Source organism: Nocardia kruczakiae NBRC 101016 (assembly GCF_001612965.1).
In the GTDB taxonomy this organism is placed as follows: domain Bacteria; phylum Actinomycetota; class Actinomycetes; order Mycobacteriales; family Mycobacteriaceae; genus Nocardia; species Nocardia kruczakiae.
The window spans coordinates 57,672-110,886 of sequence record NZ_BDBL01000031.1; the positions used below are offsets into that span (position 1 = coordinate 57,672).

Annotated in this window: 49 protein-coding genes and 1 pseudogene (1 of these 50 running past the window's edge); 28 read left to right on the forward strand and 22 right to left on the reverse strand. The window is 66.8% G+C overall.

What is annotated here, in order from left to right:
* The 11 genes from NK1_RS22295 to NK1_RS22345 all read right to left on the reverse strand — a co-directional run.
* Window positions 1-416 carry the beginning of a spirocyclase AveC family protein gene (locus tag NK1_RS22295; protein ID WP_063011573.1) on the reverse strand. Its footprint begins 769 nt before the window's first position, so the window shows 416 of its 1,185 coding nt (coding positions 1-416); it begins with the start codon at window positions 414-416; the stop codon falls past the left edge of the window.
* A 194-nt stretch (window positions 417-610) separates the two neighbouring features.
* On the reverse strand, window positions 611-2,056 hold the full coding sequence (locus NK1_RS22300) for an aldehyde dehydrogenase (protein WP_063011575.1): 1,446 nt from the start codon (window positions 2,054-2,056) through the stop codon (window positions 611-613).
* Between the two features lie 35 nt (window positions 2,057-2,091).
* Entirely contained in the window at window positions 2,092-2,412 is a 321-nt protein-coding gene (locus NK1_RS22305) for a hypothetical protein (protein WP_063011657.1), read from the reverse strand.
* 37 nt (window positions 2,413-2,449) lie between these two features.
* The gene (locus NK1_RS22310; protein ID WP_063011577.1) at window positions 2,450-3,697 is read right to left on the reverse strand and encodes a metal-dependent hydrolase family protein; all 1,248 of its coding nucleotides are present in this window, start codon (window positions 3,695-3,697) and stop codon (window positions 2,450-2,452) included.
* On the reverse strand, window positions 3,694-4,023 hold the full coding sequence (locus tag NK1_RS22315; RefSeq protein ID WP_063011579.1) for a hypothetical protein: 330 nt from the start codon (window positions 4,021-4,023) through the stop codon (window positions 3,694-3,696). Before NK1_RS22315 ends, NK1_RS22310 begins: the two co-directional genes overlap by 4 nt.
* Entirely contained in the window at window positions 4,020-5,288 is a 1,269-nt protein-coding gene (locus tag NK1_RS22320; RefSeq protein WP_063011581.1) for an aromatic ring-hydroxylating oxygenase subunit alpha, read from the reverse strand. The genes NK1_RS22315 and NK1_RS22320 overlap by 4 nt, the downstream gene beginning before the upstream one ends.
* A 23-nt stretch (window positions 5,289-5,311) precedes the next feature.
* Window positions 5,312-6,151 carry a TauD/TfdA dioxygenase family protein gene (locus NK1_RS22325; protein ID WP_063011583.1) on the reverse strand — a complete coding sequence of 280 codons (840 nt, stop codon included), beginning with the start codon at window positions 6,149-6,151 and terminating at the stop codon, window positions 5,312-5,314.
* 48 nt (window positions 6,152-6,199) lie between these two features.
* Window positions 6,200-6,535: a hypothetical protein gene (locus NK1_RS22330; RefSeq protein ID WP_063011659.1), complete on the reverse strand. Its 336-nt coding sequence runs from the start codon at window positions 6,533-6,535 to the stop codon at window positions 6,200-6,202.
* A 5-nt stretch (window positions 6,536-6,540) separates the two neighbouring features.
* Complete coding sequence (locus NK1_RS22335) at window positions 6,541-7,830, reverse strand: aromatic ring-hydroxylating oxygenase subunit alpha (RefSeq protein WP_063011585.1); 1,290 nt, start codon at window positions 7,828-7,830, stop codon at window positions 6,541-6,543.
* Entirely contained in the window at window positions 7,827-8,444 is a 618-nt protein-coding gene (locus NK1_RS22340) for a carboxymuconolactone decarboxylase family protein (RefSeq protein ID WP_063011587.1), read from the reverse strand. The genes NK1_RS22335 and NK1_RS22340 overlap by 4 nt, the downstream gene beginning before the upstream one ends.
* On the reverse strand, window positions 8,441-9,208 hold the full coding sequence (locus NK1_RS22345; protein WP_063011589.1) for an SDR family NAD(P)-dependent oxidoreductase: 768 nt from the start codon (window positions 9,206-9,208) through the stop codon (window positions 8,441-8,443). The genes NK1_RS22340 and NK1_RS22345 overlap by 4 nt, the downstream gene beginning before the upstream one ends.
* Before the next feature lie 201 nt (window positions 9,209-9,409).
* Between NK1_RS22345 and NK1_RS22350 the strand changes: the two genes are divergently transcribed.
* From NK1_RS22350 to NK1_RS22360, 3 genes are all read left to right on the forward strand, one after another.
* The gene (locus tag NK1_RS22350; protein ID WP_245660737.1) at window positions 9,410-10,081 is read left to right on the forward strand and encodes a TetR/AcrR family transcriptional regulator; all 672 of its coding nucleotides are present in this window, start codon (window positions 9,410-9,412) and stop codon (window positions 10,079-10,081) included.
* 284 nt (window positions 10,082-10,365) lie between these two features.
* Window positions 10,366-10,974 (forward strand): DUF8020 domain-containing protein, encoded by a 609-nt coding sequence (locus tag NK1_RS22355; protein WP_063011591.1) that lies wholly within the window; start codon window positions 10,366-10,368, stop codon window positions 10,972-10,974.
* 19 nt (window positions 10,975-10,993) lie between these two features.
* Window positions 10,994-11,725 carry a cobalt-precorrin-6A reductase gene (locus NK1_RS22360; protein ID WP_063011593.1) on the forward strand — a complete coding sequence of 244 codons (732 nt, stop codon included), beginning with the start codon at window positions 10,994-10,996 and terminating at the stop codon, window positions 11,723-11,725.
* A gap of 330 nt (window positions 11,726-12,055) precedes the next feature.
* Here NK1_RS22360 and NK1_RS22365 read toward each other — a convergent pair whose 3' ends face one another.
* A complete protein-coding gene (locus NK1_RS22365; protein WP_063011595.1) occupies window positions 12,056-13,003 on the reverse strand; it encodes a helix-turn-helix transcriptional regulator in 948 nt (315 codons plus the stop codon).
* Window positions 13,004-13,130: 127 nt separating this feature from the next.
* Here NK1_RS22365 and NK1_RS22370 point away from each other — a divergent pair, with 127 nt between their 5' ends.
* Complete coding sequence (locus NK1_RS22370) at window positions 13,131-14,570, forward strand: amidase (RefSeq protein ID WP_063011597.1); 1,440 nt, start codon at window positions 13,131-13,133, stop codon at window positions 14,568-14,570.
* 202 nt (window positions 14,571-14,772) lie between these two features.
* Window positions 14,773-14,982, forward strand: coding sequence for a KOW domain-containing RNA-binding protein (locus NK1_RS33930; RefSeq protein WP_084461363.1), 210 nt, complete (start codon window positions 14,773-14,775; stop codon window positions 14,980-14,982).
* A gap of 10 nt (window positions 14,983-14,992) precedes the next feature.
* Here NK1_RS33930 and NK1_RS22375 read toward each other — a convergent pair whose 3' ends face one another.
* Together NK1_RS22375 and NK1_RS22380 are read right to left on the reverse strand one after the other, a co-directional pair.
* Window positions 14,993-15,511 carry a GNAT family N-acetyltransferase gene (locus NK1_RS22375; RefSeq protein ID WP_245660738.1) on the reverse strand — a complete coding sequence of 173 codons (519 nt, stop codon included), beginning with the start codon at window positions 15,509-15,511 and terminating at the stop codon, window positions 14,993-14,995.
* Between the two features lie 90 nt (window positions 15,512-15,601).
* Entirely contained in the window at window positions 15,602-15,874 is a 273-nt protein-coding gene (locus NK1_RS22380) for a nucleotidyltransferase domain-containing protein (RefSeq protein ID WP_063011601.1), read from the reverse strand.
* Window positions 15,875-16,135: 261 nt separating this feature from the next.
* Between NK1_RS22380 and NK1_RS22385 the strand changes: the two genes are divergently transcribed.
* The 3 genes and pseudogenes from NK1_RS22385 to NK1_RS22390 all read left to right on the forward strand — a co-directional run bounded on the left by NK1_RS22385 (window position 16,136) and on the right by NK1_RS22390 (window position 17,497).
* Entirely contained in the window at window positions 16,136-16,714 is a 579-nt protein-coding gene (locus NK1_RS22385; RefSeq protein WP_218023155.1) for a recombinase family protein, read from the forward strand.
* A 47-nt stretch (window positions 16,715-16,761) separates the two neighbouring features.
* Window positions 16,762-16,905: pseudogene (locus tag NK1_RS36340) on the forward strand (helix-turn-helix domain-containing protein); the annotation flags it as partial.
* A 223-nt stretch (window positions 16,906-17,128) separates the two neighbouring features.
* Entirely contained in the window at window positions 17,129-17,497 is a 369-nt protein-coding gene (locus NK1_RS22390) for a VOC family protein (protein ID WP_036501643.1), read from the forward strand.
* Window positions 17,498-17,617: 120 nt separating this feature from the next.
* On the opposite strand, the gene NK1_RS22395 is transcribed toward NK1_RS22390, so the two are convergent.
* The 3 genes from NK1_RS22395 to NK1_RS22405 form a co-directional block, all read right to left on the reverse strand.
* Complete coding sequence (locus NK1_RS22395; RefSeq protein WP_063011603.1) at window positions 17,618-18,571, reverse strand: sensor histidine kinase; 954 nt, start codon at window positions 18,569-18,571, stop codon at window positions 17,618-17,620.
* The gene (locus NK1_RS22400; protein WP_218023156.1) at window positions 18,568-19,416 is read right to left on the reverse strand and encodes an MEDS domain-containing protein; all 849 of its coding nucleotides are present in this window, start codon (window positions 19,414-19,416) and stop codon (window positions 18,568-18,570) included. The genes NK1_RS22395 and NK1_RS22400 overlap by 4 nt, the downstream gene beginning before the upstream one ends.
* 296 nt (window positions 19,417-19,712) lie before the next feature.
* Entirely contained in the window at window positions 19,713-19,976 is a 264-nt protein-coding gene (locus NK1_RS22405; protein ID WP_063011607.1) for a MerR family transcriptional regulator, read from the reverse strand.
* 647 nt (window positions 19,977-20,623) lie between these two features.
* Here NK1_RS22405 and NK1_RS22410 point away from each other — a divergent pair.
* Window positions 20,624-21,739, forward strand: coding sequence for an aminotransferase class I/II-fold pyridoxal phosphate-dependent enzyme (locus NK1_RS22410; protein ID WP_063011609.1), 1,116 nt, complete (start codon window positions 20,624-20,626; stop codon window positions 21,737-21,739).
* A 109-nt stretch (window positions 21,740-21,848) separates the two neighbouring features.
* Here NK1_RS22410 and NK1_RS22415 read toward each other — a convergent pair whose 3' ends face one another.
* Window positions 21,849-22,592: a TIGR04282 family arsenosugar biosynthesis glycosyltransferase gene (locus NK1_RS22415; protein ID WP_063906073.1), complete on the reverse strand. Its 744-nt coding sequence runs from the start codon at window positions 22,590-22,592 to the stop codon at window positions 21,849-21,851.
* Window positions 22,589-23,251, reverse strand: coding sequence for a glycosyltransferase family 2 protein (locus NK1_RS22420; RefSeq protein ID WP_063011611.1), 663 nt, complete (start codon window positions 23,249-23,251; stop codon window positions 22,589-22,591). Before NK1_RS22420 ends, NK1_RS22415 begins: the two co-directional genes overlap by 4 nt.
* 113 nt (window positions 23,252-23,364) lie before the next feature.
* On the opposite strand from NK1_RS22420, the gene NK1_RS22425 reads away from it, so the two are divergent.
* Window positions 23,365-24,771 (forward strand): hypothetical protein, encoded by a 1,407-nt coding sequence (locus NK1_RS22425; protein ID WP_439955957.1) that lies wholly within the window; start codon window positions 23,365-23,367, stop codon window positions 24,769-24,771.
* A 191-nt stretch (window positions 24,772-24,962) separates the two neighbouring features.
* Here the strand turns inward: NK1_RS22425 and NK1_RS22430 are convergent, their stop codons facing one another.
* Window positions 24,963-26,030, reverse strand: coding sequence for an NAD-dependent epimerase/dehydratase family protein (locus tag NK1_RS22430; RefSeq protein WP_063011615.1), 1,068 nt, complete (start codon window positions 26,028-26,030; stop codon window positions 24,963-24,965).
* A gap of 477 nt (window positions 26,031-26,507) precedes the next feature.
* On the opposite strand from NK1_RS22430, the gene NK1_RS22435 reads away from it, so the two are divergent.
* The 16 genes from NK1_RS22435 to NK1_RS22510 all read left to right on the forward strand — a co-directional run bounded on the left by NK1_RS22435 (window position 26,508) and on the right by NK1_RS22510 (window position 41,971).
* A complete protein-coding gene (locus NK1_RS22435) occupies window positions 26,508-27,833 on the forward strand; it encodes a glycosyltransferase (RefSeq protein WP_084461367.1) in 1,326 nt (441 codons plus the stop codon).
* Entirely contained in the window at window positions 27,830-28,822 is a 993-nt protein-coding gene (locus NK1_RS22440) for a phytoene/squalene synthase family protein (protein WP_063011619.1), read from the forward strand. Before NK1_RS22435 ends, NK1_RS22440 begins: the two co-directional genes overlap by 4 nt.
* A gap of 9 nt (window positions 28,823-28,831) precedes the next feature.
* Window positions 28,832-29,173: a lycopene cyclase domain-containing protein gene (locus tag NK1_RS22445; RefSeq protein ID WP_063011621.1), complete on the forward strand. Its 342-nt coding sequence runs from the start codon at window positions 28,832-28,834 to the stop codon at window positions 29,171-29,173.
* A gap of 2 nt (window positions 29,174-29,175) precedes the next feature.
* Window positions 29,176-29,496, forward strand: a complete 321-nt coding sequence (locus NK1_RS22450) for a lycopene cyclase domain-containing protein (RefSeq protein ID WP_063011663.1) — start codon at window positions 29,176-29,178, stop codon at window positions 29,494-29,496.
* The gene (locus tag NK1_RS22455) at window positions 29,493-31,070 is read left to right on the forward strand and encodes an FAD-dependent oxidoreductase (protein WP_063011623.1); all 1,578 of its coding nucleotides are present in this window, start codon (window positions 29,493-29,495) and stop codon (window positions 31,068-31,070) included. The genes NK1_RS22450 and NK1_RS22455 overlap by 4 nt, the downstream gene beginning before the upstream one ends.
* On the forward strand, window positions 31,070-32,107 hold the full coding sequence (locus tag NK1_RS22460) for a Rieske (2Fe-2S) protein (protein ID WP_063011625.1): 1,038 nt from the start codon (window positions 31,070-31,072) through the stop codon (window positions 32,105-32,107). Before NK1_RS22455 ends, NK1_RS22460 begins: the two co-directional genes overlap by 1 nt.
* Before the next feature lie 123 nt (window positions 32,108-32,230).
* Window positions 32,231-32,728, forward strand: a complete 498-nt coding sequence (locus tag NK1_RS22465; protein WP_063011627.1) for a cupin domain-containing protein — start codon at window positions 32,231-32,233, stop codon at window positions 32,726-32,728.
* A gap of 135 nt (window positions 32,729-32,863) precedes the next feature.
* Entirely contained in the window at window positions 32,864-33,241 is a 378-nt protein-coding gene (locus NK1_RS22470; protein WP_063011629.1) for a GNAT family N-acetyltransferase, read from the forward strand.
* Window positions 33,242-33,501: 260 nt separating this feature from the next.
* On the forward strand, window positions 33,502-33,936 hold the full coding sequence (locus NK1_RS22475; RefSeq protein WP_157104391.1) for a hypothetical protein: 435 nt from the start codon (window positions 33,502-33,504) through the stop codon (window positions 33,934-33,936).
* Between the two features lie 225 nt (window positions 33,937-34,161).
* Window positions 34,162-34,953, forward strand: coding sequence for an SDR family NAD(P)-dependent oxidoreductase (locus NK1_RS22480; RefSeq protein WP_063011633.1), 792 nt, complete (start codon window positions 34,162-34,164; stop codon window positions 34,951-34,953).
* A gap of 58 nt (window positions 34,954-35,011) precedes the next feature.
* Window positions 35,012-35,719, forward strand: coding sequence for a hypothetical protein (locus NK1_RS22485; RefSeq protein WP_063011635.1), 708 nt, complete (start codon window positions 35,012-35,014; stop codon window positions 35,717-35,719).
* Between the two features lie 59 nt (window positions 35,720-35,778).
* Window positions 35,779-36,741 carry a sigma-70 family RNA polymerase sigma factor gene (locus tag NK1_RS22490; RefSeq protein WP_084461369.1) on the forward strand — a complete coding sequence of 321 codons (963 nt, stop codon included), beginning with the start codon at window positions 35,779-35,781 and terminating at the stop codon, window positions 36,739-36,741.
* A 12-nt stretch (window positions 36,742-36,753) separates the two neighbouring features.
* Entirely contained in the window at window positions 36,754-36,984 is a 231-nt protein-coding gene (locus tag NK1_RS22495) for a hypothetical protein (protein ID WP_063011637.1), read from the forward strand.
* Window positions 36,985-37,076: 92 nt separating this feature from the next.
* Window positions 37,077-38,318 (forward strand): esterase/lipase family protein, encoded by a 1,242-nt coding sequence (locus NK1_RS22500; protein ID WP_063011639.1) that lies wholly within the window; start codon window positions 37,077-37,079, stop codon window positions 38,316-38,318.
* Between the two features lie 72 nt (window positions 38,319-38,390).
* Window positions 38,391-39,437, forward strand: coding sequence for an alpha/beta hydrolase (locus tag NK1_RS22505; RefSeq protein WP_063011641.1), 1,047 nt, complete (start codon window positions 38,391-38,393; stop codon window positions 39,435-39,437).
* Between the two features lie 356 nt (window positions 39,438-39,793).
* Window positions 39,794-41,971, forward strand: a complete 2,178-nt coding sequence (locus tag NK1_RS22510) for an acyltransferase family protein (protein WP_084461374.1) — start codon at window positions 39,794-39,796, stop codon at window positions 41,969-41,971.
* 52 nt (window positions 41,972-42,023) lie between these two features.
* Here NK1_RS22510 and NK1_RS22515 read toward each other — a convergent pair whose 3' ends face one another.
* Together NK1_RS22515 and NK1_RS22520 are read right to left on the reverse strand one after the other, a co-directional pair.
* Entirely contained in the window at window positions 42,024-42,947 is a 924-nt protein-coding gene (locus tag NK1_RS22515) for a CE1 family esterase (RefSeq protein WP_063011643.1), read from the reverse strand.
* 233 nt (window positions 42,948-43,180) lie between these two features.
* Complete coding sequence (locus NK1_RS22520; protein ID WP_063011645.1) at window positions 43,181-43,456, reverse strand: GlsB/YeaQ/YmgE family stress response membrane protein; 276 nt, start codon at window positions 43,454-43,456, stop codon at window positions 43,181-43,183.
* Between the two features lie 1,853 nt (window positions 43,457-45,309).
* Between NK1_RS22520 and NK1_RS33940 the strand changes: the two genes are divergently transcribed.
* Together NK1_RS33940 and NK1_RS22530 are read left to right on the forward strand one after the other, a co-directional pair.
* Window positions 45,310-46,074, forward strand: coding sequence for a class I SAM-dependent methyltransferase (locus NK1_RS33940; protein WP_084461387.1), 765 nt, complete (start codon window positions 45,310-45,312; stop codon window positions 46,072-46,074).
* Window positions 46,075-46,362: 288 nt separating this feature from the next.
* A partial coding sequence (locus tag NK1_RS22530; protein WP_157104392.1) for a non-ribosomal peptide synthetase occupies window positions 46,363-53,215 on the forward strand: 6,853 nt, incomplete at its 3' end.

Below are 53,215 nucleotides of genomic sequence, written 5' to 3' on the forward strand. Positions count from 1 at the left end.
CACCACGTGTTGAGGTAATTCAGCAGCGGGTCCTGAAAGAACATCAAACCCATCGACACCAGCAATATGCCGTCCAGGGTGATTCTGCGTTCCCGCAGCCAGGGCCGGACGATGAACCACCAGATCGCCACGGGCAGACCGACACACACCACGACGGCGTTCATCGTGAGGAAGGCCTTCATGTACATCGGCGGGGTGTTCGGCCCGCTGGGCACTCGCTGGAAATAGGGCCCGGTGACCCATCGCACCCAGACGTACACCTGCAGTGCCAGCAGCAGCGCGCCGGCCGTTGCCCACACCTGAACTCGCTTGACGCGGAGACGATCCTGCGCAGCTGGTTCGACCGCCTCGCCTACCCCGGCAGTCCGGCCGAGTCCGTCTGTCACCGTGGGCTTTTCACTCGACAGCTCGCTCATGAGCGCCTCCCATATCCATGCACTCGCATGTTCTACCGATGCAATATACCAATGGGAATCTAAGTATTCAGTCGGTATCTCAGATTCCAATAGAAAGTTGGTCCCCTTAATGGCGCAGCAGGCGCAGCATCCTGCCATGCGCGCGACACCTGTTGTGTACGTGCAAGATTCGAGCGCAGCGTCGACTGATCGGTTCAGCGTGCTGTGGAGATCGATTTGGTGTCGAGGAAGCTGTCGAGGCCTTCCGGCCCGAACTCCCGGCCGATGCCGCTGGCCTTGACTCCGCCGAAGGGTGCGCCCGGGTCCATGCTGTAGGGCTGGTTGATTCCCAGTGTGCCGCTGCGGATTCGGCGCGTCATGGCGGTGGCGCGGTCGATGTCGGGTGTCCAGATCGAGCCGGAGAGCCCGTAGTCGGTGGCGTTGGCGAGGGCGATGACTTCCTCGTCGTCACGATAGGGAACAGCGCAGAGGACGGGACCGAAGATCTCCTCCTGCGCGATACACATCGCGTTGTCGACATCGGCGAACAGGGTGGGCCGGATGTACCAGCCGCGGTCGATACCGGGGGGCGGCTCGGAGCCGCCGACCACCAGCCGGGCGCCTTCGTGCCGGCCCTTGTCGATGTAGTCGCGAACGCGTCGTTGCTGGCGCTGGGCGACCATCGGGCCGACCTGGGTTGCGGGATCCCCCGGGTCGCCGACCGCGAGCGAATCGACCATGCCGGCCAGCGCATCGACGAACTCCTGATACCGCCTGCGCGGTAACAGAATTCGAGTCTGGGCGACGCACGCCTGTCCGCTGTTCATCAATCCGGCTACCATCATCCCGGCGGCGACCGCCGCGGGATCGGCGTCGTCGAGTACCACGGCCGCGGATTTGCCGCCCAGTTCCAGGCTGACCTTGCGCAGTGCCGCTCCGCAGACCGCGGCTACCTGTCGGCCCGCGGCTGTCGACCCGGTGAACGACACCTTGTCGACCCCCGGATGCGCGACCAGATAGCCGCCGGTCTCGCGATCCCCGGGCAGGATGCTGACCACGCCCGGCGGCAGGTCGAGTTCGGTCAGCAGTTCGGCCAGGATGTAGGCGTCCAGCGGCGTCTCGGGGGCGGGTTTGAGCACGACGGTGCACCCGGCCAGCAACGCCGGGATCAGTTTCACCACCGTCGTGAACATCGGCATATTCCATGGCACGATGGCGGCCACCACCCCGACGGGCTCTCGGCGCACGGTGATGTCGGCGCCGAGCAGCCCGGATCTGGTTTCTTCCCAAGGATGTCCGGTGGCGAGGTCGGCGAACGCGCCGATCAAGGCCCCGGGTAGTCGCGCCTGCGCCGATCGGGAGAAGGTGATCGGCGCCCCCATTTCGGCGGTGATGACCTGGGCGATCTCCTCGCGCCGGGGCTCGTATCGCGCGGCCAGCTTCCGGACGACCGCGATGCGCTCGGCCGGGTCCAGCCGCGGCCACGGACCGTGATCGAATGCGGCCCGTGCCGCCGCGACCGCCCGGTCGACATCCGCGGGCGACGCGGCCGGCACGGTGGCGATCGGCTGCTCGGTGTGCGGGCCGATTACCTCGATCACGTCGGCGCCGGCGGCTGCGACCCAGTCACCACCGATGAACAGCTGTTGTCGTGCGGACATGGTCACCTCGGGGCATCGTTCTCGGCAGCCACGAATCAGGCTGTGTGTGTACGGATTTCGCGATAGAGCCGGACAGCCGGCGGCGGATCGGTCTGCACCCCGACCGGGGTGGAGAAGGTACCGGATCTGCTCGCCGCGGCCAATTGCGCCTGTACGGAGGTGATGTCGTCGGCCTCGATCTCGTAGACGGCCACATAGACGTTCTCACCGTCCACGGGTGCGAACCGGCGCGCGGCGACCACACCGTCGAGACTGAGCATCTCTCGCATATGAGTGCCCTCGTACCACTGGTGGTAGGCGGCGGCCTGCTCGTCGGAGGCGGGACGAGTTTCGACGTAGAGGATTCCCTTGGGCATTGTTGTCTCCTTGATCACCATGCGTAAGAGGTTGGGGTCAGGCGTGTTTGACGATGTGGCCGTCCTTCATGACGAAGCGCACGTCCTGCAACACGGCGATATCGGCCGTCGGGTCCCCGGGAACGGCGATGATGTCGGCGAGCAGTCCGGGTGCGAGCCGGCCGCGGTCGTCGGCGTCGATGAGTTCGGCGCTGGTGACAGTGGCCGCGCGCAGTGCTTGCGCGGGTGTCATGCCGCGATCGACCAGGGCCCACAGTTCCTTGGCATTGTCGCCGTGCGGTACCGCCGGTGCGTCGGTGCCGCAGGCGATCTTCACCCCGGCCGCGATCGCCTTGCGCAGCGTTTCCCGAGCCTTCGGGAACACCTCGGCCGCCTTCTTCTGCAGTGCGGGAGCGGCTTTGGAAACATCGAGTCCTTCGGACAGATAACTGGTGGGCACCAGGAAGGTGCCGTGTTCGACCATCATCGCGATGGTGTCGTCACTGGCGAGCGACCCGTGTTCGATGCAGTCCACGCCGGCCCGGATGCAGGCGCGGATACCGGCGTCGCCGTGCGCGTGCGCCGCGACCCTGATCCCGGCACGATGGGCCTCGTCCACGATCGCGGCCAGTTCCTCATCGGAGTACTGCTGTGCGCCGGCGACGGTGCCGTGCGACATCACGCCGCCCGACGCGGAGATCTTGATGACTCCGGCACCGTATTTGATTTGATAGCGCACGGATTCGCGCACCTGCGGCACACCGTTGGCGCGGCCCTCCTCGACGCTGACCGGCATGATGTGCGGGGCCAGCCGCTGGAACATCGTCGGATCGAGGTGTCCTCCGGTCGGGGTGATGGCATGCCCGGCGGAGACGATTCGCGGTCCCTCGACCCAGCCCTGGTCGATGGCGCGGCCCAGATCGACGTCGAGCAGGTAGCCACCGGTTTTGACCATCAGCCCGAGGTTGCGGACGGTAGTGAAACCGGCATGCAGCGTGGTGCGGGCGTTGATCGTGGCACGCAGCGTCCGGTAGACCGGGTCGTCCTGCACCCCGTGCATCGGATTCGGCAGTCCGGACGGGTTGTCGGGGCCGCCGATGAGCAGGTTGATCTCCATATCCATCAGCCCGGGCAGCAGGGTGAGATCACCGAGATCGACGACCCGGGCGCCCGGCGGGCGTTGCGGCGGATCGACGGCGGTGATCGCATTGCCCTGCACCGCGATCGCGGCTGGGCCGTGCACCTCGCCGGTGTCCACGTCGACCCAGCGGGCAGCCCGCAGCAGCAGGCTCTGCTCGGCGCTCACGGGACCGGCTCGATCACGCAATCCAGTGCTGCCACACCGGTATCGGGCACTTTCGGCTGACTCCAGACCTCGACCGGGAACGACACGGTGATCATCGAGTAGAGCAGATAGAGCAGGTTCTGCACCTCCTCGGGGAGCTCGTCGAGCGGAAACTTGTCGCAGTAGGTGAACACGTCCTCGGCGCGCGCGGTGATCGCGTCGTAGAACCGCTGCATATCGGCCATCGTGCTCGCCAGCCGCTGGGCGTAACGTTCGCGTTCGCTGGGCAGGCACCAGATCGGCGCATAGGGCTCGAGATCGGCGAATTCGCTCGGCAACATCGTCATCGCGGTGCCACCTGCTCCCGGCAGTAATCGGCGACCCAATCGCCGGCGACCTTGTGCAGGTGCCGCAGCAGGATTTCCTGGTCGTTGAGCGGGAAGGTCGTCACCGCACGGGATTCCAGCATGATCTGGGTCGCCTCCAACGTGCTGCTGTCCTGCAACCCGTATTCCTTGAACGTCACAGCCGCCATCTCGTGGGCGACGCGTTCGCGGGCGGTGCGGGCCGGCGGGAAATACAGATTGCCTTCGAAAATGTGAGTGTTGTGCGAGGTGGGCCAATACTGATAGGTCAAATACCAACCGCCCGACCAGATCAGGATCGTGAAATTCGGCCACAGCTGGAACGAATCGAGCCCCCACGGATCACAACCGGCAGGATTCAACCCGGGCGGCATCGACCCGAGATCCGGTGTGTCCCAAGGGCCGAACAGGCCACTGCGGGTGATGTCCTCCATCGGCTTGCGCATCTCGGGATCCAGTTCCCAGGTGACCACACCGGAGGTGCTGACCAGCCGATGCGGCCCCTCGAGCCGGTAGTGCGGGGCCTCGAATCCTGCCTGCTGGGCGGCGACGGAGAAGTTGCCCGGCGTCTGCTTACCGTGCAGCACGGGAGCGTGGTAGAACTCCTGGAACGCGTCCATATAGAGCTTCCAGTTGGCACCCACCTCGGAGCGGTAGCAGAACCGCTCGGTGAGCTTGTCGAACGGATAGCCCTCCAACCCGGTGATCATCGGCCCGAGGAAGTCCCGCAGCGTCTGGCGCGGTCGCGGGGCGAGATTGACGAAGATGAACCCGGACCAGACCTCGCAATGCACGCGGGCGAGTCCGAGCGCGCTCTTGTCCAGGTCGAAGAATTCCTCTTCCTGCTGCACGAAATTCAGCGCACCGTCCAAGCCGTAGCGCCACGCGTGATATTTGCAGGTGAACTGCCGGCAGGTGCCCGACACCTCTTCGCGCGGGATCTCGTTCCACACCAGCTTGTTTCCGCGGTGGCGGCAGATGTTGTGGAAGGCGTTGATCTGCCCGTCGCGGTCGCGCACCACGATGACCGAGGTGTAGGCCGCCGCGATCTCCTTGGTGAAGTAGCTCCCGGTGCGCGGAAGTTGTTCCACGCGACCGACATTGAGCCAGGCACGTTTGAAGATCGCTTCCCGCTCGAGTTCGAAGAACTCCGGCGAGATCGAGTCCTCGTAGGACATGGGCGCGGTGCCGAGTTCGGGATAGTGCTGGGTCCAGCTGCCCTCGGCGGGCTTGGGCCATCGCGGCATGATGTGCTCCTGGAAACGGTGGGTCAGCGGATGGGCTCGTCGCCGAGGACGGTGGTACGCAACATTTCTCGCGGCGATCCGGAGTCGTAGGGTGTCGCCCGGTGGATGACGCCGCGGTTGTCCCAGATCACGGTGTCCCCCACCGACCATTCGTGGCGGTAGACGCGGTCGGGTGCGGTGCAGCGAGCCAGCAGGTCATCGAGCAACTGCCTGCTCTGCACCGGATCCATGCCGACGATATGGTCGGTCGAGGCGCCCAGCACCAGGGATTTGCGACCCGTCTTGTGCGTCCAGATCAGTGGATGCTCCTTCGACGGGCGGCGGTGCCAGGCGGCCAGCTGCTCCGGCGTGGGATCCGGCGTGACCAGGCGCTGGGAGGCCTCGAGCGAGTGGACCACCCGCAGGGCCGCCAGCTGCTCCCGTTCGGTCTCGCTCAAATTGTCGAAAGCCTTGTAGGTGGAGGCGAATTCGGTGTCCCCACCGGAGGCGGCGACCGCCTTGGCCGACAGCATGGTGGCCATCTGCGGGTAGGCGTCGTCCTGCGGTGTGCAGCCGTCGATATGCCAGTCGAACGTCGCGCGCAGATAACTCGCGGAGGAGTTCTTGCCGGTGTCGAGGCTGACCCGGTAGATCCCCTCGACCGGATGATGTCCGGGTTCGATGTCTATCGGACCCAGTTTGCGGCAGAACGCCACCTGTGTCTCCGGATCCAGGTGCAGATCTCGAAAGACCAGGACGCCATGGGTTTCCAGGGCATCGAGTATGGTGGCGGCCACGGTGTCGTCGGTGAGCAACTGGTCGCGATCCACCCCGGAGATCTGCGCGCCGACATCGGTGCCGAGTGTGTCGATGGTGATCGTCATATCGGATTTCCTTCCGCTTCGCGCCGAATACGGCTGCGGGAATGGGCCTTACGGCAAGGGCTCGGCGACACGGGTGAGCACGGCATCGGCGCAGTCAGTGGGTGTCGGCTGCTGGAAGATCTCCACCGCCATGGCGACCATCACCATCGAATAGATCAGCCGCAGCAGGTTCAGCGCGTCATCGGGCAGGTCGTCGAGCGGAAATTTGTCGCAATAGGCGATGGCCTCGTCGAGGCGAGGGAGGAAGGCATCGTGAAAGCCGACCAGTTCCGGCATGGGTGTCGCCACCCGGCGGGCCCAGCGTTCGGATTCGGTTGCCAGACACCAGGTCTGCGCGAACCGCTCGAATTCGCCGAATGCGGAGGGCAGCAGGTTCTCGGCCATCTCGATCACACCTTCACCGGACCGCGCCGGTACGCCTCGACCCAGTCGGCGACCGCCTTGTGGAAGTGACGCACCAGGATCTCTTGGTCGTTCACCGGGAACTCGGTCAAACCCGCGGTGCGGTAGGCGGATTCGAGTGCTGTCTGCGTGCCGGTGAGCATTCCGGCGTCCTGCAGAGCGAACTCCTTGAAGACAACCGAGGCGACTTCGTGTTCGATGCGTTCGCGGACCGTGCCGGCCGGCTGGAAGCAGAGCATGCCCTCGAACCGATGCGTGTTGTAGGAGGTCGGCCAATAGCGGTAGAGCAGATACCAGCCGCGATAGATGAGGATTTCGATATTGGGGAAGATCTGGAAGTTGTCGATACCCCACGGATCGACACGTCCCGGATTCAGCCCCGGCGGCATCTCCCCTAATTCCGGCGATTCCCACGGACCGACCAGGCCACTGCGCGTGATGCGTTCGATCGGATACATGTATTCGGGCGGGAGCGTCCAGCGGCGCGGGCCGCCGGTGGACACCACCCGGTGCGGCCCGTCGATCTGGAAATGGGCGCATTCGAAACCCTTCCCGGTGCGGACCGCGCCCGGGATCTGCTGTGGGTGCAGGCCGGGGACGTGGTAGTACTCCTGGAAGGCGTCGGCGAACAACTTCCAGTTGCTGTTGTTGTCGGCGCTGAATTCGTACCACTCGGTCATCGCGTCGAACGGGTAGCCGTCGAGTGCGGTGATCATGGGGCCGAGGAATTCACGCAGGGTCTGGCGTGGTTCGGGATCGAGGTTGACGAAGACGAATCCGTTCCAGACATCACAGTGCACCCGGGCCAACCCGCGGTTCTCGCGGTCGAGATCGAAGAATTCCCCTTCCTGCTGCACGAAATTCAATGAGCCGTCGAGTCCGTAGCGCCAGCCGTGATATTTGCAGGTGAACTGCCGGCACGTGCCCGAGACCTCGGCGCGCGGAAGTTCGTTCCACACCAGCTTGTTTCCGCGATGCCGGCAGACATTGTGGAAGGCATTGATCGAACCGTCGCGATCGCGCACCACGATGATCGACGTGCGGGCGATATCGATTTCCTTGGTGAAGAAGCTGCCCGTGCGCGGAAGTTGTTCCACCCGGCCGACATTGAGCCAGGCTCGTTTGAAGATCGCCTCGCGTTCGAGTTCGAAGAACTCCGGGGACACCGAATCCTCGAACGAGACGGCCCCGGTGCCGAGTTCGGGATAGTGCTCGGTCCAGCTGCCCTCGGGCGGTTTGTGCCATCGGCGGGGTGTGGACTGTTCACGCTCGCTCACGGCTGTTCCTCCTTCTGCGGCGGGGTGGGTGCGGCCCGGTCCATGCCCGGGTCCAGTGGCAGGTCGACGCTGTTGAACACCAGCGCCAGACACAGATACGACCCGGCCACGAACAGGATTTCGAGCAGTTGCCGGGCGTCGAAGTGGGCCGCCAGCCCGGACCAGGTGGCGTCGGTGACTCGGTGCCGGTCGAGCAGTTCGTCGGCGGCGGTGAGCAGCAGTCGGTCCACGGGCGACCAGAGCGGGTGCGCCGGACCGTGGGCGACGGCGTCGACGTGGGCCGCACCGATCCCGTACTCGGCTCCGATCCGCACGTGCTGGGCCCATTCGTAGGCCGAATCGGTGCGCCGCGCGATCCGGAGTATCAGCATTTCGCGACAGCGCGGGTCGAGTGCGGGCTGTTCGAGCAGCACGCCGTTGTAGGCGAGCCAGGCGGCGGCCAATTCGGTGTGGTGGCCCAGGATTCCGAGCACATTGGGCATCGGCGGTGCGTCGGGACGGCCGGACAGATACCGGTCGGCCAGCCGCACGTGACCGCGCAGCATGCTCCGGGCCCGCTCGTCCCACTGATCGGCCGGCAGCGGTGCCAGCCGCCGTGGCGAGGTGGTGGTCATATGACGGACCCGCCGTTCACGCCCAGCACCTGACCGGTGATGTATCCGGCCTGATCCGAACACAGGAACAGGCACGCCGCGGCGATATCGGCACCACTGCCGAGATGTCCCACCGGGATGGCCTTGGCCATGGTCGCGTTGTCGGGCAGATGTCCGGCTGCCTGCGACTGCCGGGACATCGGGGTGTCGATGCCCGACGGAGGAATGGTGTTGACGGTGATGCCGCGGGCCGCGTACTCGCGTGCGAGGGCCTTCGTCATCGCGACGACGGCGCCCTTGGATGCGGTGTAGTGGACCATCCCCGGCGAGCCGCGTTGCGCGCTGGACGACGAAATCGTCACGATCCGTCCCCAGCCGCCGGTGACCATATCCGTGATCGCGGCCTGCACACAGTGGAAGGTGCCGGTGAGGTTCACTCCCAGCACCCGGTGCCACTCCTGCTCCGAGATCTCGGTGAACGGCGCGAAGCCCACCGCTCCCGCGCTGGTGACCAGGATTTCGACCGGGCCGAATTCCGTGCGCACCGCGCTGAGCGCCTTCTCGACCGCACCGCGGTCGGTCACGTCGACCTCGCAGGCGATCACATCGCCGCCGGTGCGGCGCAGCTCCGCAGCCGTGCTCGCGGCCGCCTCGCCGTCGATGTCGAGGACCGCCGTGCGGTAACCGTGGCCGGCGAAGGCGCGGCAAATATCCAGCCCCATACCGGAAGCCCCGCCGGTCACCACCGCCACGCGCCCGGAGCCGGGCAAAGGATCGTTCGTCATTCGATTCGCTCCTCGATTCATAGGTCTGGTCCCGCCGGAGAGGCGCCGAAGCGGTTAATCGAACGATTAATTAATCGAGTGATTAAGATATACGGCAGCGCCCGGCCCGATGTCAATAGCCATACGCCGCAGGCACATTCGCCGACGCCGTGTCAAGGGAGCTGGTCGAGCGTCGTACACTGACAAAGCAGGTGGTCGCAGGTGGTCACCCAGTTGTGCCGCGACGACGCGGCGTGGATCGCGTCCACAGGAGGCCATCAGATGAAGCCGGGCCGCACCGCGGACCCAGAGAACTCCCCGACGCGCGCGGCGCTTCTCGACGCCGCCGAGCAGATCATGCTCGAGGACGGATACGCCGGAGTCAGCACCCGCCGGCTGGCGACCCGCGCGGGCGCGAACTCCGCGTTGGTGTACTACTACTTCGGCAACATGGACAATCTGTTCGTCGAACTATTCCGGCGCGGCGCCGACCGCAGCTACCAACGCCAACTCGAGGCCCTGAAGACACCACAGCCACTGTGGGCACTGTGGGAGGCGATCCACGACCAGTCCCAGACTGCTCTGACCATGGAGTTCATCGCACTGGCCAATCACCGCAAAGCAATTCGCGCCGAAATCTCGGAGTCCTCCAAGCGATTTCGAAAACTACAGCTCGACGCGGTATCGAAGATATTGGCCGAGTATCGCTTCGAGTCCGGCAGCTACACCCCCGGCGCAATCGTCCTGCTGATGTCCAGCATCTCGCGATTCCTGCGCATGGAGGAAGCGTTCGACGTGCATCTCGGCCACCGTGACGTAACAGAACTCATCGAAAATCTGCTGCGCGACCTCGAGGGGGAACGCAACCCCACCTCACCGGCGCGAGGCGCATAGGTGAACCCCGTTGAAAAGACCCAATGTTCGGGTCGGAGCTCGAGTTCACTCCCGGGACACGTCGATCTCGACCGCGCCGATCTCGGTGACCACCGTTGTCGACCTGGTTCCGAGCACAAAGCCGTCGACAACTCCCAGTGGCTGGAGTACCTAAATCCCCACAGTGGCACTAAAGTTACACTTCTGACCCGATTCCCACAGGCGGCAACCGGCTGACCTGCGGAAATGTTTCGGGTCAGCGTAATCCGATCGTTATGTCGGGTGATCGATCCGATGGGAAATAGATGAGATTCACCAACATTGTCGGCACCTCGCTGATCGCCATCGCGGCGACGGGCATCGCCTACGGTACCGCTTACGCCGAGCCTGCCGCGCCCGCGCCGGCGCCGAGCCAGGTTCAGACCCAGCAGAGCCCGGCCGTGCACGGCACGGACCAGGGTGTCGGCTACACCACCGAACTCGCCGATATGGGCAACAAGATCGTCACCACGGTGACGGGCGGCAAGTTCGCCCTCACCTCGGACAAGTCCGCGGTCACCCTGACCAACGACGAGGGCGCCGTGGTGATGAGCTACCCGCTCTCGGCCAAGGGGCCCAACGGCACCACCGTCGCCGCCGCGGTGAACGAGGACGGCACCAGCCTGACACTGACCCCGCAGGGGCAGCCGATCTCGTCGGTGAAGAACATCTCCGGTCAGGACTGGTTCTTCTCCGAGCTGCAGCACGCCTCGCTGGGCGCCGCGGTCGGCGCGGTGATCGGCTTCCTGGTCGGCCTGATCTTCATCGGTGTCGGCTCGATCCCGGGTGCGGTCCTGGGCGGTGTGATCGGCCTGCTGGTCGCGGGCGGCCAGCCGCTGATCGACTCGGCCTTCGCCTACTTCAGCGGCAACTGACACCGAAAGTGTTGCGACACTGAAGGTTCTGATTCTCGGCGGCACCCGGGAAGCCCGGCAGCTCGCCGATATCGCCTCCGGCGAGCGAGGTTTCGACATCGTCTCCTCGCTCGCCGGCCGCGTGCGCGAACCCGTCCTGCCCGCCGGCACGGTGCGCATCGGCGGGTTCGGCGGCACCGAGGGACTACGGAAATGGCTGGCGGACAACGCGATCGACGCGGTCGTCGACGCCACCCACCCCTTCGCCGGCACCATCTCCTCGCATGCGGCCGATGCGGCACGAGTGGGCGGAGTGCCGATCGTGCACCTGCGCCGGCCGGGCTGGTCCGAACAACCCGGTGACCGGTGGTCGCGGGTGCCGGATCTGGCTGCCGCCGCCCAGGCCGTGACCGCATTCGACCGCGTCTTCCTCACCATCGGCCGGCAGGGCGTGGCCGCCTTCGCCGAGCTCGGTGAGCCGTGGTTCCTCATCCGGGCCATCGATCCGCCCACCGGACCCGTTCCGCCGCAGCATCTTCTGCTTCTCGCCCGTGGCCCGTTCACCGTCGCGCAGGAGATCGATCTACTGCGCGAGCACCGCATCTCCGCGATGGTGACCAAAGACAGCGGTGGCGACCTCACCGCGGCCAAGCTGACCGCTGCCCGTCGGTGCGGCATTCCGGTCGTGGTCGTCGACCGCCCACCCGTGCCCGAAGGCGTCGAGTGCGCGGAATCGGTTGCGGCAGCGTGGGAATGGCTGAACGCGCGCTGACGCCGTCGTCCGTGAAGGCTTGTTCTCGTCCGTCGCCGCCCGGAGCAACGCGAGCGCGCCCGCCGGTGCGGCCTTACCGGTCGGCAACGACCGTCGCTACGGTGTCACGCAGGTGACTCCAGCAGATCCCCCTCCCGGCGAAGCCGAGGCCAACGATCACTCCGATCACAACCGGGCCCGCGAACAACATCGGAAGATCCCCACCGCTACCAACCCGCACAACATGCCCACCACAGCGAACACCCTGACCGTCACCGACCGAACCTCCCCTCTCAGCGACCCACTTCGCACACCCAACGGCCAGGGTGAAGTCGCAACGCGGACACTGGATCACGCCGAACGGCACAGCCCGATGCGCGTCGCGTAGACGGCCGCGGCGGTCCGGTTGGACGATCCCGTGCGGCGCAGGATCGCCTCCACGTGGGTGGCGACCGTCGATGCGCCGATCCGCAGGGTGCGGGCGATCTCGGTGTTGGCCGCACCATGCGAGAGCAATTCCAGGACCTCGAGTTCTCGCAGCGTCAGTCCCGCCGGCGGCGGCGCGGGGCGGTGCCGGACGAGGGTGCCGCCGCGCACCTCGTCCACGCGGACCTCGTACACCTGCGCGCCGTGGATCATCGTCACCGACGACGTCACAGGTCGAACACGACCGATCAAGGCGGCCAGGTCCGTGCGAGCGCCCGCGGTCAACGGGCACGGTGTGCCGTCGAGATCGATGAGCAGGGCCTGCTCCCCCGCGGCGATCGCGATGGCGCCGCCGTCGGTCGGGCGCAGCGGGTCGACCGCGGCGGCGAGCGCGTCGGAGACGAGGGTGGTCAGCGGCAAGGTGTGCTCGTCGAGCGGGGTGTAGGTGCTCAGGTTCAGCATGCCGAGGTAGCGGCCGTGCGGCGAGTAGAGGCAGTGGCTGAGCCCGTCGCGGAAACCGTTGCGCCGGATGATGTCGAAAACGACGCCGCGCCGTCGCCGCCGGTCCACGTCGTGCAGCAGCACCGGGAGCCTGGTCTCGCGGAGTTCGCCGTACAACTCCGTATCCGGCATGGCGTCGTTGATCAGATCCAGCGTCAGCGTGCTGTAGCCGAAGTTGGTATAGGTGGTGTGCTCGCCGGTCACCGGATCCGGGATCGACAGCGCGGCGTGGTCGTAGGCCACCACTCGGCGCAGCGCGAACAGCAGACGGGCGGTCTGCTGTTTGAGCGGTTCGCCGCCGATCGATCCGGCCGCCGCGTCGCGAAGTTCGAGCGCGGCGGCGAGACGGGTACGTACCGCCGACTCGCTCATGCGCTCATGGTAGGTGCGCGGCTAGCGACTTACCCGCGATTGCGCCTCCGCAATTCTGCCGATACGCGCCGTGATGTTCGCTCCTACCCTTCGCCCATCTGCCCGCGAAGCACGAGGAGAAAACCACATGGATGTCACCGAATACGCCGCCCACGACGCCACCGGACTGGCGGAACTGATCCGCGACGGTCACGTCAGCGCGGCCGAGGTCTGGACGGCAGCCGCGACCGCCCTGGACGCGGTCGAGCCCGAACTGGCCGCCGTGGCGAGCGAGCGCTTCGACAAGCCGCTCGACTACGACGAGTCCGGTCCGTTCGCTGGTGTGCCGTTCGCGCTCAAGGACCTGATCGCGCACGCGGACGGGGTGCCGAGCCGCAGCGGCAGCAGGTTGTTCGGTGCGGGCGTCGCCTACCCGCAGGACACCCATCTGGTGGCGCGGTTCCGCCGCGCGGGCCTGGCGATCGGCGCGATCACCCGCAGCCCGGAGTTCGGGTTCAACGCCACCACCGAAGCCCTCGCCTACGGCGGACCGAGCCGCAACCCCTGGGCCACCGACCGCAGCCCCGGCGGTTCCAGCGGCGCCTCGGCGGCGCTGGTCGCCAGCGGCGCGCTACCGATGGCGCACGCCAACGACGGCGGCGGCTCGATCCGCATCCCCGCCGCCGCGTGCGGTGCGGTCGGCCTCAAGCCGAGCCGTGGGCGGACCACCCCCGGCCCGGACTTCGCCGACCCGCTGCTGGGACTCGGTATCGAATTCGCCGTCACCCGCACCGTGCGCGACTGCGCGCGACTGCTCGACGCGGTGCACGGCGCCGAGCCCGGCGACCGCTACCTGCTGCCCGGTCCGGTGCGCAGCTACGCCGAGCACGCCGCCGCCGGTTCCCGGCCGCTGCGGATCGCTGTCACCGCCACCCCGATGGACACGGAGCGTGCCGTCGACCCGGAGTGCGTGGCCGCGGTGAACCACGTGGCCGAGCGGTTGGCGGAGATGGGGCACATCGTCGAGGAGGCCGCGCCCGAACTCGATGTGGTGGCCTTCGACAAGGCCAACCTCGACGCGTGGTGCAGTTTCCTCGCCGACGCCGTCCTGGGTGCCTCGGCGCAGCTGGGCGTGGAGCCCGGCCGGGAACACCTGGAGGCGACCACGCTGGCGTGCGTCGAATACGGAAAGACGCTGTCCGCCTTCGACATCTACGCCGCCGACCGGGTGTTCAACCGGACCACCCGCGCGGTCGCGGGCTTCCTCACCCGCTACGACGTGCTGCTGACGCCCACGACCAGCACGCCCCCGATCCCGCTGGGCCACCTCGACGCCGACGACGCCTCGCTGAGCGCCCGCGAATGGTACGACCGGATCTTCGACTACGGCAGCTTCACCGCGCTGTTCAACGTCACCGGCATGCCCGCCATCTCCCTGCCGCTGGCCGAATCCGCGGCGGGACTGCCGATCGGCATCCAGTTCGCCGGACGCCACGGCGACGAGGCCACGCTGCTGGCACTGGCCGGGGATCTCGAGCGCGCCATGCCGTGGGCGGACCGCCGGCCGGCCGTGCACGCGGGGCGGTAGGAATCCAGCGTCAGTAAACACTTGTCCTCCTGGGTTGTTCAGTGGAAGCCGCTGACCGGCAGAACAACTCGCGCCGAACCGATACCACCCGGCCCCCACCTCATGCTTGTCGGCAGTACGCAGGCAAGCATGACAGCACCCACCGACAAGCTCGCTGAGCCGGTCTTGATCATTCCTCGTCCAAGCCAACTACCTTGAGCTGGTGAGCATTCGCGAATACGAGCCGGGTGATGTCGTCTACTTCCCAGCGGGACCGTTCAACGGCATCTGCGCGGTCGTACAGGAGGTAGACGACCACCGGGCGCAACTTCGCCTCAGCTTCAGTGAAGGCGTCGCACATCGCGAAGGGAACGTACTACGAGAACGCCGCCACAGCTTGACCGTCGGATTCGATGAGATCGAGTTGCTCTAGGCGCGCGAGCTCAGTCGCCTTGAATGCGGGCGTGTAGGTGCATGTCGTGTCGTCCGTCGTCATGCACTGCGGCGCTTCGCTTGGTGCCTTCCAGGAGATAACCGGATTTCGTGGCGACCCGGCACGAAGCATGATTGCGCGTCGAATGGTCCAACTCCAGACGGTGGAAGCCGATTTCGTTCAGCGCCCAGCCAGTGAGCGCCAACAGAGCGCGTGAGGCGGCACCTGCGCCGCGAGCGGCCGGGAGCACCCAGTAGCTGACCCCGGCGATGCCGTCGTCGAAGTCCAGGCCCCGCAATGCGATCCGGCCGAGCACATCGTCGTCGCCGCGGGCAATAGCCCAGTGACAGCCCTTCTCTTGTTGCCAGTCCTGGCGGTATGCGTCGAACCATTCCCGAACCTGGGTCTCGGTGGAGGGGCGGCGCGTGTGCCAGCGGCGGATCTCGTTGTCTCGGTAAGCGGACAGGAATGCTGGGCCATCAGCTGGCTTCCAGGGGCGAAGCAGCAGGCTACCGCCCGCAGCAAGCACCGGCTGAGGGGAACACGCCAGGGCCCCGGCAGGGATGGCCGGCGGCGTCGACAGAGCTCGAGTCATACACCATGGTCGCCCCCTAACTGTTCATAGATGGCGGAATACGAACGGGTTTCCGAACACCCGCACCTGGTGTTCGATCGACGTTTCGGTCTGCACGAACAGTTCCACCGGCCACTGCCGATGACGCAGCGACTCGCGATATGGTGCCGGCGGACCCGCGACCAGCACGGTGATATCCAGATCCGAAGTTGCCGTGGCGGTTCCGTGCGCGACGCTGCCGCCGAGCCAGGCCGCCCGCGCATGTGGAAACCGTTGCCGTACCAGCTGGCGGGCGGCGTCGAGTCCGTCGATCTTCATCCGATCATCTGACCTCGAACCATCAACTAGGGCAACGAGTATTTCCCTGGATCACGATCGAACATTCCGGGGCTCACACCGGCGGCTACAGATGTCTTCGAACCTGTCAACGAGGTTCGGAAAACGAACGTTCACGAGACATTTTGGGGTTGTCGAAGGTTCCCGCAGGTCGGATGTCGCCGAATCTGTAACGGTTGCCGTGTACGCGTCAATGTCGACCTGTCGGGGTTCGCAATACACTGCGCCGCATGCGAATCGGCTATGGGCGGGTCTCTACCCGCGATCAGCATCCCGAGTCCCAGCACGACGCACGCACCGCTGCCAGGCTGTGAGCAGATCTTCATCGACAAGGCCTCCGGGAAGCTCGCCTCCCGCCCCGAGCTGAGCAAGGCACTGTTTGTGGCCAACCGGCCCGACGATCAACTGGTGGTGACCAAGCTCGACCGGCTCGGGCGTTCCCTCGAGCATCTGATCGAGCTGTCGAAGACGTTGCAGGACCGTGGCGTGGATCTGGTGGTGCTGGATCAGGGCATCGACACCTCCACTGCTGTCGGGCGGATGTTCTTCCAGATCCTCGGCGCGATAGCCGAATTCGAGCACGCGTTGATGAGCGAGCGCACGCGCGACGGGCGGGCCGCGGCGCGTGCCCGTGGGCGCACCGGTGGGCAGAAACCGAAACTCGGTCCCCGGCAGGTGGATCTGGCGCGGCAGATGTACGACGAGCTCGACGAGCGTGGCAAGCGTCGCTACACCGTCGCCCAGATCGCGGCCGAGTTCGGTGTCAGCCGCCCCACCATTTACCGTCATCTCACCGCTGCCACAGCGAAAACGGAGGCGTGACCGCAGTCGGGTTGACCGAACTGACGGACGCGGCTCGTCGGCAGGCGATGAGCCGTTTCGAGGTACTACGGCCTCATATAGAGGACGGGGTCCCACTCATCCGCGCGGCGGGACAGGCGGGCGTGGCTGCCCGGACCGCGCAGCGGTGGCTGCAGCGCTACCGAACTGCCGGCCTGGCCGGACTTGCCCCGGCCCGACGTCGTGCGGGCGGCCGACGCACCGACCCGGAGGTGACATATGGGATAAGCCGTTTCCTCGCCGGCGGACGTCGAAGGATCCGGCGCACACCTTCAGCCGTGAGCGAACCGCTTACGGCCACCGATCTCGGGCGCGGGCCAGTGTCGCGTTTTTGCAATCGTATGCGGCGTCGGTGTTGCAGGCTGACTGACAGTATTCGTTGCGAGAGGAAAAACCATGGCGGTTGCCACGTTGAAAATGCTCACCCTGGACAGTGCCGACGCACGGCGAGACGCGGAGTTCTGGGCCGCGGCGCTCGGTTGGAAAATCGCGCACGTGCAGGACGAGTACGCCATGCTCACCGGTCCGGATCACGCGCTCGGATTCGGCACGATCCCGGACTATCAGCCGCCGGCCTGGCCGAACGAGAACGGCACCAAACAGTTCCATCTGGATTTGGCGGTCGAAGACCTCGAGATCGCCAGTAAACAACTGGTCGAACTGGGCGCCACGGTGCCGGAGTTTCAGCCCGGTGAGACCTGGCGGGTGCTGCTCGATCCCAGCGGCCACCCGTTCTGCCTCACCCTCGCCGCCAACTGGGGCTAGTGTGCTGATTCGCCTTCGACCGGTGAACCGATCGGCCAACCATTGGGCGGCTTCGTCGAAGTCGCCCAATGTCGCTGTGTGACCGAGGAATCCGATCTGCGGGAGCACCGGATAGGCGGTTCAGCGGGGATGGACGTGGAGCAGAACACGCCAGGTGGTGCCGTGGGGCGTGGAGTGGATGCGGACCAAGTCGGCGAGCTCGTTGACAAGGAACAGACCGCGGCCCCCGAAGCGATCCCGGACCGGCGGATGCCGCCCGATCAAGGGATCGGTCACCTGCCCGAAATCACGCAGGTCGAAGACGATGTCGTCGCCTTCGCGCCACAGCCGCCACCGGCACGGTCCCCCGGTATGCACGAGACTGTTGGTGACCAGTTCCGTCACGATCAATTCGAAGTCGGCAATCCGTTCTTCGGCCAGTCCGAGCCGGCGGGCTTCGGCTGTGGCGGATCGGCGCGCGTCCGACACCTCGGCGGACGTGTCGACGGGGTGCTCCGCCGCGTCGACCGGCACGACCAACTCCTCGTTGTATCGACTGACCACGCTGTCCGGGTCGTATCGATCGCTGCGGTACCGACGATCGGTCTCCCAGACCAGCGGGTGGGTCAGATACGCGTCGGCGAGTGCATCGGGCGCGAGTCGCGTCGCGTCGTAGGGGCAGGCGATCGTCACGTCGCGACCGGCGAAGGCCGCGTTGATCAACGCCTCGTGCTGAGCGCAGGCGGGGTATTCGGTGGCGGTGCGCCCCTGCCAGATCGGCTCGCCGATGATGCGCACGTGCCGGTCGGGGTGTGCGTCGGCGAATCGCCGCAACACCCCGGGAATGATCCGGCCCGGATTCCTGCCGGCCTGCGCCATATCGATCCACGTCACGCTGTCCCCAGCGGATCCGACGGCATCACGGAGCACTCGAAGCCGCGGGCCGGGAACTGCGACCGCTATCGGATGCTGCTGTTCCAGGCCCTCGGTGATGAACGGCGCGAGCGTAGCCAGATAGTCCTCATCGGATCGATAGAACACGGCGGGGTGGACGAACTCACCTGCTCGCGGGCCCGTGCGGGTTGTCGACGTCATAGGAGCTGCTCCGCTCGCACGTTGGAAATATCGAGTAGCCGAATCACGCGATCGATACCGGACCACTGGGTGCGGATCACCAGATCCGCATCGCGCACCGCCGCCCAGTCCGCCAGCCGAGTCAGGCCGACATGGTCGATGAACTCCAGCCCGGTGGCATCGAGTACCACGTCGCCGCCCTCGGGCTTCACCTCGAATCGCTCCAATGTCGGCGCGAGGATCTCATGGGTGGACAGATCGAGTTCACCGGCCAGAGCGACGGTGTGGCTCGCCGACAGCGGCGCGTACAACCGGAACCCCGCTGCGCCGGCGTCGGTACACGGGTGCAGGCAGGCCAGCTGGGCCAGCACCCCGGCTTCGACCGCGGACCGATCGTAACCACACAGGGCCGAGAACGGATGGCCGGCCATATAGCGGTCGATCAGGTGTTCGTAGCGCGCGTAGACCGCCAGCCGAGTCGCATCGCCGACCAGCGACGTGCAATCGGCCGCTACTCGCAGTCCGCGGAACCCGTCCGCCACGGCACGCTCGGTCGCCTCCGCGTAGGCCCGGACCTGGCCGGCCGGGTCCAGGACCGCGTCGGCGCCGTAGAGGTCCTCGAGCGATACGGCCTCGGCACTGCCGTCCCGCAACGCCTCACTCCAGCCCGCGAGTTCACGCAAGTCGTCGGCGATGTCGCCGACCGCGCCGGACCGGATATAGCGGACACGACAACCGGCGTCCAGACCGTCGGCGAGGAACTCTGCGGCACGGGCCCTGAACTCCGCCGCGCCCGTATAAGCCCAGCACACATGGTCGCGCAGCCCCAAGCCACGCACATGCCGCAACCGAGCAGACCGTCTCACCGCGCCGAGTCTAACCGCGGCGCGTGCGGCCGGTTCCCCGGGGCGACCGGGTCGATCCCGCGGCCGGCCGGCACACCGAGCGTGCCGGTCATCGAATCGACCTGCACGACAAACTGACTGACGTCAAGGTCTCGGCTATTTCACCTGGCCGCCCGAGCGGAGGTTTGACCGCCGCCGTCCGGGTAGTGCGTCGGTAGGACCCGCATCCACCCGGGAGTATGCGGAGACCGAGATCGTGCCGGTCCACATGAGCGGCCGGCGCGGTCGCCCTATCGTCCCGACAGGCCGCAGGAGGGTCAGCCGGGACGGTCTTCGTGGCTGAGTTTGGCGTTGAGCTCACGAGCCTCGGCCAGCTGGTCTTCGAGGATGATGATCCGGCATGCCGCCTCGAGCGGGGTGCCCTGATCGACGAGTTCGCGGGCGCGGGCGGCGATACGCAGCTGGTAGCGCGAGTAGCGCCGGTGCCCGCCGGCGGAGCGTTGCGGGGTGATCAGTTTCGCCTCGTCCAGGCTGCGCAGAAACGCTTGGGTAGTGCCGAGCATGTCCGCGGCCCGGCCCATCGTGTAGGCGGGGTAGTCGTCATCGTCGAACTTCTCGTTCGCGGTGGGTGATTCAGAAATCCTGCGGCCTCCATACGCCGGAGCGCCCCGATGCCATCGGGCACCGGGGCGCTGAAAGGGGGAATGTACTTGCGTCTTCCGACATGTAACCGAAACGTCGGCGATCACACGGACCAGAGTTGCTCCCGAGTGACCCGACGGGCAACTCCTCCCTTCTCCTCACGGGTTACTTCAACTTTCCGTTCCACTTCATTTCTTGCCCGGCGGGCGGCGAGACCGTCGTACTTGCTGGTCCCGCAGCCGCGCCCGCCGTCTCTAATCACGGGCAGTTCATCATCTCCCGTGCCATCTGGACACTTTCTTCACTTCCGACAAGACAGAAGTTACCGCATTGCCCGGCGAATGTCTACTGTCGTCACTGAAGCTTTTTTCCGTGGCTCGGCAAGCAAGGCCCGTCACCGGAGCTGAGCAATCGAGCCCGGCTACCGAAGGCCTGACGTCATGGTTTCGTCATCGCGTCGCGGGGCATGTCCCGCTCCGAGTGCGCGATGATCATCAGAGACTCCCGCCCAAGATGCTGTAGCGGCGGGGCACCTCCGTACCGGGCGAATCACATCGACGAGGGCGACCTACCGAGGAGATTTGAGGTGACAACTGTCGCCGAACGCGTGCAGCAACACATCGAACGCGGCCACGCGGCGGATCTGCGGGAGGCGAGGCTGTTCTTGCGCGGGCCCGCGGCCGCCACCACCGACATCGCACTGTCGACCAGCGACTACCTGGCGCTGTCCGGCGACCGGCGCATCACAACCGCCATGACCGAGTCTTTCCTCGCTCCGGACGAGGCCGATTCCGGCCCACTGGCGCGGCGGCTGGCGCACTACACGCACAGTGCGGCGGCGGTGGTGTGCCAATCCGGCTGGGCGGCGAACATCGGATTGTTGCAAGCGATTGCTGCGCCGGGCATTCCGATACACGTCGGCGAGAACACGCACATGTCCTGGCGACAGGCCGCCCTCGCCGCGGCCGCGCCGCTGCATATTTTCGAGGCCGACGACCCCACGCGGCTGGCCGCGCAGATCCGCGCCCATGGTCCCGGCATCATCGCCGTGGACGCGATCGACAACACCACCGGCACGCGCAGTCCCCTGGCCGCGCTGTGCGACGTCGCCGAGGAGACCGGCTCCGTACTCGTCGTCGACGAATCGCACTCTCTGGGCGTCGACGGCCCGCACGGTGCCGGTGCGGTCGTCGGGCTCGGCCTCGCATCCCGTGTGCCGTTCCGCACCGCGAGCCTCGCCAAGGCCTTCGTCGGCCGGGCCGGGCTGGTCACCGCACTCGACCGCGACTTCGCCCCCTATTTCGAGTCGGTGGCCCATCCCGCGATCTTCTCCTCGGCGTTGCGGTCCCACGACATCGCCGGGCTGACCGCCACGCTGGAGGTGATCCGCGCCGAGGACGGTCGCCGTACCCGGCTGCGCGCCATCGCTTGCACCGTCCGAAATGCCCTCGCCCACATAGGGTTCGACCTGGCGGGAACCGACAGTCACATCGTTTCACTACCTACCGGCACCGAAGCCGGCGGTCGTGCCGTGCGCGCCATTCTGGAAGCACACGGCATCCTCGGCGCTCCCTTCTGTCCACCCGCGACCCCTCGGGGCACATCGCTGATTCGGCTGTCGCTGCATTCCGCGCTCACCGCCGAGCAGATCGAACGCATCATCGCCGCATGCGCACAGGTCCACGCCGAATATCACCGCTGACAGCGCACCGTACCGCCGTCACGCGTGCGAGCGCCGGATGCGCAACAGCATCGCGACACCGACACCGGTGCAGACCGACACCAGTGCCACAGCCAGGCCGAGACCGTAATTACGGTCCAGCACAGTCGAATTCGTCATCGCACTCGCGCGTGCGATGACCGGAACGCTGAGAATCGCCAGCACCACGGTGGCACTGCGAGAGCGATTCGGCCGCCGCCGCGAAAAGTCCGCGGCACCCCGCGGCCACCTCGGCGATATCGGTGAACAGATCGACATCGATGAGTTCGCGCAGCATCGCGACGCGGCAACCATTGCGGGCCAACGCCTCTCGGGTGAGATCACCGGTTCGATCGGTGGACATCGGCACCTCCGCGAGTACTCGCGCCGCCCGCACATCACACAGTCCCAGTGCCCACCAGCCGCCGTCGGCCGCCGGTCCCAGCACCGCATCCGGGCCCGCCAGCAGCCGCGCCCCGCACTCGGCCAGCAGCGCCGGCCCGGCCTGCGGCGTGTCCATCCCGATCTGCAGGACGGGCAGCCCGAGGCGAGCCGCGTCCGCGTGTGCATTGGCCAACCGCACACCGAAACCGTCACCACGCTGCGGGAACACATCGAAATCGGTTAACGCCGAACCGATTTCGCGGGCACGACAAGCCCGCGCCAAGTCGCCGGTCCACGCGACCACACCCCGCGCCGCCCCGCTGTCGCGGACCGCGGCCAGCGTGTCCAGAAGCGCGGCGGCGGCCAGATCCGCGGCCTCGGCCGGGGACAACGGCGGAGTCAGCCGGGTCTTGGCGAATCCGGCGACCGGCGCCTTCGCCACCACCAGCAGTGTCAACGGCAGAACTGTCATCGCACACTCCAGAAGTCGCGGGCGGCGCGCACCGTCCCGAGTACCGAACCGGACACCTTCGACACACCGTGCGTGCGCGGGCGGTAGGTGACGTCACGCTCGACGATCCGCCATCCGGCTCGCGCCGCCCCCGCCAGCAATGCCAGCGGATATCCCGACCGCGGATGCAACGGGCCCAGCGCCACCAACTCCGTGCGGCGAACCACCCGCATCGCGGCCAGATCGTGGACCGGCAACGCGTAGCGACGGCGCAGCCACTGCGCCAGGAGCCAATTACCGAGGCGCGCATGCCACGGCCAGGCACCGCGGACCGGGCGGCGGCGCCCGGCCACCATGGTGACGCCGGGGCCCAGTTCGGCCACCAGCGATGGCAATTCGTCGGGCGCCATCGAACCGTCACCGTCGAGGACGGCCACCAGTTCGGTGGTCGCGGCCGCGATTCCCGCTTGTACGGCACTGCCGTAGCCGGGTACGGATTCGACGACCACCGTCGCGCCCGCGGCACGCGCCACCGCGGCGGTGTCGTCGGTCGAGCCGTTGTCCACTACGACCACTCGATATTCCGGGGGAACCGCCGACAGGACGCCGGGTAACGCGCCCGCTTCGTTCCGGCAGGGGATCACCACGGTCAGCTCTCTACTGGTTTCGACTGGGGTCACAGGGTCGACCGTAAGGCCGATCGACGCGAAAAGGCTGGTGACACAGGTGACGAAAGTATGACGACGCGATCGCGGCGGTGCCCGCTGGTGGCGTCGAGACCTACGGTGAACGGGTGAGCGATACCCGCAGCAGCACCGCATCGCAGACACGGCGAGTATCGGGAGTGCGCGCCGACATCCTCTGCGCGGCGGCAGCGGCGATCCTCGTCGCCGCCGCCTTCGTCGTCCCGAGGATCAGTACGCCGCACTATCGTGATTCCCTCTACGCCGCCGCGGCGCCCCTCTTCGGATCCTGGCTTCCGCATATCGGATGGGGTACCGGGCCCGCGATCGTGCTCGCCGCCGCCGTGACGCTCTACGGCCCAGGGCTCGCCGCCGCGCTCCCCTGGCGTCGTCTGCTGCTGGGCACCTGGGTGACCGCGCTCGCGTGGGCGTTCTCCCTCGCCATGATCGACGGGTGGCAGCGCGGTTTCGCCGGCCGGCTCACCACGATGCACGAATATCTGCACGAGGTCGGCGGAGTGCACGACATTCCGGCGATGCTGCGCGGGTTCTCCGGCCGGATCCTGGACTATCAGCCCGACTCGTGGACCACCCACGTGTCCGGCCATCCGCCGGGCGCACTGCTGGTGTTCGTCTGGCTCGACCGGATCGGATTGGGCGGCGGCGCATGGGCTTCCACGCTGTGCGTTCTGGTCGGGTGCAGCGCGTCGGTGGCCGTGCTGCTGGCGATGCGGGCATTGGGCGCCGAAGACAGGGCTCGCACGGCCGCACCGTATCTCGCACTCGCGCCCGCGGCGATCTGGCTGGCCGTCTCGGCGGACGCGTTCTTCGCCGGAGTGGTCGCCTGGGCGGTGGCCGCACTCGCGATCGGAGTGGGTGGTCCACGGCCACGCCCGCTGATCCTGTTCAGCTCGGGGTTGCTGTTCGGGTTCGGCATCTATCTCAACTACGGACTGGTCCTGATGGCCGTCCCGGCCGCCGCGGTGGCGCTGCTGCGCGGTGTGCGAGCGGTGTGGCCCGCGGTGCTCGGGGTGCTGGCGGTGATCGCGGCCTTCACCCTGTCCGGCTTCTGGTGGTTGGAGGGATATCACCTGGTGGTGCAGCGCTACTACCAGGGCATAGCGACGACGCGACCGGTGTCCTACTGGATCTGGGGCAATCTGGCGGCTACCGTGTGCGCGGTCGGATTGGCATCCGCGGCGGCGTTGCATCGACTGCCGGGTGCCCTGCAGGTGCCCGCACCGGCGGAGATTCGCGCCGCTCCGGCAGCGGCGTTCGCGCACTGGCGCACCCGTGCCGATCCGGCGGCGCTGGTGGCCCTGGCGGCGCTGACCGGTTTGCTGCTCGCCGATCTCAGTGGCCTGAGCAAGGCCGAAACCGAGCGGATCTGGCTGCCGTTCGACATCTGGGTGATCGGCGGCACCGCCCTGTTGCCGGCGCGCACTGCCCGCGCCTGGCTGGCCGTTCAGGCCATCGGCACGCTGGTGCTGGCCCACTTTGTCCTCACGAATTGGTGACCGCCATGCGCATTCTCGTCGCCGACGACGACCTGTCGTGCGTGAGGTGGTCCGCCGCGACCTCGAACGCGACTGCATGACGGTCACCGAGTCCGCCGACGGCGTACAAGCCGAACGCGCATGCTGCCGACGCTGCCACACGGTAACGGCCTCACAACGGCAGGCTTTCGGCTTCCCGATGATCCGACCGGTCAGCGGTGCCGCCACTGCGGCGCTCCGACCCCTGCCGCTGCCCGTAAGGGCGCGGTGGCGAACTCGGTGAGACCCCGCGCGGGGTCGATCGCCGCGGTGAAGCCGAGCAGTTCGCGTGCCCGATCCGGTCCGGCGACGATATGGCGCACATCGCCCGCACGGAATTCGCCGGTCACCACCGGCTCGGGACCACCGTGGGCGCGAGCGAGGATCGCGGCCACCGCGCCGATGCTGATCGGCCGTCCCGAGGCGATGTTCAGCGCCGTGAACCCGTCCAACGGCTGTTCGACGGCTCGCAGGTTGGCGACGGCGATATCCCCGACATGCACGAAATCGCGCATCTGGGCACCGTCCTCGAAGACACGCGGCGCCGAACCGGCCTCCAGCGCCGACCGGAAGATCGCGGCCACGCCGGAATACGGTGTGTCCTTGGGCATTTCGGGGCCGTAGACATTGTGATAGCGCAGCGCGGTCACCGTCGAACCGGTGGCGGTGGCCCACGCCGCGGCATAGTTCTCCTGAGCGAGTTTGCTGGCGGCGTACAGGCTGCGCGGGTCCAGTGGTGCATCCTCGGGCACCGGCGCCCACCGCAGTGGTGCGCCGGTATCGGGATGGCGATGATCGAATACACCACGCTCGAGGTCCGCACGCCGCCGCGGCAACGGCGTGACCGCCACGGAATCGGCTGTGCGATAACACCCTTCGCCGTACACCACCATCGACGACGCCAGCACCAGCCGTCGGCAACCGGCCCGGGCCATCGCGGCCAGCAGTACCGCGGTCCCCAGATCGTTGTGACTGGCGTAGGCGGGCGCATCCTGCACAGTCACCCCCGCCCCCACCACCGCGGCTTGATGGCACACCACATCGATACCCGGTAGCAAGCGGTCCAGCGCGTCCTGATCGCGCACGTCGACGCAATGCAGGCCGTCCGGCGGCTGGGCCCGGTCGCCGTGCGCCGCGGTGAGCATCGCGTCGACCGCCACCACCTCGTGCCCCGCATCGCTGAGCGCCCGCCACACATGAGATCCGATAAACCCGGCCGCGCCGGTCAGCAGAATCCGCATACCGAGATTGTGGCCACCCTTTCGGCATAACGCGGGTCCGCAGCGCCACCGGTAAGCAAACCGTCACATTCGCACCGGCCCCGTCCGGCGTCAGATAGTTCTCTTCGTTGTCGAGCGATGACAACGACCGCCTGAGCGGCACGGTTATGGCGACGACGGTGGTTGGGACGGCCACCAGGGTAGCGGCCTGTCCGGTGAGACAGGCGACGCCCGAACGGTGCTTTCCGACGGTACCGATCCCGGCGGATGTTGCATCGAGTTTGCATCGTTCGACGTATGATCGGGTCGGGTCGGGCGAGAAAGTCCGATTCGGATGTCTCGGTCTCGGAAGTCCCCGGCCGATTTGATCGACGCGGCGCTCATTGCGTGATCCGTCCGTTGCCATGCTGGTCTGCTTGCGGGCGGTGAATGGTGGTCCAGCACTTCCGGACATGTTCGAACCGATGGCGGCGGCAGATCGTGGAAGGGAAATCCCGCGTGGCCCGGTACCTTGTTGCGGCTACCCCGATTCCGGGGCATGTGGCGCCGATGCTGGCCGTCGCCGCCGATCTGCGGCGCCGCGGCCATCAGGTGCGCGTGCTCAGCGGCGCGGCCTTCGCCACCGCGGCACAGTCATCGGATGTGCCCTTTGTGCCGTTACCCGCAGATGCGCAGGTCGTACGCGTCCCGGAGTCGTCTGCTGGAATGCCGGGGCTGGCGCGGCGTTGGCGAACCGGCCGGGCGGAGATGCGTTCCGGCTTTCTGGCGCCGCTCGCTGGTCAATATCGCGCACTCACCGCCGAACTGGCGCGGTCGCACGCCGATGTGGTCTTGGTCGATGTCATGTTCACCGGGGCCATCCCGCTGCTGCTCGCCGAGCGGCGGCGGCCGCCGGTTGTAGTGTGCGGGGTGGTCCCGGTGATGCTGAGCAGCGCCGACAGCGCACCGTTCGGTATCGGATGGCACCCGAAGGCAGGCCGCGACTACACGATGATGAACCGGGTCGTCCACACAGTCCTGTTTCGTCGCGATCAGTCGGCATTCAACGCAATTTTGCGGGAGCTGGGAGTGGGGCCGTCGCCGATATATCCGCTGGACTGGCCGGTACTGGCCGAGCGAATGCTCCAATTCACCGTGCCGGAGTTCGAATATCCCCGCCGCGACCTGCCGTCCTCGGTGGTATTCACCGGCCCCGTTCCGGCGTCACCATCGGAAGTGACGTTGCCCGAGTGGTGGGATGAAGCACTGCGCGGCGGGCGCAAGGTCGTGCTCGTGACGCAGGGGACGTGGAACAACAGCGATCTCGGGCAGCTGATCCAGCCGACCTTGTCCGCATTGGCGGGGCGCACCGACGTCGTGGTTGTCGCCTGCACGGGAGGCGCGCCGACGCGGATTCGGCCCGCCGCTCCGCATACGTACGTGGCCGACTTCCTGCCGTATGCGCAGCTGCTGCCGCGTGTCGCGGTCATGATCACCAACGGCGGGTACGGCGGCGTCCAGCAGGCGCTGAGCCACGGCGTGCCGCTGATCGTCGCGGGCGACGCGGCCGACAAACCCGAGGTCGCGGCGCGGGTGGCATATACCGGTGCGGGCATCGATCTCGGCACCGGCCATCCGAGGCCCGCTGCTCTGGCCGAGGCCGTGAACCGGGTCCTTTCGACGCCCCGATTTCGTCGTGCGGCGGGCCGATTGGCGCGTGCGATGGCGCGCACGACTCCCTTCGACACGATCGACGAGCAACTCGCTGCGGTAGCCGGCAACCGGACTGCCTCGCGTCCACCCCTTCCGCCGGCGAATTTCTCGACCGATCGGCGCACGTCATGACACGCGCGGAACTCGACGCGGCCGGCATCTTCGACCCAGGGCTGCGGCAATCGTATGGACTGTGCCGGAAAATCAACGCTCGCCACGGGAAGACGTTCTTCCTCGCCACCCGGCTGCTGGCCCCCGACCAACGCCCTGCCGTCCATGCGCTCTACGGTTTCGCCCGCCGCGCCGACGACATCGTCGACGAGATCGACCCACGGCGCACTGCCGACCAGCGTAGAATCGAATTGAACACGCTGGCAACGCAATTCGCCGAGATCGCGATGTCCGGTGACCCAGTCCTCGCCGCGGTGCGACACACCGCCGAAAGCTATCGGATACCGGCCGACCTGTTCCATGCCTTTCTGGCTTCCATGCGCATGGATCTGTTCGTCACCGACTACCCGGACCGGGCCGCTCTCGACCGTTACGTGTACGGGTCGGCCGAGGTCATCGGATTACAGCTACTGCCGGTGCTGGGCACTGTCGAATCGGAAACGGCCGCAGCCCCCTACGCCGCGGCGCTCGGAAAAGCCTTTCAGCTCACCAATTTCCTGCGCGATATCGACGAAGATCTCGCGCGTAACCGCGTCTATCTACCGGCCGACGAATTGGCCGCTCACGGCGTCGACCGCGAATTACTGGACTGGTGTCGCCGTCGGAGGCGAATCGAGCCACGAGTACGACAGGCCCTGATCGCCCAGCACGAGATCACCCGTGAGATATATGAATACGCGCGCGGCGGAATCGAGCTCCTGGCCCCGCGATCGCGCCCGTGTGTTGCCACGGCGCTGACGCTGTATTCGGAAATCCTCGATCGGATCGCCGCGGCCGATTTCGAGGTTTTCGGTCGTCGGGCCGCCGTCACGACCGCCCGGAAGGCGCGCGTCGGCGGTGCGGGCATGGTGCGGGCTTGGCTGGCCCGCCGATCGTCACCTCCCGGACCGCGGTGGGCGGAAGCCTCGCGCCGAGCCTCCACCACCCTCGAATCACCCGGCCGGGAGTGAGGAACCGGCATGGATCGATGGCAATATTTTCTGGTGCTCGCCGCCTGCCTGATCACCACGGCGCCACTGGAATTCGTCGGCTCCGGCGTATATCGCAGACCCCGCCGGCTTGCCCTGGCTCTGACACCGGCTCTGGCATTCGTCGTCTGGGATCTCATTGCGATCGCCGCCGGAGTCTGGGACTTCTCCGCCCGCTACCTCGTCGGGGTTCGGCTGCCCGGCGCGATCCCGCTCGAGGAACTGCTGTTTTTCATCGTCATCCCCCTGTGCGGTCTGCTGACCTTCTCCGCGGTCGAAAGGCTGCTGGCCATTCGGCCGCGCGGCCGTGCCGGAAAGGAAGTGAAGAAATGAGCCTGCACGGAATCGGATACACCCTGCCAGCCGTGGGCGCGCTGGTGGCGGTGTGCGCGGCGGAATATGTGTGGCTGCGAACCGGACTGTTTCGCCGGCCGGCGTATTGGTTGACCATGATCATCGTGCTCGTTGTCCAGATCCCGGTGGACGGCTGGCTGACCAAGCTGGACGCGCCGATCGTTCGTTACGACACCGATCAGATCCTCGGTCTGCGATTTCCCTGGGATATCCCGGTCGAGGATTTCCTGTTCGGTTTCGCGTTGGTGACATCGGTTCTGCTGGCCTGGGAACGAGCTCGGCGACAGGAGCCCGCACGATGAAACGCCATGTGACGCCGCCGGTCGACCAGGCCCGCGACCATCGCCGGGTGCACTACCCGGCCGCTGTGGGACGACGGGATCTCGGGCGGGAAGGGCGGGCGCCACACGCGGTGGTCGTGGGCGCCGGCATCGCGGGTTTGGCGGCCGCCACCGGGTTGGCCGAGCGTGGATTCCGAGTCGAGGTGGTCGAACGCGAACGATACCTCGGTGGTCGGGTGGGCGGCTGGACCCAGCAGCTCGACGACGGCACACCGGTCGGCATGAATCGCGGGTTCCACGCCTTCTTCGCCCAGTACTACAACCTGCGTAAACTATTGGCACGCAGTAACACTCGCCTGCTTCGCCTGTCCGACTATCCACTCGTCGACGACCAGGGCCGCCGCGACACCTTCCGCGGGCTACCCCGGACACCACCGTGGAACGCGCTCGCCTTCGCGCTGCGCAGTCCGACATTTCGCCTGCGTGACCTCCTGCGCATGGACCCTCGTGCCGCCGCCCCGTTGGCCACGGTCTCGGTGCCGGGAATCTTCGACCGACTCGACCACCTGGATGCGGAAACCTTTCTGCGCGCGATCAACTTTCCCGACGCCGCCCGCCACCTCGCCTTCGAAGTATTTTCCCGCAGCTTCTTCATCGAGCCCGGCCGGATGTCGGCGGCGGAGCTGGCCATGATGTTCCATATCTACTTCCTCGGCTCCAGCGAAGGCCTGTTCTTCGATGTCGCGCGGGACAATTTCGACGTCGGCTTGTGGTCTCCCCTGGCGGAATACCTTTGCGGGACAGGCGTTTCAAGCAGGCCGGGCCGCGCCGAATTCCATACCGGCGTGACGATCGAGCGGATAGAACCCCGCGGCGCGGGTTTCCGGGTGATCGACGACAACGACGCCGCAGTGGACACCGACGCCGTGATACTGGCGACCGATGTGGGCGGGCTGAAACGGCTCGTTTCCGCGTCACCGGAACTGGGCAATACCGAATGGCGGTCACGGGTATCCGAATTGGCCACCGCACCGTCGTTCGCGGTGCAGCGGCTGTGGCTCGATCGCCCGGTGCGTGCGGATCGACCGAGTTTCCTCGGCACCGGCAATCTCGATCCGCTCGACAACATCAGCGTCGTGCACCGCTACGAGAAGCAGGCCGCGGCGTGGGCGGCGAGGACCGGCGGTAGCGTCGTCGAATTGCACGCCTACGCGGTGCACGACGGCACAGCCGTTCGCGCCGACACCGAGAAGCGCCTGCTGGAGCGGTTGCACGAGATCTACTCCGAAACAGCGCCCGCTCGGATCGTGGGACAAACCACGCTGTGGCGGCAGGACTGCCCGCGCTTCGCACCCGGAGACTTCGCCCGCAGACCCGGGGTAATGACACCGCATCCGCAGCTCGTGCTGGCGGGAGACGGTATCCGGGTCGATCTTCCGGTGGCCTTGATGGAACGCGCCGCGACGACCGGATGGATCGCCGCCAACACCCTGCTGGCGCGGTGGGGCGCGGCCGGGCACGATTTGCACACAGTGCCCGCCCAGGGGCGGTCATGGGCATTGCGCACCCTCGCTACGCGCGGGAGGACACTCTGATGAGCACCGAGCCCGAGCCGTCCCAGCGATCCGGACGCTCTCCCCTGCAACGGTTCTCCGCCGGACAATGGGCACAGCAGAAGCCCACCTACCGCGACGCGGACCCCGCGTTGATCGGTGCCGTGCTGCGGTGGTCGCAGCTGCAACCTTCGGGAAATTGGTACGTCTTCGCCGCCAGCCGCAGCATTCGCCGCGACCGGCCCTATGGCACCACCGTCGGCGGGGTCGAGATCGTGGCGTGGCGCGACGGGGACAACACACTGCACGTGGGCCCCGGAGCCTGCCCTCATCTGGGCGCCGATCTGGCGACCGCGCGGGTCGACGACGCCACGCTGATCTGCCGGTGGCACGGTATGCGGGTCGGTGCCAACGGATCCACGCGCTGGTGTCCGTTCCCCAGTCACGACGACGGTGTGCTGGCCTGGGTGCGGTTGGACGCGCTCGGTGAGCAAACCCCGACCGACGCACCGATACTCGGCGCCCGGCCCGCCGACTGCACCGTGCACGCGGTCACCCGCCTGATCGGGGTGTGCGAACCGGCCGACATCATCGCCAACCGGCTCGACCCCTGGCACGGCGCCTGGTTCCATCCCTATTCGTTCGCCCGCCTGCATGTGACCCGGACACCGCCGCGCACCGGAATCACCGCGGACAACCACCGGTTCGTTCTGGCGGTCACGTTCCGAGTAGCCCGCGGCATCGGCGTACCCGTCGAGGCCGAGTTCACCAGCCCGGACCCACGCACGATCGTGATGCGGATCGTGTCCGGAGAAGGGGTGGGCAGTGTCGTCGAAACCCACGCCACGCCACTGGGTCCGGGCCACGACGGCCTGCCCCGCACCGCCGTCGTCGAAGCCGTCGTGGCCGACTCCGAACGTCCGGGTTTCCGGTATGCGCGCCGGGCGGCGCCATTGCTGCGACCGCTCATGAACTACGCGATGCGGCGGCTGTGGCGCGATGACCTCGCCTACGCCGAGCGCCGCTACCATCTGCGCCGATCGAAGTCCTCGACCCGGCCGCCGCAATCGCACTCGTGACGATCACGAACTGCGGCACCTTCGCCCCGACTCACCGCGATGTCACAGTCCGCGGGTCTGCTCCGTCGACTCTGTAGCAGGCACCACCGGGTGCCGCACCCGCCGAAAACGTACGGAGTTCCGATGACCGCTTCCGCGCAGACCGCCCCCGTCCTGGTTCGTGCCGATCAGGCCGAGAACCTCCAGGACGGCGCGCTGAGCCTGATCACCCTCCTCGCCGACGCCCGACAGACCGGCGGGGCACTGACCGCCAACAAAGCGACCCTGCGCAAGGGCTCCCCGGGCGCGCCGGCCCATTTCCACACCGCGGCGACCGAAATGTTCCTGGTGCTGAACGGATCCGTGCGGATTCTGCTGGGCGAGAACATCGTTCGTCTCGAACAAGGTGATTTCCTGACGGTGCCGCCCACAGTCCCCCACGCGTTCGCCCCGGCCGCAGGGGCCGATGCCGAACTGCTCGTGGTCTTCACTCCGGGGTTGCACCGGTTCGACTACTACCGGCTACTCGAACGGGTTCATCGCGGCGAGGCGAGCGTCGAGGAGATCCGGGCGAGCTCGCAACGCTACGACAACCACTACGTCGACAGCCCTGTCTGGCGAAATGAGCTCGCCGACGCCTGAGCATCCGCGAAGCCGCCGCGTTTCGGCAAAGAGGAGCCCGGCGGCTCGGATCCGCCGGGTCCCGCACTGTCATGGAGCGTCACGACATCGCACGCATGTTGGCCGGGCGGATCTCCGCCGCCGAAGGCGGTCGCGATGCCTCTATCGGTTACCACGCCCGAAAGGGTGTTACGGCGAAACCTCTTGTCGCTGACCGAATCCGACACGGCCAGAGTCTGCGTCGCCGACAACGACGGTCGTCTGCTCGGCTTCGCGGTCACCACGACCAGCTTCGGCTTGGAACACGGGCTCATCGCCGAGCTGGAGGACCTCTATGTGATTCCCGCAGCACGACGCCACGGTGTCGGCGCCGCCCTGATCGACGACAGTGCCACGTGGGCGCGAATCCGCGGGTGCCACCACCTCGAACTCGTCATCGCACCCACCAGCCGCGATGCCGCCCGCCTGGACGGTTACTACCGATCGCGAGGCTTCCGCGACCAGGGACGCCGACTCCTGACCCGAGAACTCTGACGGCGGCGGCCGTTCGCCCGCTCTCGGATACCTCGCACTCCGGTGCGCCGTCGAACCGGGCGTCCGGCCGGGCCGCCGACTGCGAAGGTGCTGATGCCGGCGAATTACCGCACCGTTGCGATTCCCACCGGCGGCCAGGGCGATTCAGCGGAGGCAGGTGAACCGTTGCGGCACAACAACATACGAGGTACTCCGTCGAGCCGGAGCAGCGGCGCCGATGCCTGGTTGCACCGTCGCGTCCGACAGGCGATTCTGGAGGAGTGCGAGCCCGTGACGTGGAGATCGGGCACACCTACGTGGTCCTGGTCCCCCACCGACTACCGATCGCCCGCTACCCCGAACGCGAGCTACCGGGCACACCGATTTGGGTCGCCGGGCTTCTGGCCGGCGCCCGCTTCCGGCTCACGGTGTCCAGTATCGACCGCGACACCCACCCGGCGACCGCCGAAGGGCTCCGGCTCATCGAACGCGCCCACACCGACATCGCGCTCACCTCCGCCCAGGCGGCCGACCTCGGCCTGCCCGCCGGCCAGGGATACCGGGTGGTGGGAATGCTGGTCGACCGGACCGGCCGCCCGGCCCGCGTGCCGTCCCTCGAGACCATCCGGGTGCCGGTCCGGTGGCTGTACCCGGCCGAAGATCCACGCCTACTGGCCAAACCCCACCGCGACGCCGACCTATGGCCCTTCATCTGAACCGCACAGTGCATGGACCTGATCGAGCAGGTCGGTGCCGGTACGCGACTGAGCGAGAAGGGCTTTCGTATCGCGCGTCGGCAAACAGGCGATAGCAGCTGCCATGTTGCCCGATCGGGCACCGATGAATTTCGTGGCGCGCTCGCCTCTGCATAGGTAGGAGGTGAGCCCGGCGAACCGGGCACGGTCTTCACGCTCCGGCGTGAACAACGGAAAGAGGAAGTCATGTCGCTGCAAGGCAAGAACGTCGTTGTCTACGGCGCAGGCGGCGCGGTCGGCAGCGCGGTGGCCCGCGCATTCGCCGACGAAGGCGCCAGGGTGTTTCTGACCGCGCGCACTCTCGACGGCGTCGATACCGTCGCGAAGGAGATCACAGCCGCGGGCGGCGCGGCCGAGACCGCAGTGGTGGACGCGGGAGACGAGAAGGCGGTCACCGACCACCTGGCTGCCGTCGTCGCCGACGCGGGCAGCATCGACGTGTCGTTCAACGCGATCGGAATCTCACCGCGAGAACTGCAGGGAATCCCGCTCACCGAATTGCCGGTCGAGAATTTCCTGCGCCCGATCACGACGTACACCCGGGCTCATTTCGTGACCGCGAAGTCCGCCGCGCGGCACATGATCGCCCAGCGGTCGGGGGTGATCATGATGAACACACCCGAACCGGCCCGCCTGCCGCTGCCGCTCGTCGGGGGCATGAGCGTCGGCTGGGCCGCGATGGAAGGTCTCAACCGGGCGCTGTCGGCCGAATGGGCTCAGCACGGCGTGCGCACGATCTGCCTGCGCACCACCGGCATGCCGGAAACACCGGTCATCCACACCGTGTACGGGCTGCACGCCGACGCCATCGGTATCACGAAGGACCAGATGATCGCGGCCGCAGGTGCGATGACCCATCGCAAGCGTCTGACCGCGTTGTCCGAACTCACGGCTGCGGCAGTATTCCTCGCCTCCGACCGGGCCTCGGCGATGACCGGCACCGTCGCCAACCTGACCGGCGGAATCATCGTCGACTGACCTCGACCGCCCCGACCACCCAGCCGATGCCGGGGCGCGTCGTACAAGGAGACATGCAATGAACGAACTACTGGCGCACGCCGTCGCCGCGCACGGCGGCATGGATCGATGGAACCGGCTCGACACGATCGTCGTCGACGCGGCTATCACGGGGGCATTCTGGCAGATCAAGGGGCAAGGAGAAGCTCTGCGGAACGTCCGCGTCGAGGTGGACACCACGCGGGAGCGGTTGACGATGGACTTCGTCGGCCGAGACCGCAGATCGGTCTTCGAACCCGGCCGTGTCGTCGTGCAGCAGCCGATCGGCACAGTTGTCGAAACGCGCGACGACCCGGAGCGGTCGTTCGATGGCCACCGGTTCGAAACACCATGGGACGACCTGCATCTCGCCTATTTCACCGGTGAAGCACTCTGGACGTATCTGAATACGCCATTCCTGTTCACCTGGCCGGGGTTCGTGTGCGAGGAGATCGCCCCCATCGAAGCCGACGGCGAAACATGGCGGCGACTTCGCGTGACATTTCCCGATCACATCAAGAGCCACACTCGCACGCAGGTGTTCTGCTTCGGCCCGGACGGGTTGCTGCGCCGCCACGACTTCACCATCGACATCGTCGGCCGGACCGTCGAGTCACAGCTGTACGCCGACGACTACCGCGACATCGACGGCGTCGTCATCCCCACCACCCGGCGTGCCTACGCCCCGATGGGCGACGACCGGATCGTCTTCGTCGCCATCGACATGGCCGACATCACCGTCCACTGATTCGAATTCCTTCCCACCGAGGATGTCACGATGAGCAACACCGACCGAGTGAGCGGATCATGCAGACCATGACCGAAGCCGAAGCCGGCGACAAGGATTTCGGAAGGCTGAGCGAGCCGTTCCGGCGTGAGCTGCTCGCCTACTGCTACCGCATGCTCGGCTCGGTCGAGGATGCCGAAGAGGTGGTGCAGGACGTCTACCTCGCGGCGTGGCGTGCCTACGACCGCTTCGAAGAACGATCGTCGCTGCGTACCTGGCTGTACCGCATCACGACCCGGGCATGTTTCAAGGCGCTGGACCACAGCAGACGCCGGCCTCTGCCCGCGGATCTGGCTGCCCCACAGACAAACTCGGATGCCGCCCTCGACGCACCGACTCGGGAGGTGCCGTGGCTTCAGCCGATACCCGATTTCCTGTTCACCACCGCGCCGGCCGATCCGGCGACCGTCGTGGTGGAACGACAGACGATGCGGCTCGCGCTCATCGGTGCACTACAACAGCTTCCGCCACGACAACGGGCCGTGCTGATTCTCCGCGACGTACTGCAATGGCGCGCCGCCGAGGTCGCGGAACTGCTGGAGATGACGCCTGCGGCGGTCAACAGCGCGCTCCAACGTGCCCGAACCCAAGTCCCGGTCCGCGGAGACGAGCTGACCGAACCCGCCGAGCCACAGTTGCGGGCCCTGCTCGACAGATACGTCGCCGCGTTCGAAACCGCGGACGTCGATCAACTCGTCGCGGTACTGACCGAGGACGCCAGGTGGGAGATGCCGCCGATCACGACCTGGTTCGAAGGCCGCGATACCATCGTCGCCTTTCTCACCAAGCAGGTGCGCGTGATCGGGCCTGCCACATTGGTCCCCACTTCTGCCAACGGCCAGCCTGCCTTCGCGGTCTACGCTCGCGGTCGCGACGGCGCATATCACCCCCACGCGCTGCACGTCCTGACTCTCACGACCGAGGGCGTGGCCCGGATCGTCGCGTTCCACGGCGCCTCGTTGTTTCCACTGTTCGGACTCTGAGACAGCGACAGCATGTCCGAACCGGAAAATACCGCCGCATGTGGGGCGCCCCTCGACACGCAACTGCGGCTGTTCTGCTATCTCATGCTCGGCTCGGTCGACGCCGCCGACCGCATGATGCGGCAGATCTACCGTCACGCACCCGGCCATCGAGACGATCGACAGATCGAGCAATCAGAGCGCGCCCGACTGTTCGGTATCGCCGCCGACCTCTGTGGCGTCCGCAATTGTTCATCGCACTGATCGGAGTGCTGCCGGCATGAAGCTGTCGGCCGCGGGAGCCGATATGCCCTAGAGGTTGCACAGCTTTCAGTGCACGGTCGTACACTGAATTGATGAGCGATCGGCAACAGTCGGAGATCGAGGCGCTCGCCCGGCTGGCGGGCGACGAACTCGGCGGTGCCGTCGACGGGGTCGCCACGGTGCACCGCGCCATCTCCGATCACGTCTTCGCGGCCCTGCGGCTGGGGGTCGGCCCGGCCGCTCTGCCGGTGCAGGTGGTACACGACACCATCGCCGACAGCGTGTACCGGATCGTCAGCGGTTCCGCGGTCTCGGCGGGTGTGCTGGCCGAACATGCCGCGACGCTCTCCGGCGTATCCGCCCCGTCGCGTACGGTTTTCGGCTCCGGCTTCCTCGCCGCCCTGCAGGGGTTGATCGGGGACACTCTCGCCCAGCAGCGGCCGATTCTCGCCCCTCCCATGACGTTTCGGTCCGACGGCGAACCGGTGGCGCCGGAACGGCTCGCGGAGTGCATCCCGAACCCGAGCGGTCGGGTCGTGATCTTCCTGCACGGTTTGGTGGAAACCGAACACGCGTGGCGTCTCGGCGGCAGACCGACCTATGCCGAACGACTGGAGGCCGATCTCGGCTGCACATCCCTTCAGGTGCGGTACAACAGCGGTCTGCACATTTCCGAGAACGCCCGGCAACTGAACGATCTGTTGCAGCGCCTCGTCGAGCACTGGCCGGTCGAGGTCGAACAGTTGTCGCTGGTCGGCCATTCGATGGGTGGGCTCATCGCCCGTGGCGCGTGTTTCGACGCCACCGAGGAGGGACGTTCCTGGGTACGCCAGGTGCGCCAGGTGGTCTGCCTCGGGTCACCTCATCTGGGTGCGCCGCTGGAGCAATTCGTGCACTACCTCTCCGCGGCGCTGGTCCGCGTCCCGGAGACCCGCCCGTTCGGACGACTGCTACGCCGCCGCAGTGCGGGCATCCGGGATCTGCGTCAAGGCTCACTGGTCGATCAGGACTGGGACGGTGTGGACGCGGATGCCTTGCGCCGCCGCGCGATCCGCGAGGTCCCGCTCCTCGAGGGCGCCGATCATTACTTCGTCACCGCGACCATCACTCGCAGCCCGCACCATCCCCTGGGCCGCGTCATCGGGGACGGTTTGGTGCTCACCACGAGCGGTTCGGGCCGAAATCGCGCCCGGCGCATCGGTTTCGACGACGACAACGGCATGCATCTGCCCGGGGCGAATCATTTCACGCTGCTCAACCACGAGGCAGTCTATGAAGCGTTGTCCCACTGGTTGCGCGGCGAGCGTGAACAGAAGTCGCTACGTTCAGGCTGACTCCGACGAAATCGAAACCACAAGGGCCACTCGATGGTTGTCTCGACGTGGCGTCGACAAGAAAGGAGCGCCGTGAGCGTCAGCACCAGCATCCTGACGACCGCGATACAGACAGTGGGCGCTCGCGTACTGTCGATGCCCTCGGCGTGGTGGTCGCTGCTGGCCCCCGAACGCCCCGTCCTCGACGGTCAGCAACTCTCCCCCCGCCTGCACGTGCTGGCCACCCTCGGAAAACGCGAACTACTCGCCCGACGGCCCCCGTCACCGGCAACTCGAGCCCGCTTCGATGTCCTGACACGCATCGCCGGCGGCATCGACCACACGGATGTCGCTGTCACCACCATCCGGCTGAGCGGTCCGGCCGGCCCGCTCAGCGCGCGACTGTATGAACCCACAGAACTGCGGCGACCATGCGGCCTGCTGGTGTACGTGCACGGCGGCGGCTGGCATCTGGGCAGCGCTGCCGGTTTCGACGCACCCGCCCGGCTCCTGGCCTCGCGCGCCCGCGTGAAAGTGCTGTCGGTCGACTACCGGCTCGCGCCCGAACACCCGTTCCCCGCGGCATTCGACGATGTACTCGCCGCGTACCGCTTCGCTGTCGATCACGCACCGGACTGGGGTGTCGACAGCACCCGGATCGCGATCGGCGGCGACAGCGCCGGCGGCAACCTGGCGGCGGCGATCGCCCTGCATCTCGGTGCGGACTCTCGATACCGACCGGCTCTGGCTGTGCTGCTGTATCCAGTGGTCGACACCAGCATGGACGGCTACCGATCCAGCGATCTGTTCACCGTCCCCTTGGATCGCGGCTGCGTCGAACGAGCCCTGGCTTGGTACGCCCCCGGCCCGCACACCGCCCTCGACCCACGAGTGTGTGTGCTGCGCGCGCCGAATGTGAGCCTCATGCCCGCCACTCACATCGCCACCGCCGGAATGGATGTCCTGCGAGACCAAGGCGAAGCCCTGGCCCGTCGACTCGACGACCTCGCCGTACCGGTATCGCTCGAACGCTACGACAACCTGCCGCACGGATTCGCCACCATGCTCGCAGATCCCGACGCACGCGCCGCCACCGAAGACATCGCCGATGCCGTCCGCGCACGAATAGGCGAGCCCTAGCACCAGGCGGATCGACGTCAGGCGGGGAGGTGGACCCGCAGGACGTCGCCACTGCCGGTGTCGCCACTGCCGGTCGCGACGACGAGATCGCGGTCTCCGTCAGGCGCCACCGCGACCGCCGCGAGGGGGCCGCCGGTCAACACGGTGCAGATGCACCGGCGTTACTCCGCATTCTCGGAGTCTCCTTTGCCGCAGCCGCTTTCGGTATAACGTTCGGGCGAATTCCTCACCGGGCCGCGTCAATTCCGCGATGCAAAAACCGCAGAATTCGGCCATAAGTAGCACATCCGGCACGGCAAATTGGTCAGCCGCGGAACCGGCACGTCGTCGCGTTACGACCGGGCCGATCAATCACAATGCTGCACATGACGGACACGGCCGTAAGCGGGTTGGCAAATCGGCGGGCAGACCGGGTTCACCATCCATCGCAGCCCCGGGAGGGATTTCGGCCCGATATCGAGGGCCTGCGAGCGGTCGCGGTCGTGGCGGTCGTGCTGTTCCATGCGGGAATTCCGGGTATGAGCGGTGGATTTGTCGGTGTGGACGTCTTTTTCGTGATTTCCGGATTTCTGATCACCGGCATACTGTGGCGGGAGACAAGGACCGGCGGCACCATCGGGCTGGCCCGATTCTACGGCGCACGCGCTCGCCGGCTGCTGCCCGCGGCGGGCATCGTGGTGGTCGCCACCGCGATCGGCGCGGCGGCGCTGCTGCCGCCGCTGCAGGCGCGCCAGGTCCTCGGTGACGGGATCGCCAGCGCGTTGTATGTCGGGAACAATCGGCTCGCCCTGCGCGGCACCGACTACCTCGCGGCGAGCGAGCCACCGTCGCCGTTCGAGCACTTCTGGTCACTCGGCGTGGAGGAACAGTTCTATCTGGTGTGGCCGGTGCTCATCGTCGCGTCGGCGTGGCTCGTGCGGCGTCGCCGCACCGGATCGGCCGGGCCACTTCCCTACCTGATCGTTCTTGCGGTGGTCGCCGCGCTCTCGTTCACAGTCTCACTGATCTGGACCGGCACGCTGCCGCCGTGGGCGTTCTTTTCGCTGCCCGCCCGGGCATGGGAGTTGGCCGCCGGCGGTCTGGTGGCGCTCTCGGTTGGCGTGTGGTCCCGGTTGCCGGACTCGGTGGCCGCGCCTGCCGGATGGATCGGTCTGGTTCTGGTCCTCGTTGCGTGCACCCACTTCGACGGCAGGACACCCTATCCCGGTAGCGCGGCCCTGGTGCCCGTCGCGGGTACTGCTCTGATGATCGTATCCGGCTGTGCCGGAACACGTTTCGGCGTCGGACAGGTGCTGACCCGCGGTCCGGTACGCGCGATCGGAGCCGTGTCCTACCCCTGGTATCTGTGGCATTGGCCGGTGTTGCTGCTGGCACCGCATATGCTGGGCCATCCGCTGGGGCGAGTCGGCGCGATCGGTGCGATCGTGATGGCCGGCGGGCTCGCTCTGCTCACCCAACGGACGATCGAGAATCCGGTCCGCTTCGCGGCACCGTTGCGAAACTCGGCCGCGCGCAGCCTCGCATGCGGCTTCGCCTGCACCGCACTCGCCACGAGTGCGGCACTCGTCCTGCTCACGCTCGTCCCTGCCCCGGTCGGGCACGGCGTGGCGGCACCGTCCCTGGTCCTCACCGCGCCCCGCGACTCGGCCGCGCCCGCCACCGACCCTCGTGACGAGGCGGTCCGGCAGCTGATGGCACAGGCGCAATCCGCGGTCGCCGCGTCGGCCGAAATCCGCGCTGTTCCATCGAATCTCACCCCTTCGCTGGACATCGCGCCCGGCGACAAGGCCGACGCCTTCACCAACGGCTGCGTCCGGTCGTGGCGCGAGGTCGGCCAGGCCGAGTGCGCCTCGGGTGATCCGGACTCGCCCACCACGGTGGCCCTGGTGGGCGATTCACATGCGGCGATGTGGAATCCGGCGCTCGAGCCGATCGCCGAGGCGCGGCACTGGCGGCTGGAGACGATGGCCAAGGTCACCTGCCCCCTGCTGGACCTGCCCATCACCAGCCCGTACTTGGACCGGGAGTACACCGAATGCGAGCAGTGGCGCGGCCAGGTGCTGAACCGGCTGCGCAACGAGCACCCTCGGTTGATCGTGGTGGGCATGTCCCGACGCTACGGCGGCGATTTCGGCTTCGTCTCCTACGATCGAGCCTGGGTCGACAGCCTGGCCCGCCTTGTGTCCGAGCTGCGCGCGATCGGTTCGGCGGTGCTCGTCCTCGGCCCGATCCCCGATCCCCACACCACGGTGCCGACGTGCCTGTCCGAACACCTGGACGATGCCACCGCATGCGCACCCGCACGCCCGGTCGGAGTGAACGACGCCGGCGTCGCGGCCGAGCAGGCGGCGACCACGGCCGGTGGCGGCGAGTACGCCGATCTCACCTCGATGTTCTGCACTGCCGGCCGCTGCCCCGTCATCGTCGGCAATACTCTGGTGTTCCGCGACGACAATCACCTCACCGTCAGCTACGCCGAGACCCTCGGACCGGCGATCGGTGCCCTCACCGACAGCGCCCTCGCTCACGGATGAATCCCATTGCGGCACCGGGGGTCGGCTCGGTTCGCGCAGTGCCGCTCGGCGCTTACGGGAGGGTGGTGGCGAACATGAAGTTCCACAGTCGATCTCGCAGGTCCTCGCCCGCCGCGCCGGACGGCCACTGGTGCAACTGGCCGTTTTCCACCCGGTACTGCACGGAGGTTCCGCCGCGGCACGGTCCGTAGCCGGCCGTCGTGCCGAAGGTGTCGCTGGACCGGGCCGGCCGGACGGGGCAGCCGTCGCGATCTACCCATGCGCCGACGTTGGCCACACCGGCCGCCGGGTCGGAGATCGGGTCGAACTGTCCCTGGGCGATGTCGACGGAGATCGGTCGAGCTGGTTTGCAGGGCGACCCCGGACTGGGAATCAGCAGGGTGGGGTTGGGGAGGGTGGGATCGCCGCCCTCCCAGGAGGTTACGTCCGCGAAGACGTCGGGGGCGTCGCACGCCAGCCGCTGCGACATGATGCCGCCGTCGGACCAGCCGCTGCTGTATACCCGTCCGGGGTCGATGCACCAATTGGCCTCGATGTCGGCGACGACCGAGCGCAGGAACCGGACGTCGATCGAGCCCTGCTGGAATTCCCAATCGTTGCCCACCAGACCGTTACCGGGATCCAGCGGCAGATTGTTGGCGTTGCCCTGCGGGTAGGCGACGATGAAGTGATGCGCGGCCGCGTAGGGAGTCCAGCCCGAGACCTGCTCGAAATCTGCTGCATTACTGGCATTTCCATGCTCGGCGAGCAGCAGCGGCACCGAGTGTCCGGTCAGGCCGGCGGGAACGTTGAGCCGATAGATTCTGCTACCGATCGTCCGTACGACGGTGCCGGCGGTCGGTGCCAGGCTGCACTGCGCCGCGGCGGGGCGAACCGGGCTTCGATCGACGGGTGTCACATGCGCAATCTGCAATGACGCGACGACTGCGGCGATGGCGGCCACGGCCGCGCCGAGGTGAATTGCGATAGCGCGCATACTTTCCCATCATCGAGACGGCGATGGGCAGCAGCCTACTGGGGCCATGGTTTTCGATAGTGGGAAACGGTTGAATCGGTTCACCTCGGCCTGCGCGCGGGCGAATCTCGTGGACACAGTGCTGGGCTCGGAGGCTACGACAGCCTCCGAGCCCAGCACATTACGCCTCTGCCGATCACATCCAGCTCACGCGCGGCCAGGCGCGCGGACGGGAGATCCCGGGCCAGGCGCGCTTATCGGACTGCGCGTCCGCGGCCGGTGACCATACCGACCAGGAACAACAAGACCACCGCCCCGCCGAGGCAGGTGAAGAAGCTGAACCACAACCCTCCACCCTCGACATCGACGCCGAACAGTTTCAGCAGGAACCCGCCGATGATGCCGCCGACCACGCCGACCACAATATTGAGCAGAATGCCCTGCTGAGCATCGGTTTTCATGATCTTGCTGGCCAGCCAGCCCGCCAATCCACCGATGATGATCCAACCGATAATTCCCAGACCCAACATCGTGTCTCCTCTTTCGAACGTCGAAACGCTCCCATCCGAGCGTGCTCGACGGCGATATACCCCACATCCGCACGACCAACCAACCGACATCGACAACACCAAACACTCTGTGTGACAGCCCACTTCGCGTGCGGCAGCGCCGGATGCGCATCGGCCGGGTGGTAGCGGCGGATGGATCGAGATCTGTCCCGTGTCGGAGGTTTCGACAGCCTGTCCGCGCGGACTGCGGCCACGCCCACATCCTGATCACCACCCTCCTCGCGCATATCCGGGAAACCCGCATCGCTATCAGCAACGGCGGTAGCGTAGAGAGGGCGGGCGGCAGGAGCGAACAGCCTCGAAACAGGGGCCGGGTTCGAACAGGGTCTTATCGCGGTATCTGTCGGCCGCCGGAAACTAACTCGAAGATATGAACCTGGCGCACCTGTTGTTCGTGCTTGCTGGATAAGACGAAGATTGACGGGCAAGCTTCTCACCGACGAGCACAACGGCGAGTTGCGGCAGGGAGTGCCATGAGCAAGCTCGGAGAGCAAGCCATCGTCTGCGGTGCGAGTATGAGCGGGCTGCTGGCCGCCCGGGTGCTGTCGGACTTCTACGAGGAGGTCACACTCGTCGAGCGGGACCCGCTGCCCGACGGTCCCGAGCAGCGTCGAGGTGTGCCCCAGGCGCGCCATTTTCACGCTCTGCTGAGTACGGGATCGAATATCCTGGGCCAGCTGTTTCCCGGCCTGCTCGATGAACTCGTCAGCGCAGGCGCGAATGTTCTGGCAAATGAGCCGTCGCGTGTCTATGTCCGGTTGGGCCGGCATGAGCTCGGCGGTTCGGACAAATATGCCGACCCGGCAGCGCTGGTCGTCTATCAACCCAGCCGGCCGTTCTTGGACTCCCATGTCAGGCGGCGAGTCCGCGCCATCGAGAATGTGAGAATCCTGGACAGCCATGGTGTCGTCGAGCCGATGACCGACCGGGCCCGTCGAGTCACGGGCGCCCGGGTGGTCAACCGCTACACGGGTGAGGAAACCGCGCTGAATGCCGAGCTGGTGGTCGACGCGATGGGTCGCTCCGCGCACACCCCGGCGTTTCTCGACAACCTCGGCTGCGAGCGACCGATCGAGCAGCGCTACCCGGTGCATCTGAGCTACGCCAGCCAATTTCTGCGGGTTCCAGCTGACATCGTCGGCGACAAATTGGGCTTCTCGGTCAGCCCGGTGCCCGAACGACCGGTCGGAGTGGTGGCCGTGGCCTATGAGCACGACACCTGGATCCTGACCTTGTTCGGCGTAGACGGGCACAAACTTCCCCATGACCTGTCCGGAGTGATCGAATGCGCCGCGCAATTCGCGCCGCCTTCCCTGATCGCTGTGCTGCGGTCTGCCGAGCCGCTCGGCGCGATGTCGGCGCAGCATTACCCGGCCAGCACCTGGAGACGCTACGACAAGATGCGGCAATTCCCACCGGGGCTGCTGGTGATGGGCGATGCGATCTGCAGCTTCAACCCGGTTTATATGCAGGGCATGACCATGGCCGCGCTGCAGGCCGTGGCGCTGCGAAACTGCTTGACCGATCACGACGCAGACGTGAGCCGGCGATTCTTCAAGGCGACTGCCAAGCAGATCGGCCCGGTGTGGCGGGGGAATCGGTTCACCGATTTCACCGTGTCCCAGGGAGATGGTTGGCGCCGGATGCCGAGACGCCTGGTGAACTGGCCCATCGACAAGGCACAGGAAGCCGCCGCGAACGATCCGGCGGTCGCCGAAGCGGTCCTTCGGGTGATGCATTTCGTCGACCCACCTGCCCGCCTCGCGCGGCCCTCGTTCCTGATGCGGCTGGTCGCGGCCAACCGCCGAGCCGGAATGGCGACGACCGAAATCTCCGACATCGACCGCATGCCGCGCGGTGGACCGGATGCGTCGTGGCTGGACCGGCGGTTGCAGACCGATCGTCTGGAGTACCTCGACCGCGACGACGTCGATGATCGCAAGCGCAGCATCATCCGTTCTCTGGACCGCGGCGAAAGGGTTTTCGGGATACACCGGAGGCTCGCGCGCATCGTGCTCGACGAGGTCACCGACGTGCGCGATCCCAGGATCCTCGAACTCGGCGCCGGCCACGGCGGACTGTCGCGGGCGTTGTTGTCGATGCATCCCACCGCCCAGGTCACGGTCACCGACATCGAGCCCGCATCCGTAGCCGCCATCGCCGCCGGTGACCTGGGCAGTCATCCGCGGGCCACCGTGCGGGAGATGGATGCCACCGCCATCGACGCGCCCGACGGGTTCTACGACCTCGCCGTGTTCGCGCTGTCCCTGCACCATCTGCCACCACGGTCGGCCGCCCGAGTGTTCGCGGAAGGTACCCGCGCCGCCGATAAACTGCTGATCATCGACTTGTCGCGCGCGCCTTCGTTGCTGCACCTCGTCATGGTGGCGTTGGCACTGCCGTTGACGATCGTTCCGTACTGGCACGACGCGTTGATCAGCTCGTTGCGCGCCTACAGCCCGTCGGCGCTGCGTGCGTTGGCCCGCCACGCCGACCCGGCGATCACCCTCGAGCTGCGCAGACAGGCGCCCGTTCTCCCTGGCAGCCCGCAGATCGCGGTGGCCAGTTCCCCCCGGTAGCCCAGATCCTTTCCTGACTTCTGATGTGTTGCAATCCCGTTCGGCGTAGTGTGCGCTGGAGGCCACATCGTCAGTGGCTCCCTGCGAGCGTCCACGGCAGCTCCCCAGACGATAGGGGGCCGGACGCGTGGACATTCGATTGAACCGATCGGCATCGAGGCCCGTGACCACGAGCATGGGCGCAGTGTGTGTTATCGCCATCACCACTACAGCCGGCACGAGATCACCTGATCGGTCGTCGGGTTGCCGGGATTTGAAGCCTCGAGGACATACGAGGAATTCGTCATCATGCTCAACTACGGTGCTCAATTGGGGGTTCTGGGGTCGTTGACCGCCGCTCAACGGTCGATATGGGCTGCCCAGCAACTCCGGCCCGAAGTCCCCTACAACGTGGCCGCTTTCCTGACGATCGATCACGATGTCGACGCCGAAAGGCTCATGCTCGCGTGCGAATCGGCGGCAACCCGGTTCGGCACACCATGCGCGCGGCTTTCCCTCCATGACGGCGAACCGGTTTTCACAGTCGACCGCTCGTTTCCGCACACCCTCCGTTGTCTCGATCTGCGCGCCGAGCGCGACCCGGAATCCGCTGCTCGCGACTGGATGGACAACGACTACCGCCGGCCGATCGATGTGGCCCGTGACCGGCTCACCGACTTCGCACTGCTGCGCATTGCCGACGAACTGTCGTACTTCTACCTGCGTACACATCACGTTCTCCTCGACGGGTACGGCGCCGACAATCTGATGCGGCACATCGCGGCCGTCTACTCGGGCGCAGCGCCCGATACCGGAGAAGTCGACTTCTCCGAGTTCGACCTGATTCGCAGCGCCGATGAAAAGTATCAGCAATCTTCGCGCAGTCGGGCCGATGCCGAGTACTGGAAAACCGTTGTGCGTGAACCTCTCGACATCACCGATCTGGGCGGGACACGGAGGCCGGTGGCACCACGCCACCCGCTGATACGGGAACTGAAGTGCCCGCATCGAGTCGAGGAGAACCGGCATGTCCGCTTCGATGTCGCAAGGATTGTCGCGACCGTAGCGGTGTTCATCGCGAAAACCACAGGCCAGCAACATATCTCGTTGTCACTGCCGGTTTCGGCCCGGACGACCGCGGCGCTGAAACGATGTACGGGCATGGTGTCGAACATGGTGCCGCTGCTCATCGATGTCCATGACGACGACACCATCGGTGCACTGAGCGATCGGGTAGCCGAGGCCATGATCGGTGCGTTGCGGCATCAACAATTCCGGCGCTGGCCGGACCTGATCACCCAGGCGAGCCGGCCCGATATGAACATCGAATTCGGCCCGGCGATCAACATTCTCGACTTCGCCGCCCCGCTTCGTTTCGGGCCCTCCGAAGTGACGTACAACGTATTGACCACCTATCCGATACAAGACTGCGCAATCAACATCTATCCGCAGCTGGGTGACGGCGCGCCGCGAATTCAGTTCACGTGGAATCCGGACCGGTACGCCTCCGACGACATCGCCAGGCACATAACCCGACTGGAAATGCTTGTCGACCGCCTTCTGGTGGCGGATCCGTCGGTGACGGTGGCAGAAGTGTCGCTGCTGGCTGCCGGTGAACGCGATCTGGTGTTGTCGGTGTGGTCCGGTGCGGGAGTGGCGGCGCCGGTCGGGGTGGCGCCGCAGTTGCTGGCTGCGGCGGTGGCGGCCTGCCCGGACGCGCCGGCGGTCGTCGACGGTGCCCGCGAGGTGTCGTATCGCGAGCTCGACCAATGGTCGACGAGGTTGGCACGGGTACTGATCGAGGCGGGTGTGGGTCCGGAGCGCGCGGTGGGTGTGGCGATGGATCGCTGCGTGGAGTTGGTCGTGGCATGGTGGGCGGTGGCCAAGGCAGGCGGGGTGTATGTGCCGCTGGACCGGGCCCATCCGGTCGAGCGGATCACCGCGGTGCTGGACGCTGTGGGGGCTGTCTGTGTCGTGGCGCGCGGGTCCGGCACGGTCGCCGGGGCCGCGACGCGTCCGGTCGTGCGCGTCGACGCCCCGGATGTGTCCGAGCGGTCCGCAGCGGCGATCACCGACGCCGATCGGCCGGCCGACCTGCGGGTGGACAACACCGCGTATGTGATGTTCACGTCGGGATCCACCGGTGCCCCCAAGGGGGTGGCGGTCAGCCACGCCGGTCTGTCGGGATTGGCCGCGGCGCAACGGGCGGTGTTGGGGTTGGGCACGGATGCGCGGATTTCGATGGTGGCCGCGCCGACCTTCGATGCGTCGATCTTCGACATGTTGTGGGCAGTCGGGTCGGCCGCGGCGCTGGTGGTGGCGCCGCCGCAGGTGTATGCCGGGGAGTCGTTGACCGCGTTCCTGGAGGATCAGCGGGTCAGCGCGGCGGTGGTGACCCCCACCGTGCTGTCGTCGCTGGATCGGACCCGGCTCGACCGGGTGGGCACGGTGATCACCACCGGTGAGGCCTGCCCGGGAGAATTGGTGGCCGCCTGGGCGCCGGGACGGCGGATGTTCAACGGCTACGGGCCCAGCGAGACCACCATCGGTGCCACCCTCGCGCCATTGTCGGCGGGGCAGCCGGTCAGCATCGGCAGCCCGATCCCGGGGATATACGCGCTGGTGCTCGACGCGCGGCTGAACCCGACCCCGGTCGGGGTGGTGGGCGAGCTGTATCTGGGCGGGCCCGCGCTGGCGCGGGGCTATGTGGGGCGGAGGGAGTTGACCGCGGAGCGCTTCGTGGCCAACCCCTATGGGGAGCCCGGGGCGCGGGCGTATCGCACCGGTGACCTGGTGCGCTGGACCTCCACCGGCACATTGGATTACGTGGGCCGCGCCGACACCCAGATCAAGCTGCGCGGGCAGCGCGTCGAGCTGGGTGAAATCGAGAACACGCTGCTGGCCTGCCCACAGGTCACCCGGGCCGCCGCCACCATGCACCGGAGCAGCACCGGCGACCACCTCATCGCCTACGTCATCCTCGACCACACCGCCACTACCGATCGCGACGCCGAAATCGTCGAACAGTGGCGACACATGAACGACGAGCTGTACGACGCCGAGGTGGCGGCGTCGGGGTTCGGCATGGATTTCCGGGGCTGGAACAGCAGCTACAGCGATGATCCGATTCCGCTCGAAGAGATGATGGAGTGGCGTTCGGCCACCGTGGATCGGATCCTCGCCCTGCAGCCGCGGCGAGTGTTGGAGATCGGTGTCGGCTCCGGGCTGGTGCTGTCACAGATCGCCCCACGGTGTGAGCACTATGTCGCCACCGACGTGTCGGCGGTGGCGATCGACAATATCGCGCGCTCGCTCGAGCAGATGCGGATCCCGTGGCGTGACCGAGTCCAGTTGCTGACCCGGCCGGCTCACGTCACCGAGGCACTGCCGCAGGGGTACTTCGACACGATCATTCTCAACTCCGTCATCCAATACTTCCCCGACAGGGATTACCTGACCGAGGTAATCGACGCCGCCCTGGATCTGCTAGCCCCCGGTGGGGCGATGTTCATCGGCGACGTCCGTAACCACACCCTGCAGGGCGCGTTCCACACCGCGGTCACGCTGGCGCGCACCGCCACCACCGACGCCGCCGAGATCCGCCGGCGAGTCCAGCGCGCCGTGCTCGCCGAACCCGAATTGCTGCTGGCCCCAGAGTTCTTCACCAGTTGGGCCGCCGGCCATCCGTCGGTGGCCGGACTCGACATCCAGGTCAAACGCGGATCGGCCGACAACGAACTCAACCGGTATCGGTACGACGTCATCGTCCACACGACGCCGACGCCGGTCCGCTCACTGGCCGCGGCACCCACCCTGACGTGGACCGGAGTCGCGGGGCTGCGCGGGCTGCACACGCAGCTGATCTCCGAACATCCCGCCACCGTGCGCATTACCGGCATCCCCCGTACCGGACTGATCACCGATGTCCGCATCGAACGCGCTCTCGCCGACGGCCTATCGCCGGCCGACGCACTCGCGCGAGCCGACGCCACCTCCGACACCGCTACCCCCGAACAACTGCACCGCTTGGGCGAAACGACCGGATATCAGGTCGCGGTCACCTGGGGCGCCCACCCCGGCACCCTCGATGCCGTCTTCATCACCCCCACCGACCCCCACCACCGGCAGGCTCCGCCGCTGACCGACCTCTACCTGCCTCCGACCGGAGAACATCGAATCACCACCCACGCCAACGACCCGCATACCGACACCGAAATCGCCGCCATCCGTCAGCGGTTGAGCTCGTGGTTGCCCGAGTACATGGTGCCGGCGCAGATTGTGGTGCTCGACGAGTTCCCGCTGACCTCCTCGGGGAAAATCGACCGTCAGGCCTTGCCGGCACCGATGTTCGCCGCCGCGCCCTTCCGGGAGCCACGGACTCGGGCCGAGAAGATCATCGCCGAGGCGTTCGCGGAGATATTGGGTCGAGACCGAGCGGGGCTCGATGACGATTTCTTCGCCCTCGGTGGAAACTCGTTGACTGCTACCCGGGTGAGCGCGCGGCTGCAGCTCGCGCTGGGCAGGGAAGTGCCGGTGCGGTATCTGTTCGACGCGTCGACCGTCGAGGGTCTCGCCGACTACCTGAACCGGCATCGTGGCGGCCCCGCTCAGTCGACACTGCAGGTTATGCCACGTCCGGCGCGGGTTCCGTTGTCGTATGCCCAGCAACGACTCTGGTTCATCGACCAATTCCAAGGTCCGTCTCCGGTCTACAACATGCCGATCGCATTCCGGATCAACGGACCACTGGACGTCGAGGCACTCGACTCCGCCCTCGATGACGTCCTCGCCCGCCACGAATCACTCCGCACCATCTTCCCCTCCACCGACGGCGTGCCCTCCCAACAGGTACTGCCCGCCCGGCCAGGGATGTGGCGACGCGACGGCGCGGCAGTCGCGTCGCTGCCCGAACAAGACCTGACCGGCGCCCTGGCAGAACTGGCCCGGTACCGGTTCGACCTGTCGACCGAGATCCCCATCCGCGCCCAGATCTATTCGGTGGAATCCGAACAGTATGTCGTGGGGATTGTGTTGCACCACATCGCTTTCGATGGATGGTCTCCCGCTCCGATGGCCCGCGACGTGAGCGAAGCGTACCGAGCGCGCCGACACGGCCACGCCCCGGACTGGACGCCGTTGGCGGTGCAGTACGTCGACTACGCACTCTGGCAACGCACCCAACTCGGCGAACTACACGACCCCGACAGCCGCATCAGCACCGAACTGGAGTACTGGGAACAGACCCTGGCCGGGATGCCCGAACACCTCGACCTCCCCACCGACCGGCCCTACCCACCAACCACCGACCAACACGGCGACAGCGTCACCATCGACTGGCCCGCGGGACTCCAGCAGCAGATCGCCGAGGTCGCGCGCGAACACAACGCAACGAGTTTCATGGTCGTCCAGGCCGCCCTCGCGGTACTCCTGTCTACGATCAGCACCAGCACCGACGTCCCCATAGGGTTCGCCGTCGCCGGCCGCGGCGACCCTGCTCTCGACGAGTTGGTCGGCTTCTTCGTCAATACCTTGGTACTGCGGGTCGATCTGGGCGGCGACCCCACCTTCACCGACCTACTCACTCAGGTCCGCACGCGCAGTCTGGAGGCGTTCGAACACCAACACGTGCCGTTCGAGGTGCTGGTGGAACGTCTCAACCCGGCCCGGTCATTGATGCATCACCCGCTGATCCAGGTGTTGCTGGCGTGGCAGAACTTCGCCGGAAACAATGACCCCGCAGGCGGTTTGGTGCTGGAAGACCTCCAGGTCTCCTCCCTGCCGCTGGACACCCACAGCGCCCGCATGGACATCGCGTTCTCCCTCGGCGAACGCTTCACCGACACCGGCGAACCCGCCGGACTCACCGGCGCAGTGGAATTCCGCACCGACATCTTCGACACCACCACCATCGACACACTCATCCAACGACTCGAACGAATACTGAACGCCATAACCAGCAACCCGAGGCGGTCGTTGTCGTCGGTGGACCTGCTCGACGAATCCGAACACATCCGATTGGACGAGATCGGCAACCGGGCCGTATTGGATGCGCGCACATCCCCGGCGATGTCGGTGCCGGCGTTGTTCGCCGCACAAGTCGCCCGCACGCCGGATGCAGTGGCACTCAGCTGCGGTGATCGTTCATACAGTTACCGGCAGCTGGAGCAAGCAGCGAACCGGTTGGCACACCTGCTGACCGACCGCGGTGCGGGACCCGGATGCGTGGTCGGGCTGCTGATGCACCGCTCGGCGGAGGCGATCACCGCGATAGCGGCAGTACTGCAAACCGGGGCAGCCTATCTACCCATCGATCCCGAACACCCCAGGGCACGAATCGAATTCATGCTCACCGACGCCACACCCGTCGCCGTGATCACCACCGCCGACCTCGCCGGACGACTCGACGGGATCGACATACCGATCATCGATGTCGACGACTCCACCCTGGACACTCAACCCAGCACCGCACCATCGGCATCGGCATCGGCATCGGCATCGGCATCGGCATCGGCATCGGCATCGGACACCTTTGCCTATTTCATCTACACCTCCGGTACCACCGGCGTCCCCAAAGGCGTGGCCGCCACCCACCACAACATCACGCAACTATTGGCGCCCAGCACCGACGCTCGGCGGCTGCTCGGCGATGACACATCTGCATCGGAACAGGTGTGGGCGCAGTGTCATTCGCTCGCCTTCGACGTCTCGGTGTGGGAAATCTGGGGCGCGCTGCTGCACGGCGGACGACTGGTGGTGATCCCCGACTCGATCACCCGCTCCCCCACCGACTTTCATGACGTGCTTGCTGCCCAACAGGTCACCGTGCTCACTCAAACCCCGACCGCCGCAGCGATGCTGACACCTCGAGGTCTGGAGTCGGTCACCTTGATACTCGGCGGCGAATTCTGCCCCGCCCAAGTAATAGACCAGTGGGCGCCCGCACACGCAGTCATCAACGGCTACGGCCCCACCGAGACCACCATGTGCGTTTCCTTGACTGCGCCATTGGCGCCGGGTTCGGGAACACCACCGATCGGCTCACCAGTATCAGGCGCAGCGTTGTTCGTGCTCGACCGCCGGCTACGGCGAGTGCCGATCGGCGTCACCGGCGAGTTGTATGTGGCCGGCGCTGGTGTCAGCCCCGGATATTGGCGTCGCACCG

Bases quoted from the DNA above. Each gene is read 5' to 3' on its own strand.
- NK1_RS22385 (WP_218023155.1), top strand. From the start codon at position 16,136: ATGGGCGGGTCTCTACCCGCGATCAGCATCCCGAGTCCCAGCACGACG.
- NK1_RS22515 (WP_063011643.1), bottom strand. From the start codon at position 42,947: ATGCGCGCTATCGCAATTCACCTCGGCGCGGCCGTGGCCGCCATCGCC.
- NK1_RS22480 (WP_063011633.1), top strand. From the start codon at position 34,162: ATGTCGCTGCAAGGCAAGAACGTCGTTGTCTACGGCGCAGGCGGCGCG.
- NK1_RS22415 (WP_063906073.1), bottom strand. From the start codon at position 22,592: ATGACAGTTCTGCCGTTGACACTGCTGGTGGTGGCGAAGGCGCCGGTC.
- NK1_RS22390 (WP_036501643.1), top strand. From the start codon at position 17,129: ATGGCGGTTGCCACGTTGAAAATGCTCACCCTGGACAGTGCCGACGCA.
- NK1_RS22355 (WP_063011591.1), top strand. From the start codon at position 10,366: ATGAGATTCACCAACATTGTCGGCACCTCGCTGATCGCCATCGCGGCG.
- NK1_RS22300 (WP_063011575.1), bottom strand. From the start codon at position 2,056: ATGTCCGCACGACAACAGCTGTTCATCGGTGGTGACTGGGTCGCAGCC.
- NK1_RS22380 (WP_063011601.1), bottom strand. From the start codon at position 15,874: ATGAAGATCGACGGACTCGACGCCGCCCGCCAGCTGGTACGGCAACGG.
- NK1_RS22365 (WP_063011595.1), bottom strand. From the start codon at position 13,003: ATGAGCGAGTCGGCGGTACGTACCCGTCTCGCCGCCGCGCTCGAACTT.
- NK1_RS22520 (WP_063011645.1), bottom strand. From the start codon at position 43,456: ATGTTGGGTCTGGGAATTATCGGTTGGATCATCATCGGTGGATTGGCG.
- NK1_RS22430 (WP_063011615.1), bottom strand. From the start codon at position 26,030: ATGCGGATTCTGCTGACCGGCGCGGCCGGGTTTATCGGATCTCATGTG.
- NK1_RS22460 (WP_063011625.1), top strand. From the start codon at position 31,070: ATGAGCACCGAGCCCGAGCCGTCCCAGCGATCCGGACGCTCTCCCCTG.
- NK1_RS22485 (WP_063011635.1), top strand. From the start codon at position 35,012: ATGAACGAACTACTGGCGCACGCCGTCGCCGCGCACGGCGGCATGGAT.
- NK1_RS22345 (WP_063011589.1), bottom strand. From the start codon at position 9,208: ATGACGAACGATCCTTTGCCCGGCTCCGGGCGCGTGGCGGTGGTGACC.
- NK1_RS22340 (WP_063011587.1), bottom strand. From the start codon at position 8,444: ATGACCACCACCTCGCCACGGCGGCTGGCACCGCTGCCGGCCGATCAG.
- NK1_RS22395 (WP_063011603.1), bottom strand. From the start codon at position 18,571: ATGACGTCGACAACCCGCACGGGCCCGCGAGCAGGTGAGTTCGTCCAC.
- NK1_RS22455 (WP_063011623.1), top strand. From the start codon at position 29,493: ATGAAACGCCATGTGACGCCGCCGGTCGACCAGGCCCGCGACCATCGC.
- NK1_RS22440 (WP_063011619.1), top strand. From the start codon at position 27,830: ATGACACGCGCGGAACTCGACGCGGCCGGCATCTTCGACCCAGGGCTG.
- NK1_RS22305 (WP_063011657.1), bottom strand. From the start codon at position 2,412: ATGCCCAAGGGAATCCTCTACGTCGAAACTCGTCCCGCCTCCGACGAG.
- NK1_RS22510 (WP_084461374.1), top strand. From the start codon at position 39,794: ATGCTGCACATGACGGACACGGCCGTAAGCGGGTTGGCAAATCGGCGG.
- NK1_RS22330 (WP_063011659.1), bottom strand. From the start codon at position 6,535: ATGGCCGAGAACCTGCTGCCCTCCGCATTCGGCGAATTCGAGCGGTTC.
- NK1_RS22500 (WP_063011639.1), top strand. From the start codon at position 37,077: ATGAGCGATCGGCAACAGTCGGAGATCGAGGCGCTCGCCCGGCTGGCG.
- NK1_RS22405 (WP_063011607.1), bottom strand. From the start codon at position 19,976: ATGGGCCGGGCCGCGGACATGCTCGGCACTACCCAAGCGTTTCTGCGC.
- NK1_RS22490 (WP_084461369.1), top strand. From the start codon at position 35,779: ATGCAGACCATGACCGAAGCCGAAGCCGGCGACAAGGATTTCGGAAGG.
- NK1_RS22470 (WP_063011629.1), top strand. From the start codon at position 32,864: ATGCCTCTATCGGTTACCACGCCCGAAAGGGTGTTACGGCGAAACCTC.
- NK1_RS22495 (WP_063011637.1), top strand. From the start codon at position 36,754: ATGTCCGAACCGGAAAATACCGCCGCATGTGGGGCGCCCCTCGACACG.
- NK1_RS22320 (WP_063011581.1), bottom strand. From the start codon at position 5,288: ATGCCGCGATGGCCCAAGCCCGCCGAGGGCAGCTGGACCCAGCACTAT.
- NK1_RS22315 (WP_063011579.1), bottom strand. From the start codon at position 4,023: ATGACGATGTTGCCGAGCGAATTCGCCGATCTCGAGCCCTATGCGCCG.
- NK1_RS22465 (WP_063011627.1), top strand. From the start codon at position 32,231: ATGACCGCTTCCGCGCAGACCGCCCCCGTCCTGGTTCGTGCCGATCAG.
- NK1_RS22445 (WP_063011621.1), top strand. From the start codon at position 28,832: ATGGATCGATGGCAATATTTTCTGGTGCTCGCCGCCTGCCTGATCACC.
- NK1_RS22325 (WP_063011583.1), bottom strand. From the start codon at position 6,151: ATGACGATCACCATCGACACACTCGGCACCGATGTCGGCGCGCAGATC.
- NK1_RS22370 (WP_063011597.1), top strand. From the start codon at position 13,131: ATGGATGTCACCGAATACGCCGCCCACGACGCCACCGGACTGGCGGAA.
- NK1_RS33940 (WP_084461387.1), top strand. From the start codon at position 45,310: ATGGCGACGACCGAAATCTCCGACATCGACCGCATGCCGCGCGGTGGA.